Raw genomic sequence first — 57,671 nt, 5'->3', positions numbered from 1 at the left:
AGGTCCCGCTGCACGTCTGGCTGCCGGACTCGATGGAAGGCCCGACCCCGATCTCCGCGCTGATCCACGCGGCGACCATGGTCACCGCCGGCATCTTCATGGTGGCGCGCATGTCGCCGCTGTTCGAGCTGTCCGAAACCGCGCTCAGCGTGATCCTGGTGATCGGCTCGATCACCGCGCTGTTCATGGGCTTCATCGGCATCGTGCAGAACGACATCAAGCGCGTGGTGGCCTACTCCACCCTGTCGCAGCTCGGCTACATGACGGTCGCGCTCGGCGCCTCGGCCTACTCGGCCGCGATCTTCCACCTGATGACCCACGCCTTCTTCAAGGCGCTGCTGTTCCTCGGCGCCGGCTCGGTGATCATCGCCATGCACCACGAGCAGGACCTGCGCAAGATGGGCGGATTGCGCAAGTACATGCCGATCACCTTCATCACCGCCTGGGTCGGCACGCTGGCCCTGATGGGCTTTCCGGGCACCAGCGGCTTCTATTCCAAGGACGCGATCCTGATCGCGGTCGAGCACGCTACCCGTCCGGGCGCGACGCTCGCCTACTGGTCGCTGCTGATTGGCGTCGGCGTGACCGCCTTCTACTCCTTCCGCATGCTCTACCTCGCCTTCCACGGCAAGGAACGCTTCGGCCACGACAGTCACGGCCATGGACATGACGCGCACCACGGGCACGACGACCATGGCCACGGCGATCACAAGCCGCACGAGACCCCGTGGGTGGTGACCCTGCCGCTGGTCCTGCTGGCGATCCCGTCGCTGCTGATCGGCTTCTTCACCGCCGGCCCGATGCTGTTCGGCGACTTCTTCGGCAATGCGATCTTCCTCGCCGAAGGCCGTGCGCCGCTGGCCGAGATGGCGCACCACTTCGAGCACGGCCCGCTGGCCTTCGCGCTGCACGGCTTCATGACCTGGCCCGTGTGGATCGCGCTGTTCGGGGCAGGCCTGGCCACCTACATCTACCTGCTGAACCCGGCCATCGCCGACAAGCTGCACAAGGCCTTTGGCCCGATCCCGCGCATCCTCGAGCGCAAGTACGGCTTCGACGAGTTCAACCAGGCGGTGTTCGCGCGCGGCAGCGTGGCCCTCGGCCGCCTGTTCTGGCGTGTCTGCGACCAGGCAGTGATCGACGGCATGCTGGTCGACGGCTCGGCGGGCACGGTGTCGCGCATCGCCTACGTGGTGCGCCGCCTGCAGTCCGGCTTCCTGTTCCACTACGCCTTCATGATGATCCTCGGTCTGATCGTCATCGTCGGCGCGTTCGCGCTGCTGCAGTGAGGCGAGGCATGAAGAGCCTTGGAGGGCACGAGGGCACGAGGGCACGAGGGCACGCGAAAGCGGAGCCCGGTGAACTTGCGCGTGAATCGCGCTCCAGATCAGGTGCGATGCGGCTACACAGGAGCGCGCTTCTGCGTGCCCTCTTGCCCTCGTGCCCTCGTGCCCTCGCCAAGTGCCCTCGTGCCCTCATGGGCACCCAACAGATACCTACAAGAACCTGACGCCAATGCTTGCCGACTGGCCCCTGCTGTCCCTCCTCGTCTGGCTGCCGATCGCTGGCGCCGTCGCCGTGCTCGTCACTGGCGACCGCAATGCCGGCGCGGCCAAATGGCTCGCGCTGATCGTGGCGCTGGCCACGGCCGCGCTGTGCATCCCGTTGTGGTCGAACTTCGACACCACGACCAGCGCGATGCAGTTCGTCGAGCGCACACCGTGGATCGCGGCCTTTTCGATTGAATACCACCTCGGCATCGACGGCTTCAGCCTGCCGCTGATCGCGCTGACCTCGATCGTCACGGTGCTGGTGCTGATCGCCGGCTGGGAAGTGATCGACTACAAGCCGACCCAGTACGTCGCCGCCTTCCTCGCGCTCGCCGGCCTCATGAACGGCGTTTTCGCGGCGCAGGACGCGTTGCTGTTCTACGTGTTCTTCGAAGGCATGCTGATCCCGATGTTCATCATCATCGGCGTCTGGGGTGGCCCGCGGCGCGTTTACGCGACGATGAAGTTCTTCCTGTACACCTTCCTCGGCTCGGTGTTCATGCTGCTGGGCCTGATCTACCTGTACCTGAAGGGCCAGAGCTTCCAGCTTGCCGACATGCAGGCGATGACGCTGACGATGGGCGAGCAGACCTGGCTGTTCTTCGCCTTCCTGCTGGCCTTCGCGGTCAAGATCCCGATGTGGCCGGTGCACACCTGGTTGCCGGACGCGCACGTCGAGGCGCCGACCGGCGGTTCGATGGTGCTGGCCGCGGTGATGCTGAAGATCGGCGGCTACGGCTTCCTGCGCTTCTCGCTGCCGATCGCCCCCGACGCGAGCGCCGAATTCGCCTGGCTGATCATCGCCATGTCGCTGATCGCGGTGGTCTACATCGGCTTCGTGGCGCTTGCGCAGCAGGACATGAAGAAGCTGATCGCCTATTCCTCGATCAGCCACATGGGCTTCGTCACCCTCGGCCTGTTCATCGCTTTCGCGCTGGTCGCCAAGAGCAACTCGCCGGACACGGCGGCGCTCGGCGTGCAGGGTGCGATGGTGCAGATGATCTCGCACGGCTTCGTGTCGGCGGCGATGTTCGGCGCGGTCGGCGTGCTGTACGACCGCATGCACTCGCGCCAGATCGCCGATTACGGCGGTGTGGTCAACACCATGCCGTGGTTCGCCACTTTCATGGTCTTCTTCGCGATGGCGAACTGCGGCCTGCCGGGCACCAGCGGCTTTGTCGGCGAGTTCATGGTGATCCTGGCGACGGTCAAGACCAGCCTGGGCCTGGCCGCGCTGGCTGGCCTGACGCTGATCATCGGCGCCGCCTACACCCTGTGGCTGGTCAAGCGCGTCATCTTCGGCGATGTCGCCAATTCCCACGTCGCGGAACTGACCGACCTCAACGGCCGCGAATGGATCGTCATGGGCGTGCTTGCCTTCTTCGTGCTGCTGATCGGCCTGTGGCCGGCGCCGCTGATCGACGTGATGCAGACCAGCGTCGAGGCCCTGCTGCGCCATGTGACGACCACCAAGCTCATCGGCATTCCGGGTTGAGGGACACGCGAACATGATCAAGACCTGGACCGATTTGCTGCCGCTGCTGCCGGAGCTGTTCCTGCTCGGCATGACCAGCGTGATCCTGATTGCCGGCCTCTACATCGATGAGCGTCGCCGCGGGCTGGTGCATTTCCTGGCGACACTGACGCTGGTGTTCACCGCGATCCTCACCCTGCGCGATTTCGCGATGGGCGAGCGCGTTGCCGTAGCCGGCGGCATGTTCATCCGCGACGGGATGGGCGATGTGCTCAAGCTGTTCGTCTACCTGACGACGGCGATCGTCTTCGTCTACGCCAAGTTCTACCTGCGCACGCACAAGCTGTTCGTCGCCGAGTTCTACACCCTGGCGCTGTTCGCGGTGCTCGGCATGTGCATCCTTGTTTCCGGCGGCAACCTGCTGACGGTCTACCTCGGTCTCGAACTGATGGCGCTCAGCTGCTACGCGCTGGTCGCGATGGACCGCGAATCCCCGGTGGCCGCCGAGTCGGCGATGAAGTACTTCGTGCTTGGCGCCCTGGCTTCGGGCCTGCTGCTGTACGGCATGTCGATGCTCTATGGCATGACCGGCAGCCTGGACCTGGCGGAGATCGCCACGCGCCTGTCCTCCGGCGACCAGCCGAAGGTGGTGTTGGCCTTCGCGGTGGTGTTTATCGTGGTCGGCGTCGGCTTCAAGCTCGGCGCAGTGCCCTTCCACATGTGGGTGCCGGACGTCTACCAGGGCGCGCCGACTGCGATCACGCTGTTCCTCGCCTCGGCGCCCAAACTGGCGGGAGTCGGCATGGCTTTCCGCCTGCTGTCCGAGGGCCTGGAACCGCTGGTGCGCGACTGGTCGCAGATGCTCGGTTTCCTTGCGCTGCTGTCCATGATCGTGGGCAACCTCGCCGCCATCGCGCAGACCAACATCAAGCGCATGCTCGCCTACTCCACCATCTCGCACGTCGGCTTCGTGCTGCTCGGCATCATGAGTGGCACCGACGCCGGCATGGCGGCCGCAATGTTCTACGCGATCACCTACGCGCTGATGACCACTGGCGCCTTCGGCATGATCATCGCGCTGTCGAACGCCGGTTTCGAGTGCGACAAGATCGACGACTTCAAGGGCTTGAACCAGCGCAACCCATGGTTCGCCTTCCTGATGCTGCTGATCATGGGCTCGCTGGCCGGCTTCCCGCCGCTGGTCGGGTTCTTCTCCAAGCTCTACGTGCTGCAGGCGGCGATCAACGCCGGCTGGCTGTGGCTCGCGATCGTGGCCGTGGTCATGGCGGTGATCGGCGCCTACTACTACCTGCGCATCATCAAGGTCATGTACTTCGACGAGCCCGAGCACGAACACCTGCTGCAGGCGCCGGGGGACGTGCGCGTGGTGCTGGCGGCCAATGGCCTGCTGCAACTCGGCCTGACCTTCTTCGTCGGCACGCTGACGGCGCTCTGCGTCGCGGCCTGGCAGTAAGCGCATTGGGTGGTACGCGCGGCTGCGCCGCGCTCAGTGGTGAGTGGTGAGTGGCAAAGGCCTCTCACTGCTCCATGGCATTCGATTACGGCATGATCTGCGCTCCCTGACCGGAGCCGACTCCATGCGCCTCGCCCTGCTCTCGTTCCTGCTGTTGCCCGTCGTCGCCTTCGGCGGCCCGCTGCCGCGTACGGCGGCGCCGGCGGGTGCCAAGGTCTATTTCATTTCGCCGGAAAACGGCGCAAAGCTGAAGAGCCCGGTCACCGTGCGCTTCGGCCTGTCTGGCATGGGTGTGGCACCGGCCGGAACGGTCAAGGATGCGACTGGCCACCACCACCTGTTGATCGACGTGGACACGCTACCGCCGGCCGACATGCCGATCCCGGCGGACGACAAGCACCGCCACTTCGGCGGCGGCCAGACCGAGGTCAGCGTCGAACTGGCGCCGGGCAAGCACACCCTGCAACTGCTGCTGGGCGATGCGAATCACATCCCGCACGATCCGCCGGTGGTCAGCGAAAAATCACCATCGAGGTCGAGTGACCGGTGGCGGCTGGCGGGTGCTGGCCTCAGCCTTCGCCCAGCGCGGTCGACGGCAGCCAGCCCGGCTCGCCGGTTTCCGGGATCGCGGAAACCCCGCCGCCGAACTCGAAGGCCTCCAGCACACGCGCGCCGGTCTCCACCGTGAGCTCGCGCGCCGAGTAGCCGCGCACCGCGGCGCCAGCGTCACCATTCCCGCGGAACCACGCTTCCGGCACCCAGCCGACCCGGCCGTCCGTGGCCTGCGCCCAGCGCCAGCCGGGAAACTCGCCATCGTCCGGGCGCGCCTGGAAGCGGACCCGCTCACCCACATCCACCGCGATCGGGTCCGCGTACTGCGTGGTGTAAGCGGATCGCACCTGCCGCCACGGCAGGCCCCTGCCCTGCTCCAGGTCGAGCAGCGCGCGCTTGCGACCCAGCCCACCGGCATAACCGGTCAGGCTGCCATCGCTGCCGACCACCCGGTGACACGGAATCAGCACCGAAACCGGATTGCGGCCGATCGCCGCAGCAACCGCACGGGTTGCGCGCGGCATACCGAGATCCCGCGCCAGTGCGGCGTAGCTGGTCGTGTTGCCCGACGGAATCCGCAGCAGCGCATCCCACACGGCGCGCTGGAACGGCGTGCCGCGCGGCGCCAGCGGTGGCCGCGGAGCACCGCTGCCGCCAGTGAAGAAATCGCGCAGCCAGTGTGCCGCAGCGGCCAGAGCCGGATGGTCGGTCTCATGGACTGCGCGAGTGCCGTCCTGTGCTGGCGGCTCGTGCTGCTGGCCGCGGAACCAGAGCCCGCACAAGCCCTCCGCGGTCGCTGCCAGCCGCACGGGGCCGAGCTGCGTGTCGATGCTTGCCGAATACAGGTTCATGACTGTCTCCACAGATGCAAGGTGGCGTAACCGCGCCATGGGCGCCAGCGTTCGGCAGCGGCAAGCACCGCTCGCGGGGTCTGGTCGACGAACGCGCGGCGGATGATCAGATCGGTGTGCGGAAAGGCGTCTGGCCACGACAGGCAGCGCAGCGCGATGTACTGCGCGGTCCATTCGCCGATGCCCGGCAGTGCGCGCAAGCGCTCCAGGGTTGGCTCCACCGGGGCATCCGGGTCCAGCCGCAGCTCGCCAGCGACGAGCGCGCGCGCGAGTGCCTGGATGCTGCGCGCGCGCGTCGCCAGGATTCCGAGCGCGCTGAGTTCGCTCTCGCCGGCTGCCGCCACGCGAGCGGCATCCGGGAAGGCGTGCGTCAACCCGGCATGGACCGTCTGCACCGGCGTCCCCAGGCTCTGCGCCATGCGGCCGGCCAGCGTGGTCGCGGCGGCCACGCTGACCTGCTGGCCCAGGATCGCGCGCACCGCCTGCTCGAAACTGTCGATGGACCCGGGCAGGCGCAGGCCCGGCTCGCCTGCCGCCAACTCGCCAAGAACCGCGCTGACGCGATGCGGATCGCAGTCGAGGTCGAACTGCCGGCGCACGCCGGCAAGCAGCGGCGCCAGCGCGCGGCGCAGGTCGGGATCGACGGTCAGCAGCAACTGGGATCGCTGCGGCAGGTGGCGAACCTCGATCCAACCGAGGCTTTCGCTGCCGCCCGCAGCCATGCGCACGATGCGCCGATAGCCATCGCCCACGACCTGCTCGACGCCCGGCACCGCGCGTGCCCGCAGGAAAGCGAGGATCGCGTCCCATGCATAGGGTGGCCGGTAGTCCAGCGCCAGCGTCAGGCCCTCGCTGGCGACCGCAGGCGTATCCCGCCGCAACTGCGTGGGCGCCAGCCGATAGCGTTCGCGGAACAGCGCATTGAAGCGCCGCAAGCTGTGGAAACCCGCCGCGAGCGCCACCTCGCCCACCGGCAGCGCGGTCTCGGTCAACAGGCGCTTCGCCAGCAGCAGCCGCTGGGTCTGCAGCCACGCCACCGGCGTGACCCCGTAGTGCGCGACGAATACCCGGCGCAGATGGCGCTCGGTGACGCCAACGCGTGCGGCGACCGCGCCCAGACCGGCGTCGCCGACGCCGGCATCCAGCAGGCGCGCGGCGGCCTGCGCCAGCGCGTCCGGAGAGTCGATCAACGACACGCCGGGCGCCAGTTCGGGCCGGCAGCGCAGGCAGGGCCGGAAGCCCGCCGACTCGGCCGCCGCGGCGTGCTCGAAGAACCGGCAGGAGCTCGCTTTCGGCGTGCGCACGCGGCAGATCGGGCGGCAATAGATGCCGGTGGTGGTCACCGCGACGAAGAAGCGCCCGTCGAAACGACGGTCGCGGCTGACGAGGGCGGTGTAGGCAGCGGCGGGATCGAGTGTCATGGCGCCATCGTAGCCTCCGGACGCAATCCCGGCTCGCCGTTTTCGGACCTTTGGTTCCAGCATCCGGACCGGGAACTCGCGCTGTGCGCAAACGGTCGACAGCCAACCCGCTAGAATCCCTTGATCGGGCGGATGCCGCCCTCCCCGCATGCAAACCGCGCCAACGGCGCGATGGAGTCCGCTACGTGGTCATCGAGTTCCTGCAAAGCCTGCTGACCGGCACGCCGAAGATCCTGGCGCTGTGCGCCGCCGGACTCGCGGTGGAGTACTGGCGCCCGGCCGAGAAGAACCAGCCGGCATCGGCGATCGTGTTCAATTGCATCTGGATCGTCAATTTCGTCGTCGGCACGAACCTGGTCATGCTGCTGTTCGGTCAGCTGATCCCGATGGGCGTGGCGGCGCTTGGCGGGCCGCTGGTCAACCTGAAGTTCAGTGAGGGCATTGTCGGCGGCCTCAGCCAGTTCTTCCTGCTGCTGCTGTTGCACGACTTCGGCTACTACTGCTTCCACCGTTGCCAGCACACCTGGGCGTGGTTCTGGGCGCACCACAAGCTGCACCACACCGAGGTCCACATGAACGCGACCACCAGTTTCCGCCATCACTGGATGGAGAATGTCTATCGCATCCCGTTCATCTTCATCCCGATGGGCCTGGTCAATGTGGACGGTGCCTACACCGTGCTGGTGTGGGACCTGGCGCTGGTCTGGGCGATCTTCACCCACATGAACCTCAGGCTGTCGATGGGGCCGCTGACGCCCTTCCTCGCCGGCCCCCAGGTGCACCGTATCCACCATTCCTCGCTGCCGGAGCACCAGAACAAGAACTTCGCCGCCTTTTTCCCGATCTGGGACGTGCTGCTCGGCACCTGGCACCGGCCGCGCAAGGACGAGTTCCCGCCGTGCGGCATGACTGACGGCGAGGAAACCCGCTCGGTGTGGCAGGCGCACACCGGCGTCTTCGTGGACTGGTACAAGCTGTGGAAGAACCGCGCCGGGGCCCGGCGGCGGGCGGCGCTGGCGAAATCGGCCTGAATGGGTTAACCCCTATCAGCCCTCGCGAGCGTTTTCAAGCGCAGACTGCATCCAGCCCGCATCAGGAAACCCTGCCATGCTCCGCACTGCCCTTGCCGCCGCGATCGCCATGACTTTCTCCACCGTCCTGCCGGCCGCGCGGGCCGATTACGCACTGACCATCTACAGCTCCGCGCAACCCGGCCAGATCAACGTCGGTGCGCTGTCGGGTTATGGCGCGATCGGCCTGCCTGGCTACGCGCTGGTGCGCGACCAGCGCAAGATGGCGGTGCCCAAGGGCCGCGGCGAAGTGCGCTTCACCGACGTCGCCAAGCTGATCGACCCGACCACCGTGAGCTTCGCCTCGGTCACGGATCCTGACGGCACCCGCGTGCTCGAGCAGAACTTCCAGTTCGACCTGGTCAGCGCGGAGAAGCTGATGGACCGCTACATCGGCCAGCGCATCAGCGTCGAGCGCGCGGACGGCAGCGAGATCCAGCGCATCGACGGCACGCTGCTGGGCACCCAGGGCGCGCTGCTGCTGCAGCTCGACAGCGGCGAAGTCAGCTCGCTGTCGCGCTACGACAATGTGCGTTTCCCCTCGCTGCCCGGTGGCCTGATCACGCGCCCGACGCTGGTCTGGCTGACCGACAGCGCCCGCGGCGGCGATCACGATGCGCAGGTCGCGTACCAGACCCGCGGCATGACCTGGTGGGCGGACTACAACGTCACCCTGAACGAATCCGCGGGCGGCTGCTCGATGGACCTCGCCGCGTGGGTGACCATCGTCAACCAGTCGGGCGGCAGTTTCCCGCAGGCCAAGCTCAAACTCGTCGCCGGCGAAGTGAATCGCGCTCCCGCCGCACCGGCGCCGACGATGATGAAGCGCGACATGGTCGCGATGGCCGCGCCGCAGGAGCCAGATGGCTTCCAGGAGTCCTCGCTGTTCGAGTACCACCTGTACACCCTCGGCCGCCGCAGCGATCTGCCGGACAACTCGACCAAGCAACTGGAGCTGTTCCCGGCGGCTGTCGGAGTCGGCTGCAAGAAGCAACTGGTGTTCAGCGCTAGCCCCTACGCCTACCCGCTGTGGGGCGGCCAGCCGAACATGGACCAGGGCCTCGGTGCCACCCACAAGGGCGAGGTCGGCGCCTTCCTCGAATTCGCCAACAAGGCCGAGAACCGCATGGGCATGCCGCTGCCGGCCGGCCGTATCCGCGTCAACCAGGCCTCGAAGGATGGCTCGCTGGAATTCATCGGCGAAGACCTGATCGCGCATACCCCGCGCAACGAGACACTGCGAATCAAGCTCGGCAACTCCTTCGACGTGGTCGGGGAGCGCAAGCAGGTCGACTTCAAGCTCGACACCACCCAGAAGTTCCTCGACGAGACCTTCGAGATCGAGGTCCGCAACCACAAGCAGGTCGCCGCCGAAGTGGTGATCCGCGAGTACTTCTACCGCTGGAGCGGCTGGGAACTGCTGCAGACCACCGTCAAGGGCGACAAGCGCGACCAGCAGACCATGGACTTCACCGTGCTGATCCCGGCCGATGGCACGGCGAAGGTGCGCTACACCGTGCGCTATCGGTGGTGAGGTGGGGCGAACGGCTGGAACGGGCCGTTTCGCAAGCAGGGTCAAACGTGAAACGTAAAACGTCAACTTGCCTCGCGCGCAATTGACGTTTTACGTTTCACGTTTGACTTTGCTGCGTACGGGCCTGGGCGAAGCCCGAGGCAACGCCCTCACTCCCCGATATCTTCGTTCCAAAGCTCGGGCCCGGCCGTCATGAACTCGGCCATCAGCTGCTTGCAGCGTGGGTCGTCGACCACGGTGAGTTCGACGCCGCGGCTCTTCAGCAGCGCTTCCTCGCCCATCAAGCTGACGTTCTCGCCGGAGCACAACGGGCAAGGGGACGGCCTTAGGCGAGAATCAGATTCGGTGGCAGACAATCCCGTTGGCGCCATCGCTGCGGCAAGCGTAACGCGGTCCCACGCCAGCGTCTACTACCGGGATGCCTAATCGACGAGCATGCTCGAGAAAGTCCGTGACAGAAAACCCATGACTGAACTCGCCTTCACCTTCCCGAGCATCACTCGCATTTCTCCATACCGGATTCCCGTCAGGGTCGAAGGTTCCGGTCACGACACCGTGCGGCGTCTCTGGCGTGAATTCGATCACTGCAGTGCTGCCTCCTGGCGTAAATCGCACGACCACCCGGGTATAGGTATCAATACCGTGGAAGATTGCCTCCAGTCGCGCCACAATCCAGTCGATCAGTCGAAGCCCAGCGGCCCTTCTTGCCTGCAGCGCGCGGCGCGTATATTCGCGGACTCTCTGCTCAACGCCGAAATTTCTGGCAACGTCATACGCGGTCATGCCGGCACTTACGCACTCGGACTGCGGGCAGCCCGGCAGCCCTAGCTCTGCAGCATCAACATCAATCGACTCTTTCAGAGTTCCGCCTGTCGCAATATAGAAATCGTATAGATCTGCGAAGAAACTTGATTCGTCCGATGCCAGCGGAACGGGATAGGCGACATTCTGGTATGTGCACGCGCCACCCGCCTTCGCATCTCCCTTGAGCGAAGGGTCTTTCCCATTGGTCGCACACCCCATGCCTACTTGCTCACGCGAGATCTCAAACTTGCTGGCCCAGTTTTGTGGCAGGTTGTAGATGCCCCTGAATGAAGAAGGTGCAGCCATCGCGGCCATCTGCTCGGCCATAGCTGGCGTGCAATAGTCGCAGCGCACCCAGGTGGTCTCGGCGAGGCAAACACCAGTCGCTGCCATTGCCAGAATTGCGATCAAGGACCTCACACTTGCTCCTGTTGGGATGGACGATGAAGCAAGATACCCAAGAAAAACATGTGTCAATTGTTGACATTTGAAACTAAGGTTGATCCGAATTCATCACTTCGAGTCTACATTGTGCGTTGGTCACCCCGACTCACTCCCCGATATCCTCGTTCCAAAGCTCGGGCCGTGCCGCCATGAAATCCGCCATCAGCTGCTTGCAGCGTGGGTCGTCGACGACGGTGAGTTCGACGCCGCGGCTCTTCAGCAGCGCTTCCTCGCCCATGAAGCTGACGTTCTCGCCAACGATCACACGCGGGATGCCGTACAGCAGGATCGCGCCCGAGCACATCGGGCACGGCGAAAGCGTGGTGTACAGCGTGCACTCGCGGTAGACCTTCGCCGGCAGGCGCCCGGCGTTTTCCAGCGCATCCATCTCGCCGTGCAGCACCGTGCTGCCCTTCTGCACCCGGCGGTTGTGGCCGCGGCCGATGATCCTTCCCTGGTGCACGATGACCGAACCGATCGGGATCCCGCCTTCGGCGACTCCCTGTTCGGCTTCTTCGATGGCGGCAAGCAGGTAGGGGTCCATTTGGGGGCTCCAGTTGGTGGCAATTGGGGTGCGGACGAGGCACGACAGGCGTGCGGCGACTTTGCGGCCGATCTCGCGGTAGGTGGCGGCGATGTTCGAGGCCGGCTCGGCGATCACCGTCGGGTGGCCGGAATCGGATTCCTCGCGGATGCGGATGTCGAGCGGCAAGCGCCCGAGCAGCGCCACGCCGTATTGCTCGGCCATGCGCTCGCCGCCGCCGGTGCCGAAGATGGGTTCCTCGTGGCCGCATTTGGAGCACACGTGGGTGCTCATGTTCTCCACCACGCCGAGCACCGGCACGGCGACTTTCTCGAACATCTTCAATCCCTTGCGCGCGTCGAGCAGGGCGATGTCCTGCGGCGTGGTGACCACCACGGCGCAGGAGACCGGCACGCGCTGGCACAGGGTCAGCTGGATGTCGCCGGTGCCGGGCGGCAGGTCGATGACGAGGTAGTCCAGCCCCTGCCAGTCGGTCTCGTTGAGCAACTGCTGCAGCGCCTGGGTCACCATCGGGCCGCGCCAGATCATCGGCGTGTCTTCCTCGACCATGAAGCCGATCGACATCACCTGCAGGCCGTAGGCGGACTTCGGCACGATCACCTTGCCATCGCGGGTGTCCGGCTTGCCGCTGACGCCGAGCATGCGCGGCTGGCTGGGGCCGTAGATGTCGGCGTCGAGGATGCCGACCGTGGCGCCCTCGGCAGCCAGCGCCAGCGCCAGGTTGACCGCGGTGGTGCTCTTGCCGACGCCGCCCTTGCCGCTGGCGACCGCGATGATGTTCTTGACCTCGGGCAGCGGCGTCAGGCCCTGCTGCACCTTGTGCGCAATCACCTGCCAATGGAGGTCCACCACCGCCACATCGATGCGCGGATCGCCTTCCAGCGCGGCCTTGATCTCATTGGCGAACTGCGGCCCCCAGCCCTCGGCCGGGTACCCGAGCACGATCTCGACCGCGACACGGGCGCCGTCGACACCGACGCCACGCACCGAACCCGCGGCAACCAGGTTCTCGCCATGGTTGGGATCGACGATCTGCGCCAGCAGCGCGCGGACGTCGTCTGCACTCAATCCGGACATGCGGTGACTCCTTCAACGGAAGCCGCCGAGTATGCGGCAGCTTCCGTCTGGACGTCGTCATCCGTGGCGAGCAGCAACCGCACTCATTCGAAGCCATCCGCGAACGGGCGGTCCGAGCCGAAGCGCAGCAGGCCCATCTGCTCGCCGCTGGCGCTGCCGCCATTGGTGGGGAACACAGTGCCTGCGACGATGACGCGACCGTCCATCAGGGTCATCGCTTGGACCCGTTCGTGGCCGACGCCATTGCCTCCCAGGTCGAGCGCGGCCCGGGTCTGTCCGATGACGTTGAAACGCGGATCGAAGTTGCCGTCCGGCAGCAGGCGCAGCACGCCGAAGTCGCCGTTCAGCGGCACCGCGGTGCCGGTTTGCACCGCCGCCACCAGCCGATCCTGCCCGTCCACCGCGCAATCGGCGACGTTCGAGGTCGGAAACACGTCGATGAAGGGCTGGACGATGCGGCCGTCGGTGCTGAAGCTCGGGTCCAGCATTCCACCTGGAGTAAGGCGTGCAAACGCCATCACCGACTGGTTGCTGTTGTTGCCGTAGGTGATGCGCCCGCACAGGTGGATCCGTCCCTGCGAATCGACCGCCCCGGACTCCGCCCAGTCGTGGGTCAGTTGCAGGTTGTGCAGGTCGGCGAAGCTCACGATCGCATAGCCGTTGACGCCGAAGGTCGGGTCGATCTGCCCGGTTGACGACAAGCGCGCCGCGAACATGCCGACGTCCCCGGTGCCGATGGCAATGAAGCGGCCGTCGCCCAGCCGGACCAGTCTGGAAACGTAGGCAAAGGTGCTGCCCGGCGGCTGCAGCAGGGTATAGCCAGACGTGCCGAAACCGCCCGCGACCGAGCCGTCCTCGTTCAGCATCAGGACCAGCGCGTCGAGGTGGTCCGGATTGCCCGGATTCACTCCGACGCGGCCGCCGATCAGGATGCGGTTGTCGGGCAGGCCGATCGCCGTCTGCGCGTTTTCCTCGCCGTTGTCGATCAGCGCAAGCGTGGGTTCGACGCAACCATCGCCATCGAAGCCGGGATCCAGGTTGCCGGCCACCGCATAGCGGCAGACCAGCACCTTGGGCCGGGCCCCGCCGCCCGGGTAGCGGATGCCGTAGACGATGGGCTTGCCGTCGGCGCGCACCAGCACGCCGCTGGCCCATTGGTTCTGCGATGCGAGCGCCGCGCTCACCGGAGACGCCAGGCCGTCGCTGCTGAAGGCGGTGTCCAGCTGGCCGTCCGCCATGAACCGGGCGAGGCCGAAGCGCACCCGATTCACGCCCTGGACCAGCGCACCAATGGACGCTGCAAGGTAGATGCGCCCGCTGGGACTGACCGCGATGCCCTTGGCGGTATCGGCGAAGTCAGGGGTCTGGTCGAAGCTGGTGATCGAGACTCCGCCGGTGCCAAAGCCTGGATCGAGGATGCCTTCGAGCGGCGGGGCCGCCAGCGCGGCGACACCAGGCAGGATGGACAGACCGATAGCCGACAGCGTGTTGCGCAGGAAGGCCTGCATGGTTCGCTCCGTTGGGGGGATGTACCCGGATACGGAGTTCCGTGGCGGACTCCATCACGCCGCGGGTGCTGGCTTGATCGGCGGCGACAGCCGATAGTTCAGTTTTCGCGGATCACGCCGGGGCATCGGTGAGCGACGACATCACCCAGCGGCTGAATGCAGGAGACGACGGCATCCCGGCGGCGGTCTACGCCACCCTGCGCCGGCTGGCGCAGCAACAACTGTCGCGCCAGCGCGGGGTGGCCACGCTGAATGCCACGGCCCTGGTCAACGAAGCCTGGCTCAAGCTGGCGGGCAGCGGCTCGCAATGGCAGAGCCGCGAGCACTACCTGGCGACCATGGCCCGGGTCATGCGCCACGTGCTGATCGACGCCGTGCGCGAACGCCAGGCCGTGCGCCGCGGCGGCGACTGGGAACGCGTGACCCTGGAATCCACGGATCCCGGCGGTGGCGCGAGCGAACAGTTCGATCTCATGGTGATCGACCAGGCGCTCGCGCGGCTGCGCGAGTTCGACCCGCGCCTGGAGCAGGTATTCGAACTGCGCTTCTTCGGCGGCTGCACGATCGAGGAGACATCGGTCGCACTCGGCCTGTCGACGGCCACCGTGGAGCGGGACTTGCGCGCGGCGCGCGCCTTCGTCGCGGCGCAACTGGGCGGCGCGCCGTGAATGCGGCCGACTGGCAGGCCGTGCGCGCCTTGTTCGATGCGCTGTGCGACCTGCCCGCCACGGAGCGGCAGCGGCGGATCGAGGAAGCCGGACTCGACCCACAGCGCAGAGCCCTGCTGCAATCGATGCTGGCAGCCGATGGCGGCGCTGCGCTGCGCGACGATGCAGCCGCGCAGGCGCCCGAGGTCGTCGCCGCGCTGGCGCCGGACGAACGGCCGGGATCCTCGCCGGCCCGTGGCGGATCGAGACCCTGATCGGCGCCGGCGGCATGGGGCGGGTCTACCGCGCGCGCCGGGAAGATGGTCGCTACGAGGGCCTGGCGGCGATCAAGTTCGTCGCCGAGGCGGCCAATCCGGGCTTTTTCCTGCACGAGCGGCACGTGCTCGCGCGCCTTGCGCATCCCGGCATCGCACGACTGCTGGACGCCGGCGAGGATGCGCGCGGGCAGCCTTACCTGGTGATGGAGTACGTCGACGGCATACCGATCGATGCGCACTGCGAAGCCATTGGCGCGGATGCGCGCACACGGATCGCACTGGTCATCGCGGCCGCGCGGGCGATTGCGCACGCGCATGCCCAATGGGTGCTGCACCGGGACCTGAAGCCCGCCAACCTGCTGGTGGACAGGCAAGGCCAGGTCAAGGTGCTGGATTTTGGCGTCGCCAAGTTGCTGGACCGCACCGGCGACGACCCGCAACTCACCTCTGCGCGCTACTTCACCCTACGGCATGCGGCACCGGAACAGATCGCCGGAGAGCCGACCGGCACTGGCGTCGATCTGTTCGCACTCGCGGTGATCCTGTTCGAATTGCTGGCGGGAACTCATCCGTTCGCAGTTCTGGCCGGCGAGGGCCGCAGCTTCGCCGAGCGCGTGCTCGCGGGCGACGCCACGCCGCTGCGCCGCGCGCTGCGGAACGCGGGCGTATTGCGTGGCCTGCGCGCGCGCGACCTCGAAGCGGTGCTGGCAAAGGCCCTGGCGCGCGATCCGGCGGCGCGCTACGCGTCCGTGCAGGAATTCGCCGACGAACTCGAGCGGGTAGTCGATGACCGCGCAGTTCTGGCGCGCCCGCCGTCGACAGCCGAGCAAGTCGCGCGCCTGGCGCGTCGCCACCGCGCGGGTTTTGCGCTGGGCGCTGTGGCGCTGCTGGCACTGGTCGGCGTCAGTGGCGTGGCGCTGTGGCAGGCCGATGCGGCCGCGCGCGAGCGCGACGCGGCGCAGCGGGAGGCGGCCCGTGCTGAGCGCATTGCGGATTTCCTGACCGGATTGTTCGAAGCGGCCCAGCCGCTGCGCAACCAGGGACGCGTGCCCAGCGCGCGCGACCTGCTCGATCGCGGCCGCGAACAGCTGGCCCACGACGCCACCCTGGATCCCGCCGTACGCGGCGCCCTGCTGGCCAGCGTGGCGGACAGCTATCGCGCACTCGGCCACTATGCGGAAGCCGAGACCCTGCTGCGCGAAGCGGTCGACCAGGCGGTCGCCGGGGATCCGCGCCTGCCCGCATGGCAGTTGCAGCTGGGCCGCGTGCACAACTTCCAATCCCGCTGGACCGATGCCGAGCGCGAATTGCGTCGCGGCCTGCAGATGGCCGGTGGCGACCCGATGCTCCAGGCCGGCCTGCAGCGACAACTGGCGGTGAGCCTGTTGAACCAGGAACGCGCCACCGATGCCGAGAGCGCCGCGCGCGCGGCACTGGCACAGCTCCGCGCTTTTCCGGGCGCTCCGACCCGCGACCTGGTCGACACCGAGATGCTGCTGGCGACCATGGCCTACAGCCGCAACGACCTGCCGGCGGCGCTGTCCGCCTACGAAGGCATCGTCGCTGCGCAGCGCGCCGGCAGCGCCGCAGACCAGCAATCGCTCGTGACTTCGCTGAACAACCTGGCGGCGATCGAAATGCGCCTGGACCGGCTGGACGTCGCCGTTGCGCACTATCGCGAGGCGATCGCCCTGGCGCGCTCGCAGTTCGGCGCGCGCAACCGGGAAGTCGCCTTGCCACTGCTCGGGCTTGGCAGTGCGCTGCGTGCCCTGGGCCAGGTCGACGCGGCTCGCGAGGTGCTGGCCGAATCGCATTCGATCTACCGCGAATGGTCCGGAGCTGCGCACGCGGAAACCGCGTATGCCGCCCTGCTGCTGGGTGAGCTCGAATGGCTTCGCGGCGATGCAGCCGCGGCGCGAGTGCTCTCCGATGCCATTGGCGAGACTCTGGCCGCCGACCATCCGACGTCGGTCAAGGCCTGTCGCGCCGACCTGTTGGCACTCGCGCTCATGGACGACGCCAGCGAGGCCTCGTCGCGCCAGCGGGCAGCGGTCGCGTGTCTCTCCGCCGATGCCGTACAGCCGAATCTGCGACTGCTGGCGCGGTGGGTCGGCCTGCAACGCGGATTGGCGGAGCCAGCCAAGGCCGGCGAACTGGCTGCCGCCGCGCGCGCCCTGGTGCCACGCGACGACACCCTGCGCCAGGCGCTGGAGCGCAGCGCGCTGGACTGAAGACGGCGGCGCACTTCAGCGCCGCCGCCAAGAACTCAGTCGGCCGGTTCCACCGCGACGCGCACGCGGATTTCGGTGCCGGGCTGGCGCTCGCTGAAGGTGTGACCGATGGTGCCGTTGTAGTCGTAGGTCACGTCGTAGCCGATCAACTGGCGCTCGCGGCGATAGTCGTCGCGCACGGCGCAACGGCGCTCGTTTACGGTGCGCTCGTAGCGCGGGCCGTAGCCCTCGTAATAGCCGCCGCGATAGCGCTGGTTGTCGCGCGCAACGGAGGCGCCGAGCGCAACGCCAGCGAGGGTCGCTGCGGCGCGTCCGTCGCCATGCCCGAACTGGTTGCCGATCAGGCCGCCGATGATGCCGCCGACGATTTCAGGGGTGCCGCTGCGGTTGCGCTCGTAGCGTGCGTAGCGCGGCTGCTCCACATAGGTCACCGGCTCGTTCCAGCACACTTCGCGCGGCTCCGCATAGGAGACATCGTCATAGACCGGCTGCACGTCCACCACGCGGGCGAAGTCGTAGCCGACACTCCCCTGGTCGCGATAGCCCGCGTCGTAATAACCCTGGGCCGCTGCCACATTGGCAAGGCCCGCGAGCGCCACAGCCAGAACCGAATTGCGAGCAAGATTCACCATGACCCATTCTCCTCACGCAGGCCCGCGACGAAACGCGCGGTTGGTGAGGGCACAGCCTAAGCAGGAGGTCTGAATTGCTTCTGAATCCGGCGGGCCGCGCTGGCGTCGATTCAGCTTCGCGAGTCGAGTCGGGGTTCCCTCTCGCTGACGCATAATCCCGCCCCTGTCCTGGAAGACAAGCCGAACTCATGGAACGCCGCGACATCCTCGTCACCAACGCTCTGCCCTACGCCAACGGGCACCTTCATCTAGGCCACCTCGTTGGCTATATCCAGGCCGACATCTGGGTCCGCGCGCAGCGCCTGATGGGCCACACGGTGCACTTCGTCTGTGCCGACGACACCCACGGCACGCCGATCATGCTCGCGGCCGAAAAGGTCGGCGTCAGCCCCGAAGAATTCGTCAAGCCGATGCAGGTCTCGCACGAGCGCGACTTCGCGGCCTTCGGCGTGGCCTTCGACCACTACCACTCCACCCACAGCGAAGAAAACCGCACGATCACCGAATCGATCTACGCCGCGCTGAAGGCGCGCGGGGCGATCGGCGTGCGCGCCGTCGAGCAATTCTACGACCCGGTCAAGTCGATGTTCCTGCCGGACCGCTACGTCAAGGGCGAGTGCCCCAAGTGCGGCACCGCCGACCAGTACGGCGACAACTGCGAGAACTGCGGCGCCACCTATGCGCCGACCGACCTCAAGAACCCGTACTCGGTGGTCTCCGGCGCGCGGCCGGAGCTGCGCGCGTCGGAGCATTACTTCTTCGAACTGTCCCAGTTCCAGGACTTCCTCACCGGCTTCCTGGCCGATGAAAACGTCGCCCATCCCGGCGTGCGCGCCAAGCTGCGCGAGTGGCTGGACGCGGGCCTGAAGGCCTGGGACATCTCGCGCGATGCGCCCTACTTCGGCTTCGAGATCCCCGGCGCGCCGGGCAAGTACTTCTACGTCTGGCTGGACGCGCCGATCGGCTACCTCGCGAGCTTCCGCGCCTACTGCGACCGCACCGGGATGGACTACGACCGCTACCTGAAGCCCGGCCACGCCACCGAGATGCACCATTTCATTGGCAAGGACATCGTCAACTTCCACGGGCTGTTCTGGCCGGCGGTGCTGCACGGTTCCGGCCACCGCGTGCCGACGGCGATCCACGTCAACGGCTACCTGACGGTCAACGGCGCGAAGATGAGCAAGTCGCGCGGCACCTTCATCCAGGCGCGCACCTGGCTGGATGCCGGGCTCAATCCGGATTACCTGCGCTACTACTACGCGGGCAAGTCCAGCGGCGGCGTCGAGGACCTGGACCTCAACCTCGACGACTTCGCGCTGCGGGTCAACGCCGACCTGGTCGGCAAGTTCGTCAACATCGCCAGCCGCTGCGCGGGTTTCGTGAGCAAGTTCTTCGATGGCCGGCTGGCGCAACTCGATGCCGCCGACCTCGGCATCTACGCCGAGCACTCCGCGCGCCTGCACGCGCGCTGCCGCAGCGCCTATGACGCGCGAGACTTCGGCCTGGTGCTGCGCGAGGTGATGGCGGTGGCGGACAGCGTCAACGGCCTGATCGCCGAACGCGCGCCGTGGGTGCTGGCCAAGGACGAAGCCAAGCGCGCGGAACTGCACGCGATCTGCTCGCTCGCGCTGTCGCTGTTCCGTCTGCTCGCAGCCTGGCTGAAACCGATCGTCCCCGCGCTGGCGCAGGCCAGCGAGGACTTCCTCGGCGCCATCATCCGCGCCTTCGAGGACGTCGCCGAGCCGCTGCCCGCGGGCCACGCGATCAAGCCCTTCAGCGCGCTTGCCACCCGCGTCGATCCCAAGCACATCGAAGCCATGGTCGAAGCCTCCAAGGACACCCTCGCCGCCGCACCGGAGAAGCAGCCCGCCAAACCGGCCAAGGCTGCGCCCAGCGCACCCCCGCCCCCAGCCCCCAGCCCCGCTCCTGCTTCTCCAGCCCCCGGCGCAAATGCCGACCCCATCACCATCGACCAATTCACCGCCATCGACCTGCGCATCGCGCGGATCGCCGCGGCCGAGGCGGTGCCGGAGGCCGACAAGCTGCTGCGCCTGCAACTGGACCTCGGCGCGCTCGGCACGTGCCAGGTGTTTGCCGGGATCAAGAGCTCCTACGATCCGACCGCGCTGGTCGGTCGCCTGACCGTGATGGTCGCCAACCTGGCGCCGCGCAAGATGCGCTTCGGCATGAGTGAGGGGATGGTTCTGGCCGCCTCCGACGAGCGCGGCGGGCCGTTCCTGCTGGCGCCGGACGCCGGCGCGGAGCCGGGGATGCGGGTCAAATGAGCACGGGAGCGCCGGTGAATCGCTGCGCGATCCACCGACCAACGCTCGCTTCGGACTGCTCGATCGCATGAACCCCGACCAGATCGATGCCCCTGCTGCCGCAGACGCAGTGCACCCGCTGCGGCTACACCGGCTGCCGCCCCTACGCCGAGGCGATCGCAGGCGGCGAGGCGGAGATCAACCAGTGCCCGCCGGGCGGTGCCGCCACCATAGAGGCGCTCGCGCGCTTGACCGGCCGCGCCGCACTGCCACTGAATCCCGCCAACGGGGTGGAGAAGCCGCGCGAGGTCGCGTACATCCTCGAGGAGCATTGCATCGGCTGCACCAAGTGCCTGCCGGCGTGTCCGGTCGATGCCATCGTCGGCGCGAACAAGCGGATGCATACGGTGATCGTTTCCGAGTGCACCGGCTGCGAGTTGTGCATCGCGCCCTGCCCGGTCGACTGCATCGTGATGGTGCCGGACACTGCGCTGGACGGCGCCGCCCGCGGACCGATCGACACCACCGAGGCGGCGCACTTCCGCCGCCGCTTCGAGGCCCACGAGGCGCGCATCGAGCGCCGTCGCGACGAGCAGTCGGCAAAGATCGAAGCCAAGCGGGCCGACCTGAAGCAACAGACCGGCGCGAGCACCCTCGCCGAGGCCATCGCCCGCGCCAAGGCGCGGCGGCTGGCGGGGGATCCGGTGCGTTAAGGCCGGTGTTGGTGTGGGTTATTGGTGTTGGAACAGGCGGCTGACCGCAGCTTGCTGCCTCTCGCTCTTTCCAACACCAACACCAGCAACCAACACCGCATCTTTTCGCACTCCCGTATGTGGGCTGTTGGTATTGAAACATGCCGCTGACCGCATCCTTGCCGCCACCCGCTTTGTCCAACACCAACACCAACACCAACAACCAACACCGCTTCCAGCACTTCCATTCACACTCCCGCACCTATACTGCGCGGCTTCCTGAATACCGGTGATCCGCCATGGGCAAGCCTTCCACTCTCGATCCTTCCGATCTGTTCGACATCCGCTCGCTGCTGAGCGACGAAGAACGCATGGTGCAGGACACGGTGGCGCGCTTCACCGACGAGAAAGTGCTGCCGATCATCGGCGAGTGCTTCGACGAGCACCGATTCCCGTCCGAGCTGATCCCGGAGATTGCCTCGCTCGGGCTGCTCGGCTCCAGCCTGCCGGAGGAATACGGCTGCGCCAACATGAGCGGCGTGATGTACGGCCTGATCTGCCAGGAACTGGAGCGCGGCGACTCGGGCATCCGCAGCTTCGTTTCGGTGCAGTCCAGCCTGTGCATGTACCCGATCTACGCCTTCGGCAGCGAAGAGCAGCGCCGCAAGTACCTGCCGAGCATGGCGAAGGGCGAGCTGATCGGCTGCTTCGGCCTGACCGAGCCGCACGGCGGTTCCGATCCCGGCAACATGAAGACCCACGCGCGCCGCGACGGCGGCGACTGGGTGATCAACGGCTCCAAGATGTGGATCACCAACGGCGGCGTCGCCGGGATCGCGATCGTCTGGGCGATGACCGACGAAGGCATCCAGGGCTTCCTGATCGAGCGCGGCACGCCGGGCTTCACCACCCAGGACATCAAGCGCAAGATGAGCCTGCGCGCCTCGGTCACCAGCGCGCTGTTCTTCGATGACGTGCGCGTCCCGGACAGCCAGCGCCTGCCGAATGTGCGCGGCCTCAAGGGCCCGCTGTCCTGCCTCACCCAGGCGCGCTACGGCATCACCTGGGGCCCGATCGGCGCGGCCATCGCCTGCTACCGTGAGGCGCTGGAATACAGCAAGACCCGCATCATCTTCGGCAAGCCGATCGGCGGCACCCAGGCGGTGCAGCTCAAGCTCGCCGACATGGCACGACGGATCACCCTCGCCCAGTTGCTGTCGCTGCAGCTCGGGCGCCTGAAGGACGCCGGCACGATGCAGCCTACTCAGGTCTCGCTGGCCAAGTGGAACAATGTGCGCATGGCCATCGACATCGCCCGCGAGGCGCGCGACATCCTTGGCGGCGCCGGCATCACGGTCGAGCACTGCCCGATCCGTCACGGGCTGAACCTGGAAAGCGTGATCACCTACGAAGGCACCGAGACCGTGCACCAGCTGGTCGTCGGCCGCGAGATCACCGGGATCAACGCCTTCTGAACACGCGCCGAAACGGCGGCCGGATCACAGCAGCACCAGGTGCTCCGGCCGCGCGTTGCGCACGGCTCCCAGCAGGATGCCGCGGTCGAAGCTGACCAGCCGACCCTTGCGCGCCACCGCGAGTCCGAGCAGGTAGTGATCGGTCAGGTGGCGCGGACCGAGCAGCCGGTCGACATCGAAGTGCCGATGGTCGAGCAGACTAAGGTCGTCCTGCCAGAACTCATGGTATTGGGTCGCGGTGGCGGCGGCTAGCCGCGATATCGCCTCGCGCACTGTCCCGGGATTGGGATAGCCGGGCTGCGACACGATGCGCAGATATCCGTTCTGGGTCAGCGGGCAGGATGCCCACCCGGACTCGATGTTGCCTTCCAGCCAGTCCCAGGCCAGCCGGTGGTGCTGGTGCGCGGCGTCGAGCAGTGCGATCAGCACATTCACGTCGAGCAGCGCGCGCATCAGTCCTCGCCCAGCGCCTCGCGCAGCGCGTCGATCTGCGCATTGGTCACGGTGGCGCCGTTTGCGGGCGCCGGCGCGAAGCCGTAGCGCGGCGGCGATTGCGCAATGCCGCGTTGCCCTCCCTGCAGGCCGAGGCGTGCGAGTTCGCTCAGCACTTCGCCCGCTGTCTTCCGCTGTCGCCGCGCGAGGTCCTTGGCGGCGAGCAGGACGTCGTCATCGATGTCGAGTGTGGTGCGCATGCATCAGATGCTAACACATCAGTGCCGTTGGGCGAACGCAGGCGAGCTCAAGCACCGATGCGTGACCCGCCGCCGATCCGCGCCATCGCATAGCCCGCCATGCCATTGGCCAGCTCCTCCTCACCGACGAACACGGCGCCCATCTGCTCCTCGCGCAGCAACCGGGCCTCTTCCTCGCTGTGGGTGCGCAAGACCACGGCAATGCCCGGATTCAGCAGCCGCGCGGTCTCGACCATGCGGCGGACCTCGATCAGGTCCGGGATGGCGACGATCAGCATCGCGGCGCGCGCGACATGCGCCTGCACCAGCACCTCGGGCGTGGTCGCGTCGCCGCAGACTGCCGGCACGCCCTGCTCGCGCAAGGCTTCGACGCGCTCGCGGTTCTGGTCAGCCACCACGTAGGCGATCCCCTGTGCCCGCAGCTGGCGCGCGATGAAGCGTCCGACTCGGCCGTAGCCCACCAGCACCACCTGCCCGGTCAGCAAAGCCTCTTCGGTGCTCATCGGCAACTGCGCCAGCGGATCGTCGCTCTGCTCAAGCCGGCGCGCCACGGCCGAATGCCGGCGGACCCATCGCTGCAGCGGTTCGATGGCCGCGAACAATGCCGAGTTGGCCGCGATCGAGACCAGGGCTGCCGCCAGCACCAGGCTCTGGCCTTCCACCGGCATCAGCCCCAGCGCGACACCAAGCCCGGCGAGGATGAAGGAGAACTCGCCGATCTGCGCCAGGCTGGCGCCCACCGTCAGCGCAGTGTTCAGCGGGTAGCGGAACAGCAGGACCAGGCCAACCGCCGCGATGGTCTTGCCGAACAAGATGATCGCGACCACCAGCATCAGCTTCAGCGGCTCGGCCAGCACCACGGCCGGGTCGAACAGCATGCCGACCGAAACGAAGAACAGCACCGCGAAGGCATCGCGCAGCGGCAGGCTCTCGTCGGCAGCGCGATGGCTGAACTCGGACTCGCGCAGCATCATGCCGGCGAAGAAGGCACCCAGCGCGAACGAGACCTCGAACAGCTTGGCGGCACCGAAGGCGACCCCGACGGCCGCCGACACCACCGCCAGCGTGAACAGTTCCCGCGAGCCAGTGCGCGCCACAAACCACAGCAGCTTGGGCAACAAGCGCTTGCCGACAACCAGCATCAGCGCGATGAACGCACTGACCTTGGCCAGGGTCAGGCCGATGGTCTGCCACACATCGCCCTTGGGCAGTTCGGCGGTGCTGGAGGCCCCCGCCTCCGCGAGCAAGCCTGCCATGGCGGGAAGCAGCACCAGCACCAGCACCATGACCAGGTCCTCGACCACCAGCCAGCCGACCGCGATCTGGCCGTTGACCGACTTCAGCAGACCTTTCGATTCCAGTGCCTTGAGCAGCACCACAGTGCTGGCCACCGACAGGCACAGGCCGAACACCAGCGCGCCGCCGACGCTCCAGCCCCAGGAGATCGCAACGCCCATGCCCATCAGGGTCGCCACCAAGATCTGCACCAGCGCACCGGGCACCGCGATCCGCCGCACTGCCATCAGGTCGTCGAGCGAGAAATGCAGGCCGACGCCGAACATCAGCAGCATCACGCCGATCTCGGCGAGCTGGCCAGCGAGGCCCACGTCACCCACGAAACCGGGTGTCGCCGGCCCGATCAGGATGCCCGCCAGCAGGTAGCCCACCAGCGGTGGCATGTGCAGGCGCACCGCGATGTACCCGAAGATCATCGCCAGGCCGAAGCCGGCAGCGACGGTGGCGATCAGGCTGACGTCATGGGGCATCGCGCTCTCCGCGCCACATCGACACTAGGGCCTGCGGCGCTTGCTGGGTGTGCTCCTGCGCGGAATTCCGCGCGGCATGAAAGGAATCCGGACAACCGGACCGACGGACGAGGGTCGCACACCTTGCGTGAAGACCTGCTGCAGAGCCCGGGCCTGGCCGGTCAGCGCACGCACCGGTCGGCGCGGCCCTCACATCCCGTCAGTGATTCCAACCAGCCCCTGCTTCAGGTGCTCCAGTTCTTCCGGTGCGATACGCCGCGCCGGCACACCGGCCCAGGTCTCGCCCGCGCCCACGCGGGTGCCCGGCAGCAGCACCGAGTGCGGCAGCACCTTGGCGTGCGCGCCAACACGCACATCGCCCATCACGGTCGATTTCTGGCCGATCGTGGCGCCGGATTCGATCACCACCGGCGCGATCGCCAGGTGCCCGCCGCCGCCCCAATGGGCGAACAGGTGCACGCTGCCGCCGACCACGACGTCGTCGCCGAGGGTGATCAGGCAGGGATCGGAAATGAACTCGGTGTTGATGAAGGCGCGCGAGCCGATGCGCATCCCCATCGCGCGCAGGAAGGGCGGGCCGAAGGGCGTCAGCGTCACATACGGCAGGAAGGTGTAACGCGCGAGGTAGAACAGCCCGTTGTGCAGCGCCCACGGCACCGCGGCGATCGAGTAGTAGGCGCCGTGGTAGGGCTTCACGCGCGTCGGCAACAGCCAGTTGCACAGCGGCACCAGGATCAGCAGCGCAAAGCCCGAGACGAAGAAGCACAGGCCGAATCCCAGCCCCAACAAGGGCCAGCGGCCGGGTGCGTCGAAAGACCAGGCCCACGGCCACCACTGCGCCATCAGCCACAGCGACGGCGCCAGCGCCGCGCCGATGATCACGGCGAGGAAGGCATACAGGCAGAGGATCGCGATCAGGTGGGCCAGCGGACCAAAGCGGCGGATAAAGCGGTCGATCGCGCCCAGCGGATGTCCGCCCCTGCGGTGTGCCCCTGCATCCTCGCGCATCGCACCGATCCTGGCCCGGATGGCGCATTGACGCATCCCCACGCGTCCGCTGTAAAGCCGCGCTGCGTCAGGACTTGCGGATCGTGGCGTAGGCGGCCAGGGCGTCCTCGCGGCTGCGCTTCAGATCGACGATGGGCTTGGGATACCCGCGCACGCCGCCCACACTCCACGGCTGGTGGATCTGCTCGCCTGGCAGGTGCGCCAGTTCCGGCACCCAGCGCCTGACGTAGGCGCCCAGCGGATCGAAGCGTTCGCCCTGCGCGACCGGATTGAAGATGCGGAAGTACGGCGCAGCATCGGCGCCGCTGCCGGCGGTCCATTGCCAGCCCTGGGTGTTGTTGGCAAGGTCGGCATCCACCAGGGTGTCCCAGAACCAGCGCGCGCCGTGCAGCCAGTGGTAGCGCAGGTTCTTGGTCAGCAGCGAGGCGACGATCATGCGCACGCGGTTGTGCATCCAGCCGGTGGTCCACAGCTCGCGCATGCCGGCATCGACGATCGGGATGCCGGTACGGCCGCGCTGCCAGGCCTTGAGTTTGCGCTCCTCCGGCTCCGCCCACGGAAAATTCGCGAAAGTTGGCTGCAATGGCGCCTCCGCGGTGTGCGGGAAGGCGTACAGCAGGTGGTGACTGAAATCACGCCAGCCGATTTCGCGCAGGTAGGGCTCCGCGAGTTCGCGCTGCGCCGCGCTGGCGCGCCGCAGCAGCCGATGCGCCACCTGCCGTGGGCTGATCTCGCCGAAATGCAGGTGCGGTGACAGCCGCGAGGTGCCGGGACGGTCCGGCCGATCGCGCCCGCTGGCGTAGTTGTCGAGCGCAGCGTCGACGAAACGGTCGAGCAGTTCGTGCGCACCTTCTGCGCCCGGCGCCCAGGCGCTGTGAAAACCCGTGTCCCACTCGATCCGCGGGAGCAGGTCGAACTGCTCCAGCACGCAGCCGCAGCAGCCATGTGGTGGCAGCTCGCGCGGCGCCGGCAGTGGCTCAGGCAACGGCAAGCAGGCCTTCAGCGTGCGCCAGAACGGGGTGAACACGCGATAGGGCTCGCCGCTGCCATTGCGGATCTCCCAGGGCTCGGCGATCAGGTGCCCGGCGAAGCTCTCGGCGATGAGCCCGCGCGCACGCAGCGACTGCTTGATCGCGCTGTCGCGCTGCGTCAGCGCGGGGTCGTACAAGCGATTCCAGTAGACCGCGACCGCGCCCGACTCGGCGATCAGCCGGTCGAGTTCGGCGGCGCTGTCGCCCTGGCGCAGCACCAACGAGCTGCCGAGCACGCGCAATTCCGCGTCGAGCGTCGCCAGGCTGTGATGCAGCCACCAGCGCGTCGCCGCGCCGGGCTCCCACGGCGATTCCTCCTGCGGGGCGTGGATGTAAACCGGGACCGGCCGATATCCGGCCGCCAGCGCCGCGTGCAGTGCCGGGTTGTCGGCCAGGCGCAGGTCGCGCCGCATCCAGACCAGGGCGACGGCCATCAGACGGATCCGCTGCGCACGGTGGGGCGCACCGCGCTGAAGCCGCCGTCCAGGTGAATCACCTCGCCGGTGATCCAGCGTGCATCCGGCCCGAGCAACCACGCAGCGACGGCAGCGCCATCGGCCGAATCGCCATAATGACCCAGCGGATACTGCGCCGCGACGCTCTGCTGGCTGCGCTCGCTGACCAGCATCCGCTCGGTCATCGGAGAGCGCATCAGACCGGGCGCCACCGCATTGATACGCACGCCCAGGTGCGAGAAATCAGCCGCGATCGAGCGCACCAGCGCCTCGATGGCGCCCTTGGCGGTGGCGATGGCCGCGTGATTGCTGACCCCGAGGCCCGCCACCACGGAACTGAACAGGACAATGGAGCCCGGCCGGTTTCCGGCCGCCGCGAGCGCCTTGGTGTAGGCCTGCACGGTGAAGAATGCTGTGTCGACATTGGCCGCCATGCAGTTGCGGAAGGCCTCGGCGGTGACTCGCCCGAGCGGCGCAATCAGCGTACTGCCGGCGCAGTTGACCACTGCATCGGGCACCCGGCCGGTGCGGTCCACCGCCAGCGCGAAGGCCGCCTCGGCGCCGCCGGGCGTGGAAACATCCGTCTGAATCAGCACGTCGTGCTCGCCCGGGTCCAGGCGCGAGGTGTCGCGGCTGACCAGCACCAGGCGCCAGCCCTGCTCACGCAAGCGGTGCGCCAGCGCGCGGGCCACGCCACCGCTGGCGCCGGTCAGGAATGCGGTCTTCATCGATTGCGGGTGGCTCATGCGAGGCTGTCGGGATTTGGGGGCGCGCAACGATCAGTCAGTCGCGGTGGCGGTGCCGTCAATGGCGGTCCTTGACCATGCGCAGGCGTTTCTCGCGGAAACCGACTGCGCGCAGGAAGCGATGCGTGTCGCTGCGCTGTTCGGCGCTGGTCAGCTCCAGCCGGGTCACACCGCGGCTGGCGAACCAGCGTTCCGCCCCGGCAACCAGCCGCTTGCCGATGCCCAGCCCGCGCTGGTCCTCGTCGACCGCCAGCGCGGTGATCCGGCCGAGCGGCCGCTCGTGCTGGAGCATCGGTGTCAGCATGCCGACGATGACGCCGGCGACCACGTAGTTCACGGTGGCCACCAGCACCAGGTGATTCGCGCTGTCCGCCAGCAGTGGCCGCAGGCGCTCTTCCAGCGCCGCCGGGTCCACCGGATAGCCCATGCCACCCAGCAGCCGCGCCAGCGCTTCGCAGTCGCTCAAGGTGGCGCTGCGCAGTTGCACAGCATCTTGCGCAGTCATAGCCAGCCCGTCTTCTTCAATCGCAGGTAGAGCGCAAGGCACATCGCCACGGGGGTGCTGACGGCTGCGTGATATCCGTACGCCCAGCTCAGTTCGGGCATGTTCTCGAAGTTCATGCCGTAGATCGCGCCCACGGTGGTCGGGATCGCCAGGATCGCCGCCCAGCCGGCCAGCCGCTTGGTCACTTCGTTCTGTCCCACCGAGACCATCGCCAGGTTGACCTGCAAGGCCGCGGAGATCATCTCGCCGAGCGTGCTGGTGGCCTCGCTCATGCGCACCGCATGGTCGAACACGTCGCGGAAATACACCCGCACTTCCTCGTGGATCAGGCCGGGGAAGAAGCGCTGCAACTGGTTCAGGATGTCGTGCATCGGCGTCACCGCCAGGCGCAACGTGACCAGTTCGCGCTTTAGCACCGCGTACAGGCCGAAGCTGGGTCCGAAGCCCAGCATCTCCGGCGTCTGCTCGCAGGAGGCGCGCGCGCGGGCATAACTCAACGAGGCGCCGTGGCGCACCGTGATCAGGAAGCGCTTGCCGACGAAGATGTGGGTCTCGCCGAACTGCACCTTGCCATCGACGAACTGCGAGGTGTGCACCACGATGAACAGGGTGTCGTCATAGACCTCGATCTTCGGCCGCTGGTGCGCGTGCTGCGCGTCCTCGATGGCCAGGTCGTGCAGGCCGAACTCTTCCTGGATCTTCAGCAGCAGCGATTCGTCCGGTTCATGCAGGCCCAGCCACATGAAAGTATCCGGCTCGGCCAGCACATCGCTGATCTGGTCCAGCGTCGTGTCGTACAGGCGCTTGCCGGTATTGGCATAGGCCACGCAGTTGACGACCGGACTACCGGGCGAAGACGGCCCCGAGGTCGCAGTCGACAGCGGACGCGCATCGGCGGAAACGGGCACAGCCATGCGCACCTCGATCAGTTCACGGGCGCGGCGGATGATGCGCCTGTGCCGCCGGGCGATTCAACGCGCGGGGACGCGCCCCTGGCAGCGCCGGGCCAACACATGGCGCATGGCCAGCACCGTCGGACCGAGCAGCAGCAGCCACTCGATATTGCCCTGATCGAAGCTGCGGAAGACCTTGAGAAAGGCGCCGAGCGCGATGCCGGCCAGCGCGATCCATGCGCTGAGCAGGGCCAGGCGGGCAATGCCACCGGCGAGGTGGTCCCGCGTGGCCAGCAGCCACCAGCCCGGCAGGCTCAGCCACCACAGCGGCGAGGCCAGCAGCAGGTTCTGGTTGCGCCATGCGGCGGCGTGGTCGGTGCCCAGCCACAGACCCGCGATCAGCCAGCCGCAGGTACCAAGCACCAATGCCAGCGTGCCGCCGGTCAGCGCCAGCGGCCAGCGTGCCGCGCCGCCGCGCTCCGCAAGGCGCGCGAACAGCACCAGCAGGCCGGCCAGCCCCAGGCCCGCGGCCGCGAAGCCGGCACGCCAGTCCGGTGCCTCCAGGGCCTGCGGCTCGGCGCTGGCGCCTGCGGGCAGCACTTCGGTGTCAGCCACCAGCGGCTGGCCGTCGGCCAATTTCAGCTCGGCCACATGGCGCATCAGCTCAGCCGGGATGAAAGCCTCTTCCCACATCGACAGCGGCCGATCCACCGGCTGCCCGAGCAGCAGGTCGGTGCCGAAGTACATCCACCAGACATCGCGCGCCAACGCCCGGGTGTAGCGGCGCCAGCTCCAACCGCGCGAGCGGTGCGAGGTCGCGCGTTCCAGCGCGCCGTCCAGCGCCAGGTCGAGTGCATCGCGCACCTTGGTCGAACAGTTGATCGTGTAGTAGTCGTAGCGGTAATCGCGATGCTCCGGGAGCACATGCAGCTCCAGATGCGCGGCCAGCTTCGCCACAGCCTCGGGCGCCAGGTTCAGGCGCTGCACCCAGACGCGACGGCCATCGGCCAGGTAGCCGGCGATGTCGGCCTCGCCGTCCAGCGCGACTGCCTGGTACAGCATCTTCCCGCGCAGGAAACGCAGCAGGAAATCCTCCTGCGCGAAGTCGAAATAGCCGAAGTTGTAGCTGATGCTGCGCCCGCCCACCGGGTCGCGCAGCAGGATCGCGTTGTGGCCGAAGCGCTGCCAGTAGAGCTCACCCGGTTCGACCGTCACCAGGCTGACCTCGGGCAGCGCCGGCGCCACCACTTCCTGCGCGCGCGCCGGCGCCAGCCAGACGCAGCACAGCGCCAGCAGCAGACGCAGGACCGCGGTCACGCTGCGACCGGCCGCACGCGCAGCAGGTGCAGGCGGCGCGCGTCGGCCTTGGCCACCTCGAAACGGAATCCGCCGAGGTCCACTGCCTCGCCGCGCTCGGGCAGGTGCCCGAATGCCTGGGTCACAAGACCGCCGACGGTATCCGCCGCATCGGTGTCGAAGTCCACGTGGAAATGGGCGTTGAAATCTTCCACCGGGGTCAGCGCCTGCACCGTCCACGAGCCATCCGGCTGGGTCGTGATGTGCACCTCGGGCTTGTCCTCGGCATCGTGCTCGTCGTCGATCTCGCCGACGATTTCCTCGAGCACATCCTCGATGGTGATCAGACCGGCCACCCCGCCGTATTCGTCCACCACCACCGCCATGTGGGTGCGGTTGAGGCGGAAGTCCTTCAGCAGGACGTTGAGCTTCTTGGTCTCGGGGATCAACGTCATCGGCCGCAGCACGCGGCGCAGCTCGAAATCCGCCTCGCCGCTGGCGTAGTGGCGCAGCAAGTCCTTGGCGAGCAGCAGGCCGAGCACCTCGTCCTTGTCCTCGCCGTGCACCGGGTAGCGCGAATGGCCGGACTTGGTGACGATCCTCAGCACGTCGTTCAACGACGCGTCGATCGGCACCCAGACCATCTGCGCGCGCGGCACCATGACGTCCGCAACCTGCTTGTCGGACACGCTGAGCGCGCCTTCAAGCATCGCCAGCGTATCGCCATCGACCAGGCCGTTCTCGCGGGCGTGGCGCAGTTCTTCGATCAGTTCTTCGCGGTTCCGCGGCTCGCCCGAAAAGGCCTGACCCAATCGCTCCAGCCAGGAGCGCTGGTGCGCGGAACCGCTGCTACTAGGGGAATCCTCGTTCATCCACAACGACAACGGAGCCCATGGGGGCGGAGCGCACAGTGTAGCGGATGGATGGCGACGGGGCGATGACGCGGCGCTTCCGCCTGGGTTCTGAGTTGTGGGTTGTGGGTTGTGGGTTGTGGGTTGTGGGCAGCAGGATCAAGAGCGGCAAGTCCGGAACCCGGTTCTTGCCGCCCACAACCTACAACTCACAACCCACAACCGCGGCAGCCGCTCAGTTGCCGTAATTCACTCCGTTCACCCTTGCCCGCAGCAGGTCGATCTGGATCTCGCCGCTGCTGGCCGAGGTGCGGGTGCGCGAGCGGATGTTGCCCACTTGCGGCGACATCCACAGGTCCATGTTGACCGTCTGGGTGATGCCGAAGGTGACGGTAACGATGTCGCGCTTGAACTTGCAGGCGTTGAAGTTGCCCGCTGGCGGGTCTTCGGCGTCGTCCGCCTCGCGCTTGATGGTCTCGGTGTATTGGGTGGTGTAGTTGAGCCCGGAACCGCTGGAGGTGCCCACGTAGTTGTGGGTGTAGGTCTGGTTGACCGCTGGTACGCGGATGAACTTCGCGGGCGGGTTGTAGACCGTGGTGATCGCGACCGCGCCGTTCTGGAAGCCTTCGGTGGCGATGGTGCGGATCTCGTCGGCGTCGATCTGCTGGTAGCTGCGGCCGGTGATCACGTTCTGCGGATCGTACTGCTCGACGATGATCACGTTCTGGCCCTGGAAGGTGCCGGGGCCGATCACCCGCTCGGTGCTGTCGGGGTTGCCGTTGTTGAAGCGGAAGGTGCGGAAGTCGCCGGCGTTCAGACCCGGGTCGCAACTGGTCAGCGCGGCGCCGCCACCGCCGCCGGTGCTGGTCGCACACACGGTCTTGGGCACGTCGGCGCCGACATAGACCAGGCGCGTGATCGCCTTGCTCTGGGTCACGCCGTCCAGGGTGTAGTTGAAGGTGGCGTTCTCGCCGTCGCTGAAGCTCAGCGAGAAATTGCCGACCAACGGCACCGGGAAGGTGGTCGCCGGCCCGTTGATCAGGTTGAAGGCGGTGCCGCTGGCGGGACGGTTGAGGTCGCCGGTGTAGCTTCCGTTGGCTTGCCGCGTGGCCAGGCCAGTTACCCACATCGGCTTGCCATCGCTCCCGTAGGTGTACCAGGCGATGAAGATCAGATCGCCCTGGTGGACCACCGAAAGGCCCCAGCCGGACTCGCTCTCGCGCCACCAGACGTCGGTGTAGTTGGTCGCCGAGGCACGCGAGGCGGTGGTGAAGGTGCAGGTCGGCGGGGTGGCGACGAACGCGGCCTTCTCCAGCCGACGGGTCTGGGTGATGCCGTCCACGGTGTAGGCGAAATCGAGCTTGCCATCGGTGCCGAGCGACAGGCGCGCCTCGCCGCGCGGATTGGTCGCGATGTTCGACTGCGCGTTGTTGATCTGGTTGAAGGGCACGCCGTTGAAGCTGTTCAGCGGGCCGATGTAACGACCATCCGCCTGGCGCGTGGCCGCGGCGACCAGCCACAGCACTTTGCCGTCGCTGCCGTATACGTACCAGGCGACGAACAGGATGCTGCCCTGGTGCACCACATTGACGCCGTGGCCGGCCTGGGATTGGTCGTACCAGAGGGCTGTCAGGTTGACCGGGTCCGGCGTCACCTGAGCCTGCGCGCCGGACGTCCACCACAGCGCAGCTCCCGCCAGCATGGCCCGCATCCAGTTGCGCATGGGTTCACCCTTTTTCGATGATCGTTTCCCGACCATACCGTTCATCGCCACGAAGCTCTACGTACTTTTGGCTGATCCCTCGCCGCGCAGGCTGGGTAGAATGCAAAGCTTTGCAGTCGCCCGAGGCCCACACCATGAGCTACGCCAACCTGCTGGTCAGCGACCAGGACGCGGTGCGCACCATCAGCGTCAACCGTCCCGACAAGCTCAACGCGCTGAACCACGCCACCATTGGCCAGTTGCAGCAGGCCTTCGACGCCGCGCGCGCGGACGCGTCAGTGCGGGTCATCGTGCTCACCGGCTCGGGTGCCAAGGCCTTCGTCGCCGGTGCCGACATCACCGAGTTCGCCAGCGCCACGCCAGTGCAAGCGCGCGATTTCTCCGAGGCCGGCCAGCGCATGATGCGCAGCATCGAAACCCTCGGGAAACCGGTGATCGCGCGGGTTAACGGATTCGCGCTGGGCGGCGGCATGGAGCTGGCGATGTGCTGCCATCTGCGCATCGCGGCGGACACGGCGAAGCTCGGCACGCCGGAGATCAATCTCGGCATCCTGCCTGGCTTCGGCGGCACCCAGCGCCTGACCCGGCTCACCAGCCGCGCGGCGGCCCTGGAACTGTGCCTGCTCGGCGCCCCGATCAGCGCGCAGCGTGCGCTGGAACTGGGCATCGTCAATCGCGTGGTGGCGGCCGCGGATCTGGATGCCGAAGTAGCGAAGATCGCCGCGCAACTGGCCCGTTCGGCGCCGCATGCGCTGCGCGCGATCCTCGATGCGGTGATCCTCGGCGGCGACATGGCGCTCGACCAGGGCCTGTCCTATGAAACCCATCTGTTTGCGGTGACCGCGTCCACCCAGGACATGCGCGAAGGCACCGCCGCCTTCCTCGAAAAGCGCCCGGCGCAGTTCAAGGGCCACTGAGATGGCCGGTGCGCCGCTGATCGCCACCCAGGCGCTGACGCGGCGCTTCGACACGCGCGTCGCGGTGGACGCGCTGAGCTTCGAGCTGCAGCCAGGGCGCGTGCTCGCGCTGCTGGGGCCGAATGGCGCCGGCAAGACCACCACCATGCGCATGCTCAGCGGCCTGCTGGCGCCGAGCAGCGGCAGCGCCCAGGTCTGCGGCCACCCGCTCGGCCAGCGCGACGAGGACAACGACGCGATCCGCGCATGCTGCGGCGTGATGCCCGAGGCGCCCGGTTTCTACGAACGCCTGACCGCGCTGCAGAACCTGCGCTTCTTCGGCGGCCTGCAGGGGCTGGACGATGCCGCGGTCGACCAGCGCTGCGCGGAGGAGTTGCGGCGCTTCCACCTGCAGGACCGCGCGGGCGACCTGGTCGGCACTTACTCCAAGGGCATGAAGCAGCGCCTGGCGCTGGCACGAGCGCTGCTGCACCGGCCGGCGCTGCTGTTCCTCGACGAGCCCACCGCGGGCCTGGATCCGAAGGCCACCCAGGAGCTGCACGCGCTGATCCGCGAACTGCGCGACGGCGGCAGCGGCATCGTGCTCAGCACGCACACACTGGAGGAGGCCGAGGCGCTGGCGGACGACGTGCTGGTACTCGATACCCGCGCGATCTACCACGGCCCGCCGCAGCGCCTCGGCGGCGATGCGAGACCGGAGTTGCTGGTGCGCAGCCGCGCCGCGCTGCCAACGGGACTGGCGCTGCCGCCGGGCTGCACTTTGCTGCAACAGGGCGAGGGGCGCGCGCTGCTAGCCGTCGACGATCCCGATGGGCAGGTCCCGGCGCTGGTCGCTGCACTGGTCGCGGCCGGCGTCGAACTGCTCGAAGTGCGCCCGCAGACCCGCGGATTGCGCGAACGCTACCTCGATTTGCTGGCGCGCCGATGATGAAGACCCTGTCCGCCCTGCGCTGGATGCTCTGGCGCGAATTCCTCGACCAGCGCCAGAACCGCATGCTCTGGCCGGTGTACCTGATCATGCCGCTGGTGGGCGCGGCGCTGCCCGCGATCATCGCGCTGGCCACCGCCTCCGCGCTGGCTGGCAAGGCGCCGATCGACCCGCAGATGCAGTCGATGCTGAACGCGGCGACCCTGCTGGCCACCGCCCAGGGTATCGACGTCGCCCAGGCCGCAGCGGTGTTTTCGTTGCGGCTCGCTGCCGGCTACTTCCTGCTGATGCCGGTGGCGATCGTCTCGATCGCCGGCGCCTACGCAATCGTCGGCGAAAAGCAGCAGCGCACGCTGGAGCCGGTCCTCGCCACGCCGATGGCGACCCGCCAGTTCCTGCTGGCGAAAATGCTCGCGGTGACGGCGCCGGCCGTGATCGCCTCGTGGATCGCCGCGCTGATCGGCGCGATCGCCTCGGTCGCCAGTTTTTGGTGGGCGAACGGTGTACTGGTGTGGCCGGATGCCTACTACTGGATCGGCGTGTTCGTGCTCGCGCCCGAGATCGGTGCGATGACGGCGCTGGTGTGCCTGCGCGTGTCCGCACGCATGCAGGACCCGCAGGCGGCCAACCAGGTGACCGCGCTGATCCTGATACCGGTGCTGCTGATCCTGTTCTCCTTGATCGGGCCGGCACTCGTGATGCACCTGGGTGCCTTGATCGGCGCCTGCGTGGCTTTCCTCGCCATCGACCTGGCGTTGTTCATCTGGGTGCGGCGCGGCTTCAATCGCGAGGAGATCCTCTGCCGCTGGCGCTGAACCCGTGGCGGTTGCGGACCGGATCTGCCGTGCTGGCAATGGCCCTGATCGACGCGATCGAGCGCCTGCCGCAGATGCGGAAGGCGCTCGACTTGCAATCGCGCTGATTATTCGAAGCCGTTGCGGAAGATGCCGTCGAAGGCGATCTCCCAGATCCCGCGTCCATGCGTGGCGATGCGCAAGGCGCCGCGCCCACCCGCCGCCAAAGGCGCCTGGAAAGCCATGTCGAACACCGGCACGCGCGGCAGGCCGCTGCCGAAAGGTGCCCAGCTGGCACCCGAATTCGTGCTGCGGTACACCCCGATGTCGGTGCCGAGGTAGAGTGTGGAAGAGCTCGCCGGATCGATCGCGAAGGCGTTCGCCGGGATGTTCGGCACGCCGGTCGCAGAAGCGCTGAAAGTGGGCGCGCCCGCGAGCAGGTTGCTGGTCTTGTAGACCGTCTGGCCGGCTCCCGGGAATCCCGACAGCACCACGTAGGCGATGTTGGCATTGGCGCGGTCGATGACGATGCGCGAAATGTATACATCCGGGATCACGCTTCCGGCACCGACCGGATCGATGGGGGTCAAGGTGGTCGACGCGCCGGTGGCGCGGAACAGTCCGCCATTGCGCAGGCCGACCAGCCGCAGGCCGTCGTCGGTGGGCCCGATGCCGATCGCGCTGATCGCCTGTCCGGCGCTGATCGGTTCCTGGCTGACCTTGACCACCGAGGTGCCGCTGTTGCTGGAACGGTAGAGCACGTCGGAGCCGAAATAGAGCGTGTTCGGCGTGCCCGGCCCGAGCGCCATCGGCGCGTAGAACAGGATCGCCGACGCTGAGCAGGTCATTCCGTTTGCGGTCACGCCGCCAAAGCCGCAGCCAAATGCGCTCCAGCTCTGCGCCTGCGCGCCCGCCAGCGTGGTCACGCGCGCGTAGGCCATCTGCGAGGTGTTGTTGAAATAGGTGTGGTACATGGTCACCGAGGCGGTGCCGGTGGCGTTCTGGTCGATCAGCGTGAAGCCACCATCGCCGCCGTCGGTGCGGAACCAGCTGCCGTCCGGATTGCGCAACTGGGTGCCGTTGTCCTGGGTGCCGCCGATCATCAGCTCGGGATGGGTCGGGTGGGTCGCGAGGCTCTGGAACTGGGTGGCGCTGAAGGTGGCGTTGTTCAGCACATTCCAGCTGGCGCCACTGTCGTTGGAGCGGTAGATGCCTCCGTCGGTGCCGAGGTAGATCACCGAGGGCGTGCCGGGCGCGACCGTGATCGCGTGTGAATCCACATGCAGGCCGTTGCTGGAGATCGTGAACGCGGTGCCGCTGGTGGTACTGAATGCGAAGGGAACCGCCGGCGCACCGGCGAGGTAGACCCGGGTGGGATCGTTGGGCGCCACGGCGACAGCGATGTCGTAGAAGCACTGCGGCGTGCAGAAATTGTTGTCGATCTGGACCGGCCAGTTGGCCCCGCCACCATCGGTGTTGGTCAGCAGCGTGCCGCCGGCGTTGCCGGTGGCGACATAGACGGTTGGAAGCGGCGCACCGATCGAACGCTGGATCGCGACTTCGGAATTCACGTCGTTGGTGCTGGCCGAATTGAAGCTCACCCTCTGCGTGAAGGTGGGTGTGGCGCCGAGTGCGTCGGTGCTGACGTGGATGCCGGCGAGCGCGTTGCTGGTGATGACCACCGCGGCGACCAGGAAGTTGGGATTCTGCGGATCGATGGCGATGTCGCGGACCGCGAAGTTGTTGTTGCCGGCAAGCCCGGTCAGGCGCTCGAACACCGGGTTTGAGGTATTCGCGGTGGTCGACCGGAACACGCCGCGCGAAGGCAGAGTCGGATTGGTATTCGCGCCGATGCCGCCGACGCCCGAACCGGTGGACACGAAGATGGTCCCCGGCTGGGTGGGATGCACCTGGATCTCGCTGATCGAGCGTCCGGTGAACAGATCGTTGTTGCCGGCGTCCTTGTTGAATGGTCCGTTGACGACCGGATTGGCCGATGAGGCGTTGTCGATGCGGTACAGACCGACGCCGAAGTAACTGTCGAGCGAGAAATTCGGCTCGCCGGTGCCGACGTACAGGGTGTCCGGCGAGGAAGGCGCGAGTGCCAGCGACCCGATCGCGAGGCTGAGTGCGCCGTCCATCAGCGGCGTCCAGGTGCCGCCGCCGTTGGTGCTGCGGTAGAGGCCGCCGCTCGCGGTACCCACGTAGACGATGTCGGCGTTGCTCGGGTGAACGGCAATGGAAATCACGCGCCCGGAGACCGCGGTGGTGGTCCCTACGGTCTGGCCGTTCGGGATAGGCGCCGGGCCGAGCGGTGTCCACGCGGTGGTGCTGGTGTCCGGCGAACGCGTCCGCTCAGCAGCAGTCAACTCGGCGATCGCCTGCTCGCGCCACAGCGGTGAATAGTTGCGTTCGGATTGCACGTCGATACCGCGCATCAGCGCGATCTGCTCGGCGCGCGCCAGCATGAAGGCTTCCTTGTCGATGGCCTTTCCCGCAACCAGCGGGCCCGGCAGGTCGGGCTCGGAATCCCAGTCCCACAAGGCCGTCCACGCGGCCAGCGAACCGCTGGCGGCGAGCGCCACTACCCACAGCAGACCACGCAGTTTCATGACCAGGCCCTACCTTGGACCGAGCGCCGATTGTACGTCTTCGGCGTGGCAGGCAGGTGTGCTGGCGGCCCTGGCGGCGATTCTTTCGGGCTGCGAAGGTCGACAGGCGTTCGCGCACTGCGGCCAGCCCGTCGCGCCAGCGGTCCGCAGCATTCGCGGCAGCGTCCAGCGCGCACGCCAGGCAAGCCAGGCGTGCGTGCGGAAGACGCGCCCGCAGCAGGGCGGCCAGCAGCGCAGCCCAGGCGAGCGGCTGCGCTTTCAGCAACCAAGGCAAGGGCCAGGCAAGCGCCAGCCCTGGTGGCAACAGCGCGCTCAGTTGACCCGCGAATTGGCCACCGGGTAGTCGCCGTTCGCTCCGCTGAACACTTCGAGCGGGGTGGCCGGCGCGGTCGACCGACGAATCAGGAACTTCGATTGCCCGGGCATCGCGCTGGGCCGCCACACGGCGTGGTCGTCGAGGCCGTCGCCATCGTAGTCGCCGGTCAACAGGAAATCGGTCGCAGCGGCGCCGAACACCACCGTGGGCTGGACCGTACCGGTGATCGCCTCGCGCGTGAACCAGTTGATCTCACCGGCTACGCCGCGTGCAACCGTGATGTCGCCGCGCGAATTTCCTGCGTGGTTGCCGACGATGATGGCGTCGGACGGAAGGCCGAGGGTTGTGTCGAGGAAATTGAAGCCGCTGTTGCCGTCGTACTGGCGGAAACGGCCAGCGCCGCCGCTGGCCGTCTGTACCGAGACGTCGGCAACGTGGTCGCCGTTGAGGTCGATGCCGGCGGCCGGGAAAGCGGTCGATTCTCCTGCCACCAGCGTGCGCAACTGTCCGTTCGAGGACAGGCGGATCTGGAAAAGGGAGGGGGTACCCTCCGGAGGAACACTGCGGAAAACCGTGGCGTCGCCGACACCATCGCCGTCGTAGTCGCCGCCGTGCCGCGGGTTGTCGCCGATCATCCCGTGCGGAATCTCGAGCGGGACATCGAGCGGACGCGAGGAACGCCGCACCAGGAAGCTGCCGGTGCTCGGGCGCCAAACCGTCGCGTCGGTGATGCCGTCGCCGTCGAAGTCCATGTTCGTGAACACGTCGGACGCAATGCCGTGGGTGAAGTTCTGCGAAGTGTTGCCGCCGGCACCGTTGTTCAGCAGCACATTCCAGCTCATCGCGCCGCCGGCACCGCCACCGGTATTGCGCACGGTGACATAGTCGCTGCGACCATCGCCGTCGTAGTCGAACTGGGCCTTCCTGCAATTGCCCGGAACCGGGGAAGCGCTTGCCATCGGGCCGCTGAAACCCGACTCGAAACCGGACGCGAACATCACCGGCGCGGCCTCCAGCGTGAGGGTGGCCGAGTTGATAGTGCCGACATCGCCGTTGGCGGCGTCGACGATGCGCAGGGTCCAGGTGCCGCCCGCCTGCGCCGGGTTCAACCCACCGAAGGCCAGGTCCAGTCGGGTGGAGCAACCGCCGGCATCCGACACCGATGGCGCCCCGGCGGTGCTGGTGCGATACGCCCCCTGGGGCACATCCTGCGAGGTCGAGAGCGGCGCAATTGTCGACCACAGATCGACGCCGAGCTGGTCGTCGAAGACGTAGTTGCCGGACAGGTTGGCGCCCGCTCCGGGATTGGTCGAGCGCTTGTAACCGGCGCGCGAGAACAGCACCAGTTGGCCGCTGAGGCCGGGCGAGAACAGCGTGACGCGCAGGTCGCCGACGAAGGAGTGCGTGAGGTTCATGCTGACCCGGACGTGACCTACCGGCCCCTGGAAGCCGGCGGTGTTGAAACTCACGAACCTGCCGTTCGGATCGTTGTCGGGAATGGCACCGACATTGGTGCCGAGGTAGTCCACGGCCCCGGCGGATCCCGCCGCCAGCAGCCCCAAACCGAGTAAACCTGCCAACCTGACCGTCTTCATGACCGCATGCTCCGTCGAGTCCAACCGGGCCCGCAGCCCCTGCCCTGGATGGGCGTGGCGCGGGGATTCCTTCGTGGGAACGGAATTGCCGTGGAATCCGGACATGCGCGGCTTCAATCGCGAGGAAATCCTCTGCCGCTGGCGCTGAACCCGCGGTAGTTGCGGACTAGATATACACTGTGCATACTGTGCATATACGACATGCACAGTGATGCTGCTTGAGCGCGCAACTCCTCCTGTCGGCCAGCGATCCGCGGCCGATGTACCAGCAGATCGTCGACCAGATCACCGCCCGGGTGATGGCGGGCGACTGGCTGCCGGGCCAGGCGCTGCCCTCGATCCGCGAACTGGCCGCCGCCAGCGGCGTCAGTGTCATCACGGTCAAGCGCGCCTACGAGGACCTGGAGCGCGCCGGCCTGATCGCAACCCGACAGGGCAAGGGGTCGGTGGTCGCCGAACGGCCCGACCGCGCCCGCGCACTGCTCGATGAAACGCTCGATCGCCACCTGCGCGAGGTCGTCATCCACGCGGCACGCCTGGGCCTGTCGCGCGAAGAACTGCACCACCGCCTCGACAGCACGCTCGACGCCGCCGCTGCCATCCCCGCCCCCACTCAAGGAAACCCGACATGACGGCCGCCTTTGCCGTGTCCGGACTATGCAAGCGCTACGCCCACTTCGCGCTGCAGGACCTCTCGCTCAGTCTGGCCGAGGGCGAGGTCATGGGCCTGGTTGGCGTCAATGGCGCCGGCAAGTCCACCCTGCTCCGCCTGCTGACCGGCCTCGCCGCCCCGGACGCCGGCACCATCGACGTGCTCGGCCACCGATTGCCGCAGGAGCAGGTGGCCGCCAAGCGCGCCATCGGCTTTGCTGCCGAAGACATGCGCCTGTACCGCGGCCAGAGCCTGGACTGGCACATCGCGCTGGTGCGCCGGATCTACCCGGAGTGGGATGAGGCCTACGCCGCCAACCTGATCCGCCGCTTCGACCTGCGCCCGCAGCAGGCCGTCGGCGGCTATTCGCACGGCCAGCGGGTCAAGGCGCTGCTGCTGCTGTGCCTGGCGCGCCGGCCGCGCCTGCTGCTGCTCGACGAGCCCACCACCGGACTCGATCCGGTCGCGCGCGCCGAGGTGCTGGAGGCGCTGGCGGACGTGCTGCGCGACGAACGCCGCAGCGTGCTGTTCTCCTCGCACAATACCCACGATGTCGAGCAACTGGCCGACCACATCGCCTTCCTGCACGATGGCCGCCTGGTGGCGCACGCCGACAAGGAGAGCTTCCTCGACAACTGGCGCCGTGTTCTTTGTCTTGGCGAGCTGCCGCCGGCCGTGGCGAACTGGACGGAGGTGGCCCAGGTGCGCCAGGCCGGCAGCCAGGTCGAGGTCAAGGTGCGCGCCTGGCGCGAGGATCTGCCGCAACGGCTGGGTGCTGCTGGCCTGAGCGTGCAGCGCATCGACCCGATGGCGCTGGAAGACATTTTCGTGACCGCCGTTCGCGCTGGAGGTGCCGTATGAACCTTGCCCTGAACCTGCCCCTGATCCGCCTGCTGGTCGTCAAGGACTGGCAGCTGTTCCAGAAGCCGCTGGCGGCGCACGTGCTCGCCGGTCTGTTCGCGCTCGGGCTGCTCGGGCTGGCCCGGCCGTGGGCCTTCTACCTCGGCTCGCTGCTGCTGATCGTCGTGCTGGTCGCCGGATCCTGCTTTGCGGTCTCCACCTCGCTGCTGGAGGAACGCAAGCAGCAGACCCTGGCCTTCGTCATGAGCCTGCCGGTGTCGCCGCTGGACTTCACCATCGCCAAGCTCGCCGGCGGCCTGCTGACCTTCGGCGTGCCCTATGCGGTACTCCTGCTCGGCACCCTGGTCGTGATCCTGACCACGCCGCTGCCGGATGGCCTGGTGGTGTACTCGCTGCTGATCTACGGCCACGTGCTGCTCGCCTACTGCATTTCGCTGGCGGTCGCGATGCAGGTGCAGTCGGAGGGCTGGAACATCTTCGCGATGATCGGCAGCAACCTGCTGGTCAACCCACTGATCATGCTGCTGGGGCAGATCGACGCGATCTCGGTGCCCGCACGCAGTGAGGACATCGTGTGGAGTCTGCCGGCGGTGGGCATCCTGTCGGCGCAGCTCGTGCTGAGCCTTGTCACCCTCGGCTTCACTGCCTGGTGGCACGGGCGCAAGGCGGCTTTCTACTGAGGGCACGAGGGCACGAGGGCACGAGGGCACGAGGGCACGAGGGCACGAGGGCACGAGGGCACGAGGGCACGAGGGCACGAGGGCACGAGGGCACGAGGGCACGAGGGCACGAGGGCACGAGGGCACGAAAAGGCTCGCAATCTTCCTGACCGTTGCAAGTAACTGATTGTGCTGCTTTTCCGACCTCTCTCGCAGTGAAAAAAGGCCGGACCTGGGGTGAGGTCTTGGCTTGCCCTCGTGCCCTCGTGCCCTCGTGCCAACGTGCCAACGTGCCCTCCGCTCCTGGCGAGCCGTTGCGCCCTCGCGATTCAGCACAACCAACAAGGGTCGCACCAATGAACACCACTACAACGGACTCGCCCGACGAGTCCGCAGCATCACGCGTCCACGCGCTCGACCACCTGCGCGCGCTGGCGATGCTGGCCGGGGTGCTGTTCCATGCCGCGCTGGCCTACAGCCCGCTGCTGCATCCCTGGTGGCCGGCGGCGGATCGCCAGCATTCGCCGCTGGTGGATGCGCTGGTCTGGCTGCTGCACCTGGTGCGCATGCCGCTGTTCTTCCTCGTCGCCGGCTATTTCGCGGCATCCGTCGCCGCGCGTCGTGGCATGGGCGGACTGGCGCGCCAGCGCGCGCGGCGCATCCTGCTGCCATTCCTGGTGGCCTGGCCGCTGGTGCACTTCACGATTGCCGCGGCGACCGGATGGGCACTCGCCAACGCGGAGCATCCGCCACCGCTGCTGCTGATGCTGCGCGAATGGCAAGCGATGCCGGACCCGCCGGCGATGCCGCCGAGCACCGGCCACCTCTGGTTCCTGTATTACCTGCTGCTGTTCGGCGTGCTGCACTGGGCCGGGCGGGCGCTGGAACTCGGCGGCTTGCTCGGTCGCTGGATGGCCTGGGGCATCTTGCCGGTCGCGCTCAGCCTGCCGTGGCTGCTGTGGCCGGGCTTCGCCCTGACCCAGGCGCCACATCCGGCGCCGGAGGGCCTGCTGCCGCAGTTCTGGGCGATCGGCGTCTACGGACCCTTCTACGCGCTCGGCGTGGCGCTGCACGGGCGCCTCGGCACGCTGGATGGTCTGCGCCGCTGGCTGTTTCCGGCTGCGGCGGCCTGCCTGGTCGCCTACCTGGCCTTCTGGCTGCGGATCGACGCCGGCCTGAGCTACGCCCATGCCGACGGGCTGACAGCCCTGCTCGAGTCCGTGATCGCCGGCTGGGGCACGCTCGCCTGCCTGGTACTCGGCCTGCGCACGCTGGCGGCGCCGCGCGTCTGGCTGAGTTACCTCGCGCGCAGCGCCTACTGGACGTACCTCTTGCACCTGCCGCTGCTGTTCGCCATCCAGTACCTGCTGATGGACCTGAGCTGGCCGTGGCCGGCGAAGTTCGTCTGCGCGGTGGCGGCGACGCTGGCGCTGTGTCTTTCGAGCTACGAATTGCTGGTGCGGCGCACGGCCCTGCGCCGCTGGGTGGGCTGAGCGGGACGTCGACCCGCCGGTCCGCATGCGTCAGGGCACCCACCGTCATGGCGCCGCGGCACGCGTTCCCATACACTGACGACACCACCGGAGAGCGGGGAGCGTGACATGCTGCGCAGTCGTGGCTGGTGCGGACTTGCCTTGACCCTCCTGCTTCCCGCAGCGGCGGGTGCTGCCCCGCTGACCACCGCGCTGACCTACCAGGGCCAGTTGCGCTTCAACGGCGCCTTGCTGAGCGGCAGCTACGACCTCCAGTTCTGCCTGTTCGCCGCGGCCAGCGGTGGCGGCACGCTGGGCTGCGCCGCGGTGCAGGACAATGTGAGCGTCAGCGAGGGCCGCTTCACGGTGAAGCTGGATTTCGGCGACGCCTACGACGGCGAGCAGAAGTTCGTCGAGATCGGCGTACGCGACGGCGCCAGTGCCGGTGCCTTCACCCTGCTGACGCCGCGCCAGGAACTCACCGCCGCGCCCTATGCACTGCGCGCTGTCGCTGTTGCGCGCCCGTCGCTGCGCGGCTACTACCAGACTTCCGCGACATTCGCCGGCAATGCTGCCCTGACCGCCTGCGCAGCGGGCTACCACATGGCCACGCTGGCGGAAATCTTCGACACGACCTCGCTGCGCTATGCCGAGGAAGTTCCCGGTGCGGTGCAGGGCGCGGACTCGGGAGACGGCCCGCCCTATTCGATCACGGGGTGGATTCGCACGGGCATGGGCTCCGCAAACAACAACCAGGTCGGTGCTGGCAACTGCTCGCTCTGGACCAGCAGCAACAACGCGAATTTCGGGACCACTGTGGGGTTGAACCCAGATTGGGAGGGCGCCGTGAGCAATATCAGCCCCTGGGATGGCATCGCGACCACCTGCAACCTGCTCCGCCGGGTCTGGTGCGTCGAGGACCTGCCCGCACCCTGAGGAGGCCGCGATGAAGCTCCCCGCCGCTGGTTGCGCCCTGCTCCTGGCGCTGGTCGCAAGCACCCCGCTCGCCGCGGGCGAGGCTGCGCGGGGCAAGCAGGAGCGAGTCCCGGAAGGCACCGGCTACACCATGGACTGGTTCACGGTGGACGCCGGCGGCGGCAGTTCGTCCGGCGGCGGCTTCAGTGTCGAGGGCACCTTCGGCCAGCCGGACGCGGGCGATGCGAGCGGCAGCGGCTTCGCACTGCGCGGCGGTTTCTGGCCGGGCGAACTGCCGGATCCCCTGTTCCGCAACGGCTTCGAGTAGTCCGCGCACACGCGGCTGAGGCGCGCCCGCCCCGGGACTGCGTCCAGGGTGCTCGCGTGTAGACTCGATCCCGACAGAAATGGGGACTGGACGCATGGCAGCGATGGTAAGAGTGGGCCTGTCAGGCCGGGTGGCGACGGTGACGATGGATCGCCCCGCCGTGCACAACGCCTTCAATGCCGAGCTGATCGCGGAACTGACCGCAGCGCTGGCCCGCGCCGGTGCCGATCCGGAAGTCCGCGCGGTGGTGCTGGCAGCCGAGGGCGCGTCGTTTTCCGCGGGCGCGGACCTGGGCTGGATGCGCGCGATGGCGGGTTTCGGCGAGGCCGAAAACCTGGCTGATGCGCTCAAGCTGGCGGAACTCATGCGCACCCTGGCCTACCTGCCCAAGCCGACCATCGCCCGCGTGCAGGGCTCGGCCTTCGGCGGCGGCGTCGGGCTGATCGCCTGCTGCGACATCGCGCTGGCTGCCGAAGACGCGCGCTTTGGCCTGACCGAGAGCAAGCTCGGCCTGGTGCCGGCGGTGATCTCGCCCTATGTGGTCGCCGCGATCGGCGCGCGCCACGCGCGCCGCTGGTTCCAGTCCGGCGCCCTGTTCGACGCGCGCAAGGCGCTGGCGCTGGGCCTGGTGCACGAAGTGGTGCCCGCGGCGGAGCTCGATGCGCTGGTCGAGCGCGAGCTCGATGCCCTGCTCAAGGCCGGCCCCACCGCGATGCTGGTCGCCAAGCGCCTGGTCGAAGGCATCTTCGGCCGCGACGAGGCGGCGCAGAAGAAACTCGACGAGCAGACCGCCGCCCTGATCGCGCGGCTGCGCGTCTCGCTGGAGGGCCAGGAGGGACTCAGCGCCTTCCTCGAAAAACGCCCACCGAACTGGATCTGATTGGAGCGGGAGAAAGGAAAAGGGAAAATGGAAAAGGGAAGAGCACGCACCGGGGAATCGGGCAGGATCCCGGTCCCCTGGCTTGCCCCGCCCCGCTTCTCCTTTTTCCATTTTCCCTTTTCCTTTTTCTACCTCCCTACCCCAACCGTTTCTCCTAGCCGATGGGCCTCGCCGCATGTTCAGCAAGATCCTGATTGCCAACCGCGGTGAGATCGCCTGCCGCATCCAGCGCACCTGCCGGCGGCTGGGAATTGCCACGGTGGCGGTGTATTCGGATGCGGATGCGCGCGCGCAGCATGTGCGGCTGGCGGACGAGGGGCGCTGGATCGGCGGCGCGCGGCCGGCGGATTCCTACCTGCGCGGCGACCGCATCATCGAGGCGGCGCTCGCCACCGGCGCGCAGGCGATCCACCCCGGCTTCGGCTTCCTCAGCGAGAACGCGGACTTCGCCGAAGCGGTGGCGCAGGCGGGCCTCAAGTTCATCGGCCCGAGCGCCGAGTCGATGCGCCGGATGGGCAGCAAGGCCGGCGCCAAGATCCTGATGCAGGCAGCCGGGGTCCCGGTGGTGCCGGGCTATACCGGTGAAGACCAGGACGCCGCGCTGCTGGCGCGCGAGGCCGGGCGGATCGGTTTCCCGTTGATGATCAAGGCGGCCCACGGCGGCGGCGGCAAGGGCATGCGCGTGGTGCGCGGCGCGGACGAGTTCGCCGCCGCGCTGGAATCCTGCCAGCGTGAGGCGCGCGGCGCCTTCGGGCGCGACCGCGTGCTGCTGGAGCGCTACGTCGAGCGCCCGCGGCATATCGAGATCCAGATCTTCGGCGACCATCACGGCGAGGTGATCCATCTCAACGAGCGCGAGTGCTCGGCGCAGCGGCGCTACCAGAAGGTGATCGAGGAATCGCCCTCGCCCTTCGTCACGCCCGAATTGCGCGCGGCGATGGGCGCCGCCGCGGTGCAGGCGGGCCAGGCGATCGGCTACGCGAATGCCGGCACCGTCGAGTTCATCGTCGGCCCGGCCGGCGATTTCTACTTCATGGAGATCAACACCCGCCTGCAGGTGGAGCATCCGGTCACCGAGATGGTCACCGGCCTCGACCTGGTCGAACTGCAGCTCGCCATCGCCGCCGGCGGCAAGCTGGCGGAGTTGGTGCCGCAGCGCCCGGTGCCCACCCGCGGCCACGCCATCGAGGTGCGCCTGTACGCCGAGGACCCGGAGCAGAACTTCCTGCCGGGCAGCGGCAAGCTGGAGGTGCTGCGCCTGCCGGCCACCAATGCCCAGGTGCGGCTGGATTCGGGCGTCATCGAAGGCGACAGCGTCACCGTGCACTACGACCCGATGATCGCCAAGCTGATCGTGCACGAGGCCGACCGCGCCGAGGCACTGGCCCTGCTGCGGCGCGCGCTGGCGGACACCGTGGTGGTCGGCCCGAAGAGCAATGTCGAGTTCCTCGAACGCCTGGTGCGGCATCCGGCGGTGGTCGAGGCCAGCATCGACACCGGCTACCTCGACAAGCACCTCGCAGAAGTGATGCCGCAGGCACGCGAGCTGCCGCAGGACGTGCTGGTGGCGGTGACCCTGCGCGCGCTGCTCGACGAAGAAGCCGCGGCCCAGGCGCACGCGCGCACCGGCAGCGACCCGCATTCGCCGTGGGCAGTGGCCGACGGCTGGCGCCACGGCCATCCGGGCAAGCGCTTGAAGCACCTGGTTTACCGCGAAACGCTGATCGAGGTGGCCGCGCATGGCCACGACGGCAACTACACCATCGACATCGGCGCCAGTCACTTGGGCGTGCGCGGCGCTTGCGCCGGCGCCGAATCGGTCGACTTCCTGCTCGACGGCCGCGCGGTGCGCCTGCGCGTGCTGCCGCTGCCGAACGGCTACCTGGCGCACGATGGCGAGCGCCGCTACGTGCTCAACCTGCGCCATCCCTTCGCCTTCGAGGGCAAGGCCAAGGCCAGCGGCGACAGCGTGCGCGCGCCGATGCCCGGCCGCATCGTCGCCGTGCGCGTCGACGCCGATGCGCCGGTCAGCGAGGGCCAGGAAGTGATCGTGATGGAGGCGATGAAGATGGAACTCACGCTGCGCGCACCGCGCGCCGGCGTGGTCGCCGAGATCCGCGCAGGCGTCGGCGAGTTCGTCGAGGCCGACAGCGTGCTGGTGCGGCTGGCTGCGGAGGGCAAGACGTGAACTCGAGGATCTGGCTGCTGGCACTGGCGGCGCGCTGACCGGCGCCTGCGACACCGTCGAGTTCCAGTCGCCGCCCGCCGAGCCGCTGGCCGCGTGCGATCCGGCGCTGGTCGGCGACTGGCGCGTCGAGGACCTGCGCGAGGAGCCGGAAGCCAGCGGACGCCAGTACCTGCGGGTCACCGCCGGCTGCGAGCGCTGGCTCTCGCTGTCGCTCGAGCCGGACGACACGGGCGCGGAAAAGGCCGACATCGACGACCTGGAAGACGACCTCGAACTCGGCTTCGCGCGCACCGCAAGCCAGGCCTGGATCGCGGCGAAAGACCGCCCCAAACCGGGCGAGGACGCGCCGCAGGACAAGCCGAACGGCTACACCCTGATCGCCTGGGACGCCGCCGACGATGGCTCGGTCGTGCTGCGCCAGGTGGACCTGCGCAAGGTCTCGCACCTGATCGTCGACGACCAGGTGCCGGGCTGGATCGAAAAGCGCGACCGCGCCGCCGACGGCCGCCGCGACATCTCATCCGGCTTCTGGGTCTATGTCTTCGGCAGCGCCGACGAGGTGCGCGCGCTGCTGGAGGCCCACGATTTGCTCGACGCACCGTGGATGCGCCTCAAGCCAGTCGACGACGCCGGCCACGCGGAGATCGACCGCTGGCTGGCGGATGCGCCTTCTGGCGATCCCGCCAAGGGCTTCGAGAAGGTCGGTGCGGATGGGGAGTGATCTTCACCGACACTTTCGAACGCTGCCAAAGATTCATTTGTCCGCAAAGGACGCAAAGGACGCAAAGAAGAGCGGGATGGGTGTGGGATCAGTTGCATAGACCCACTGGCGGACCGAGTTGCCAAGCCCTGTTTGTTTTCAATCGCTTTCCTTTGCGTCCTTTGCGTCCTTTGCGGACCAAATGCCGTTCTCGGAATTGACGGACCCTCCATGCGCCACCTGATCGCCCTCGCCTTTTTCATCCTCGCGGCCCCGGCCAGCGCCGAAACGCTGTCCGATCTGCCGCCGCCGCTGCCGCAGAGCTACGTTTCCGACCGCCACAACCTGCTGGCGGCCGACACGCGCGCGGAGCTGGACCGGCTGGCGGCGGCGCTGGACCGCAGCGACCGTGGCCAGCTCGGCGTGGCCGTGATCCGCACCACTGGCGGCGCCGACCACCGGCGCTTCGCCACCGATCTGTTCAACCGCTGGGGCGTGGGCGACCGCCGCCGCAATGACGGCCTGTTGCTCCTGCTGGCGATGGACGACCGCGCTGCCGAGATCATCCTCGGCGACGGCATCGACAACAGCGCCAACCGCGCCCATGCCGAACGCGTGATGCAGCAGCAGATGGTGCCGCGCTTCCGCAAGGGCAATTACGACCAGGCGATGGTCGCCGGCGCCAGCGGCATGCTCGCCGCGGCCTATGCGCTCGACCTGTCGCGGCCGGCCGAACTACCCCCGGCCAGCGACCTGCCGGCGACCTTCGCCGGCTTCGCCGAGGCGCCGATTGCCGCCGACCAGACCGCCGCGCAGGCGGCCGCGAGCGATCCCACTGCGCTGGCATCCGCGACCTTCGAGGCCGAGACCCCACGTCCCGCGCCCGCGGCGGCGCCCATCGCCGCCGCCGAGCCCGCAAGTCCAAGGGAATTCGACACCGAAACCGCAGTGGGCCTTGGCATCCTCGGCACGCTCGCGGCAGCCGTGATGTGGCTGCTGAACAAGTTCGTGCGCATGCTCTGGTGGGTGACCGGGCTTGGTCGTCGCAAGTGCTCGCGCTGCAATGTGCAGATGACCCAACTGGACGAGAGCGCCGACGATCTGCACCTGTCGCCCGGCGAGCAGGCCGAGGAAAAGCTGCGCAGCGTCGACTACCGCGTGTTCCTGTGCCCGGCCTGCGGCCAGGTGGACAAGCTCTCGCGCCGCGCCTGGTTCACCCGCTACAGCGATTGCACCGCGTGCAAGTCGCGCGCGCTGTCGTCGGTATCCAAAACGATCACCTCCGCGACCCGTTACAGCACCGGCCTGGCCGAGGTCACCAGCACCTGCCAGCACTGCCACGATGTGCGCGTGGAGCGCCGCGTGCTCCCGGTACTGCCGCCGCCCAGCAGTTCGTCCAGTTCCGGCGGCAGCTTCGGCGGCGGCCGCAGCAGCGGGGGCGGCGCCAGCGGCCGCTGGTGATTGGCACTTTCGGGCCGGTTAAACGCGGAGACGCTGAGGGCGCGGAGAATGCATCAAGCGTGTCCTAAGCGCTTTTCTCTGCGTCTCGGTGTTCAACGGACAAGGGGTAGCCCGGCGGTATGCGCGCAGCGCGTTCCCCGGGTACTTGCGGCAAGCACCCGGTGAGCCGCTTCGCGGCACATCGGGCTACGCTCTCGGCGCTGCGCGAAGACGCAGAGAAAGCCCCCATTTCCGAACGCTCTTCTCCGCGTTCCTCTGCGCCCTTTGCGTCTCTGCGTTGAACGGGTCTATCCCCGCCGACGCGCGCTCGCCTCGATGTACGGTCCATGCGTCGCGCGGTGCAGGTAGCGCCCGTGCCCGCGCTCGGCGCGCAGATCGCCTTCGACCCAGGACAAACGTCCGCGGGCGAAGGTGTGGGTGGCGATGCCGGTGACGGTGCGGCCCTCGAAGACGTTGAAATCGATGTTCTGGTGGTGGGTCTTCGCCGAGATCGTGCGCGAGCCGTTGCCGTCCCAGACCACCACGTCGGCATCCGCGCCGACCCGCATCGCGCCCTTGCGCGGGAACAGCCCGAAGATCTGCGCGGCGTTGGTCGAGGTGATCCGGACGAACTCGCTCGGGGTCAGGCGGCCGCTGCCGACACCGTAGTGCCAGAGCACGCTCATGCGGTCCTCGATGCCGGCGCAGCCGTTCGGGATCCTGGTGAAGTCGTCCTTGCCGGCGGCTTTCTGCGGCGCACAGAAGCAGCAATGGTCGGTGGCGGTGGTGTGCAAGTGCCCTGCCTGCAGCCCAGCCCAGAGCGCGTCCTGGTGGTGCTTCGGGCGGAACGGCGGGCTCATCACGTGGCCCGCAGCGAAGGTGAAATCGGGATTGCGATAGACCGAGTCGTCGATCAGCAGATGCCCCGCCAGCACCTCACCAAACACCCGCTGGCCCTCGTTGCGGGCACGCGCGATGGCTTCCAGCGCCTGCTCGGCCGAGACGTGCACGACGTACAACGGCGTGCCGAGCACCTCGGCGATGCGGATGGCGCGGTTGGCGGCCTCGCCTTCCACCGCGGGCGGACGCGACAGCGGATGCCCTTCCGGCCCGGTGATGCCCCGCGCCAGCAACTGCTTCTGCAGGCGGAACACCAGCTCGCCATTCTCCGCGTGCACCGTCGGCAGCGCGCCGAGCTCCATGCAGCGGCTGAAGCTCGACACCAGCGCCTCGTCGTCGCACATGATGGCGTTCTTGTAAGCCATGAAGTGCTTGAAGCTGGCCACACCGTGCTCCTGCGCCAGCGTGCCCATGTCGCGGTGCACCGACTCATCCCACCAGGTGATCGCGACATGGAAGCCGTAGTCCGCCGAGGCCTTCTCCGCCCAGCCGCGCCAGGTCTGGTAGGCCTCCATCAGCGACTGCTGCGGATTGGGAATGACGAAATCGATGATGCTGGTGGTGCCGCCGGCCAGGCCCGCGGCGGTGCCGGTGTAGAAATCGTCGCTCGCCACCGTGCCCATGAAGGGCAGCTGCATGTGGGTGTGCGGATCGATCCCGCCCGGCATCACCAGCCGATCCCCGGCATCGATCACCGTCGCACCCGCCGGCGCTTCCAGCCCCTCGCCGATCGCCGCGATCTTGCCGTCCGCCAGCAGCACATCCGCGCGCCAGCTGGTTTCCGAATCGACCACGGTACCACCGCGGATCAGTGTGCTCATCTGGTTTCTCCTTCGATGCGGGCCATCAGGACACGCGCTGCCCACAACCCAGAACCCACAACCCACAACCGGCGCCCGGCCCTTCGGAGTTCATGCAGCACCCGAACCCGGCAAACCACCCCGCCGGCCCTACGCTCCCGGCAGCTTGTGCACGCTGGTCGGCGAGTCGCGCAGTTCGCGGCGCAGGATCTTGCCGACATTGGTCTTGGGCAGTTCGGTGCGGAACTCGATGATCTTGGGCTGTTTGTAGCCGGTGAGCTGGGCGCGGCAGTGGGCCTTGACGTCCTCGACGGTGAGGTTGGGATCCTTCTTGACGATCACCAGCTTGACCGCCTCGCCGGACTTGTCGTCCGGGATGCCGACGGCAGCCACTTCGAGCACGCCGGGGTGGGTGGCGACGACGTCCTCGATCTCGTTCGGGTACACGTTGAAGCCCGAGACCAGGATCATGTCCTTCTTGCGGTCGACGATGTAGAAGTAGCCCTTCTCGTCCATCTTGCCGATGTCGCCGGTGCGCAGCCAGCCGTCGGGCGTGATGGTCTTGGCGGTCTCTTCCGGACGCTGCCAGTAGCCCTTCATCACCTGCGGGCCGCGGATGCAGATCTCGCCGACCTCGCCCTGCGCCAGCAGCTTGCCGTCGTCGTCCTGGATCGACAGTTCCGTGCTCGGCGCGGGCACGCCGATGGAGCCCGTGTAGACCTTGGTGTCCGGGCGGTTGACCGTCGCCACCGGCGAGGACTCGGTCATGCCATAGCCTTCGAACAGCGCGCACTTGGTGACTTGCTGCCACTTCTCCGCCACCGCGCGCTGCACCGCCATGCCGCCGCCCATCGACAGCTTCAGCGTGCTGAAGTCCAGCTCGCCAAAGCCCGGGGTGTTGAGCAATCCGTTGAACAGGGTGTTGACGCCGGTGATGATGGTGAAGCGGTACTTGCCGATTTCCTTGACGAAGCCGGCCATGTCGCGCGGGTTGGTGATCAGCACATTGAGCCCGCCGACGTTCATGAACACCAGGCAGTTACAGGTCAGCGCGAAGATGTGATACAGCGGCAGCGCGGTGATGATGATCTCCTCGCCCTCCTTCACATTCGGACCGAACCAGTGCTTCACCTGCAGCATGTTCGCGATCATGTTGCGGTGGGTCAGCATCGCGCCCTTGGACACGCCGGTGGTGCCGCCGGTGTACTGCAGGAAGGCGATGTCCTCGGGGCCGATCTGGGTGGCCGGGATCTGCTGCCCCTTGCCCTGCGCCAGCGCGTCGTTGAACTTGATCGCCTGCGGCAGGTTGAACGGCGGCACCGCCTTCTTGCGGTACTTGACCACGAAGTTGACGATCAGGGACTTCGGGAAGCCGAGCATGTCGCCCACCGCAGTGGTGATGACGTGCTTGACCGGAGTCTCCTTGATCACCTCTTCCAGCGTGGTCGCGAAGTTCTCCAGCACCAGGATCGCCTTGGCGCCCGAGTCGTTGAGCTGGTGCTTCAGTTCGCGCGCGGTGTACATCGGGTTGGTGTTCACCACCGTCAGCCCTGCGCGCAGGATGCCCATCAGCGCCACCGGGTACTGCAGGACGTTCGGCAGCATGATCGCCACGCGGTCGCCCTTGGCCAGGCCCAGCTTGTTGCGCAAAAAGGCGCCGAACTGGGTCGAAAGGCGGTCCAGGTCGCCGTAGCTCAGCACCTTGTCCATGTTGACGAAGGCGGGACGGTGGCGGTATCGGTCGAAGGCCAGCTTCATCACATCGGCCACCGACGGGAACTCGTTGGTGTCGATGGTGGGCGGCGTTCCGTCCGGATACTGGGCCAGCCACGGCATGGCCTGTGCAGTGCTCATCGTCTCCCCTCCTCGGATGATCGAATTCCGCAGCCGGGACGCGCGCCCGGCGCTGATTTGGTCGAAAATAACCGCATTACAGGGGGAAGTCATGCGAAGCGCCGTGAAATCGAACTGGCTGATCCTTTGCGGCCTGCTCGCCGCCCTGCTGCTGGCGGGATGCAGTCGCGACCCCAGCGAACAGGCGCTGCGCGACACCATCGAAGCGCTCGAGATCGCCGGCGAGGAGCGTAAGGTCGGCGACTTCATGGACCATGTCGCCGAGGACTTTGCCGGCAACGCAGCCGAATACGACCGGCCCGGCCTGCAGAACTTGCTGCGCTTGGTGGCGCTTCAGCACCAGCGCATCAGCGTGGTCACCAGCGGGATGCAGATCGAAATGCACGGCGACCGCGCCCTGGTGCGCATGCGCATCCTGGTGACCGGCGGCGGCGGCCTGATCCCGGATTCCGGGCAGCTGTTCGACACCGAGAGCGGCTGGCGCTTCGTCGACGGCGAGTGGCAGCTCGGCAGCGCGAGTTGGAAGCCGGCGCAGTGAGTCGCGTGGCGCACCATCCTCACTGAATTCTTGTCCGCAAAGGACGCAAAGGACGCGAAGAATGCAGGAACCTGAGTGCTGCAGGGCACCTCCATGCCATTGCGACACAGGCAGATTTCTCTGCTCTTCTTTGCGTCCTTTGCGTCCTTTGCGGACAAAAAAGCTCTTTCAAACCAGCCCGACGCGCCTCACGGCAGCACGCGATATCCGTGCTGCCATTCCACGCGTAGCCGCCCGGCCTGGGTGCGCACTTCGAAGGTGCGCGCGCCGCGGGCGATCTGGTCGTACTCCTGGCGCTCCACGCGGTAGCTCAGGGTGGCACCATCGCGCTTCCAGTCGGGCACCTTGACCCGGTAGGTGGTGCGGTTCTTGTGTCGTGAGGTCCAATGGGAAAGCACCTGCACCTGTTGCACTCCCACCGGCGACGGGTCTTCGTGGCCGTTCCACCAGCCGAGCACGCCACGGCTGCCGATGGTGCAGCAGAGCAATCCCGCCACCGCCAGCAGGATCCAGTGATCGTGCGAGCGCGAGTAGCCGCGCAGCACGAAGGCCGCGGTCCAGGCGAACATCGCGAAGCTGAGCGCAGCGGCCGGCAGCACCAGCCGCCACAGATCCCATTCGCGCACGGGCGGGTAGGCCAAGCCCAGCAGGAAACACGCGCCATAGCCGATGACCACGCTCCACAGCGCGGCCTTGGCCGCGGTCTGCCGCGGGATCGGCGCATTGCTGGCGGCCGGAAGCGCGCTGCCGACAGCCGCCAACGCAGCCACCTCGACCTCGCCCGGCATGGTGTGCTTGCCAGGGTCGAACCCGGTCCAGTCCAGTTGCAGCCAGCCGGGCCGGTGGCGCAACTCGGTGAAGCCGGCACTCATCAGGCCGTGGATCTTCCCGCGCAACTCGCCCTGCTTGAGCTGCATGCCCAAGCGCGTGTCGATCTCGCCGCGCAGGTACCAGGCGTCATCGAAGGGGCGGTTGCCGGTCTGGAACTCGCGCGCGATCCCGAGCGACTTGCAGAATCGGTCGAACCAGTTCTCGCGATTGATCTGCAGGTCGATCTTCGAAGCGGTGGCCACGCGCAGCGACAGCAGCGACGGCTGCGAGTTCTTGCCGCTGGTGCGCGGGCGAAACTTCAACTGGTGCGCCACACCACCCAGCGTGCGCGCTTCCCATTCGCCCGGCAATCCGGCCTGCGCCTTCTGCGCCTGGCCCAGCGCCGACTTCCGGAGCAGGAAGAACAGCCCGGCGATGACCGCCGTTCCGAGCAGGACGATCAGAACCAGGATCGGTGCGTTCATGCAGCCACCTGCTCCGGTGCGCTCCCGCCCGGGCAACTCATGCCTGCAACTCGCGGGCAATCGCGCGGATCCTCAGCGCAGCCGTCAGCAGGCTGCCAACGGCGATGATCCACAGCGCCGCCGACAGGCTGTGCCACGAGCCGTACTGCACGCCTTCCCACGCAACCGCGAGGCAGCCCAAGGTGAGTACGAACATCCGTTGCGGCTTGGCCTGCGGCCCACGGAAGTCCTGCTTGAGTCCCAGGCTGCCGCCCAGCACGCGGATGTACGCAGTCAGCGCCGCCACCAGCGCGGCAAACCAGCCGAGTTCGGGCAGGCCCACCCCATAGCCAGCACCGATCAGGAACAGGCTGTCGGCCACCCGGTCCGGCACCTCGTTGTACAGCGCGCCCACCGGCGTGCCCTTGCCGCCCTCCACCGCGACCATCCCGTCGATCAGGTTGCACAGCAGGCGCAACTGGATGCAGATCGCCGCGAACACCATCGCCACCGGCCAGTCGGGCCGCAGCAGCAGCAGGCCGCCGACCAGCGCGAAGCCGATCGACGCCAACGAGATCTGGTTCGGCGTGACCTCGGTGGCCGCCAGCCGCCGCGCAATCCAGTGCGCCCAGGCGGTGTTGCGGCTGGTCAGCGGGCGGCGGGCATCGGTCGCGGACGGTTCGCTCATGGGCGCAAGGCGTGGCCAGGGTGTCGGAAGTCTATCGCCGCAGCGCTATGCTGCGCGCCGCCCGCCACGGGCAGCCGCAGGAGCAGTGCCATGAACACGCGCATCGAATCCCAGGTGATGTTTCGAAATCACGCGTAAGCGTCGCAAGGGTTACCCCTCCGAAACCAAGGTCAAGCGCGGCTATCGCGTCGTCAACGGCGACAAGGTGCTGGCCGAGAAATTGGGCCGCAACGACCCCTGCCCCTGCGGCTCCGGGAGGCTGTTTCAAACGCTGCTGCCTGTCGACCGGCAGCTTTCGACGGCGCCTTGAGGCAGGACTACTCGCGGTGAGCATGGGAGCGCCGACGTACGCGTCGGCGCTCTACCACCCTGGCAAGCATGCTCCCCGTCCGGCGTCAGATTCCCGCGATCTGTGGTCTGGGAACGCCGGCGCACTGAGCGACGCCGTGCGCGCTCGCGCGCACCATCACCGCCTGACGCACCACCGGCGCGATGCCGTGTTGCTTTGGCACGACGGGCCATTGCAGCGGCGCCATGTGGCTTCGCACGGCCGCAACAGGGTGACGAGGCGCCAGAATGCGGCGACCCATTGACGCTGAGCGCGCGCCGACGACTGCGATCCGCGAGCGAGCAGATTTCGTCTGTTGACGGGTGCGCCGGCACTGGCGTGAAGACAGAATCCGTCGGTCGCCGAGTACCCTATTACCCTCGCGCGGGTGAAAATTGCCCATTGACGGATGCATTTCGCCCGATCGCGGTCGGTGGCGATCCATTTTCGGGTAGTGCACACCCCGTGAGCAGGCTGCGCTCATGCGCGAGCGGATCAGATGCGTGCACGAGTGAGATGATTTTTGCCCTCCTGCGGGTGG

The 57,671-nt window shown here is 67.6% G+C and carries 49 protein-coding genes and 1 pseudogene (1 of these 50 running past the window's edge); 27 read left to right on the top strand and 23 right to left on the bottom strand.

Translation table 11 applies throughout. The features are described from left to right. From nuoL to IPK27_06025, 4 genes are all read left to right on the top strand, one after another. Positions 1-1,289 carry the 3' portion of an NADH-quinone oxidoreductase subunit L gene (gene nuoL, locus IPK27_06040; protein MBK8067184.1) on the top strand. It extends 727 nt beyond the left edge of the window, so only the last 1,289 of its 2,016 coding nucleotides appear in the window; its start codon lies off the left edge, out of view; it ends in the stop codon at positions 1,287-1,289. A gap of 226 nt (positions 1,290-1,515) precedes the next feature. Beyond that, on the top strand, positions 1,516-3,045 hold the full coding sequence (locus tag IPK27_06035; protein ID MBK8067183.1) for an NADH-quinone oxidoreductase subunit M: 1,530 nt from the start codon (positions 1,516-1,518) through the stop codon (positions 3,043-3,045). 13 nt (positions 3,046-3,058) lie between these two features. Continuing rightward, entirely contained in the window at positions 3,059-4,498 is a 1,440-nt protein-coding gene (gene nuoN / locus IPK27_06030; protein ID MBK8067182.1) for an NADH-quinone oxidoreductase subunit NuoN, read from the top strand. Between the two features lie 124 nt (positions 4,499-4,622). Further along, the gene (locus IPK27_06025) at positions 4,623-5,186 is read left to right on the top strand and encodes a DUF4399 domain-containing protein (protein ID MBK8067181.1); all 564 of its coding nucleotides are present in this window, start codon (positions 4,623-4,625) and stop codon (positions 5,184-5,186) included. Here the strand turns inward: IPK27_06025 and IPK27_06020 are convergent. Together IPK27_06020 and alkA are read right to left on the bottom strand one after the other, a co-directional pair. Next, a complete protein-coding gene (locus IPK27_06020) occupies positions 5,068-5,901 on the bottom strand; it encodes a methylated-DNA--[protein]-cysteine S-methyltransferase (GenBank protein MBK8067180.1) in 834 nt (277 codons plus the stop codon). The two genes, IPK27_06025 and IPK27_06020, sit on opposite strands and share 119 nt — an antisense overlap. Further along, on the bottom strand, positions 5,898-7,322 hold the full coding sequence (gene alkA / locus IPK27_06015) for a DNA-3-methyladenine glycosylase 2 (GenBank protein MBK8067179.1): 1,425 nt from the start codon (positions 7,320-7,322) through the stop codon (positions 5,898-5,900). Before alkA ends, IPK27_06020 begins: the two co-directional genes overlap by 4 nt. Positions 7,323-7,507: 185 nt before the next feature. On the opposite strand from alkA, the gene IPK27_06010 reads away from it, so the two are divergent. Both IPK27_06010 and IPK27_06005 read left to right on the top strand, forming a co-directional pair. Further along, positions 7,508-8,353 (top strand): sterol desaturase family protein, encoded by an 846-nt coding sequence (locus IPK27_06010; protein ID MBK8067178.1) that lies wholly within the window; start codon positions 7,508-7,510, stop codon positions 8,351-8,353. A gap of 76 nt (positions 8,354-8,429) precedes the next feature. Beyond that, positions 8,430-9,926 carry a DUF4139 domain-containing protein gene (locus tag IPK27_06005; GenBank protein ID MBK8067177.1) on the top strand — a complete coding sequence of 499 codons (1,497 nt, stop codon included), beginning with the start codon at positions 8,430-8,432 and terminating at the stop codon, positions 9,924-9,926. A 336-nt stretch (positions 9,927-10,262) separates the two neighbouring features. On the opposite strand, the gene IPK27_06000 is transcribed toward IPK27_06005, so the two are convergent. From IPK27_06000 to IPK27_05990, 3 genes are all read right to left on the bottom strand, one after another. Continuing rightward, on the bottom strand, positions 10,263-11,141 hold the full coding sequence (locus tag IPK27_06000) for a hypothetical protein (GenBank protein MBK8067176.1): 879 nt from the start codon (positions 11,139-11,141) through the stop codon (positions 10,263-10,265). Positions 11,142-11,280: 139 nt separating this feature from the next. After that, entirely contained in the window at positions 11,281-12,795 is a 1,515-nt protein-coding gene (gene apbC / locus IPK27_05995; protein MBK8067175.1) for an iron-sulfur cluster carrier protein ApbC, read from the bottom strand. 83 nt (positions 12,796-12,878) lie between these two features. After that, on the bottom strand, positions 12,879-14,303 hold the full coding sequence (locus IPK27_05990) for a hypothetical protein (GenBank protein MBK8067174.1): 1,425 nt from the start codon (positions 14,301-14,303) through the stop codon (positions 12,879-12,881). Positions 14,304-14,431: 128 nt separating this feature from the next. Here IPK27_05990 and IPK27_05985 point away from each other — a divergent pair, with 128 nt between their 5' ends. From IPK27_05985 to IPK27_05975, 3 genes are read left to right on the top strand one after another with little or no spacing between them, the layout of a single operon-like run. After that, positions 14,432-14,971, top strand: a complete 540-nt coding sequence (locus IPK27_05985) for a sigma-70 family RNA polymerase sigma factor (GenBank protein MBK8067173.1) — start codon at positions 14,432-14,434, stop codon at positions 14,969-14,971. After that, positions 14,968-15,225, top strand: a complete 258-nt coding sequence (locus IPK27_05980; GenBank protein MBK8067172.1) for a hypothetical protein — start codon at positions 14,968-14,970, stop codon at positions 15,223-15,225. Before IPK27_05985 ends, IPK27_05980 begins: the two co-directional genes overlap by 4 nt. Positions 15,226-15,239: 14 nt before the next feature. After that, entirely contained in the window at positions 15,240-17,459 is a 2,220-nt protein-coding gene (locus tag IPK27_05975; GenBank protein ID MBK8067171.1) for a serine/threonine protein kinase, read from the top strand. A 35-nt stretch (positions 17,460-17,494) separates the two neighbouring features. Here the strand turns inward: IPK27_05975 and IPK27_05970 are convergent, their stop codons facing one another. After that, positions 17,495-18,091 carry a glycine zipper 2TM domain-containing protein gene (locus IPK27_05970; protein ID MBK8067170.1) on the bottom strand — a complete coding sequence of 199 codons (597 nt, stop codon included), beginning with the start codon at positions 18,089-18,091 and terminating at the stop codon, positions 17,495-17,497. A gap of 188 nt (positions 18,092-18,279) precedes the next feature. On the opposite strand from IPK27_05970, the gene metG reads away from it, so the two are divergent. From metG to IPK27_05955, 3 genes are all read left to right on the top strand, one after another. Then, positions 18,280-20,379 (top strand): methionine--tRNA ligase, encoded by a 2,100-nt coding sequence (gene metG / locus IPK27_05965; protein ID MBK8067169.1) that lies wholly within the window; start codon positions 18,280-18,282, stop codon positions 20,377-20,379. 86 nt (positions 20,380-20,465) lie between these two features. Further along, positions 20,466-21,071, top strand: coding sequence for an RnfABCDGE type electron transport complex subunit B (locus IPK27_05960; GenBank protein ID MBK8067168.1), 606 nt, complete (start codon positions 20,466-20,468; stop codon positions 21,069-21,071). A 278-nt stretch (positions 21,072-21,349) separates the two neighbouring features. Continuing rightward, on the top strand, positions 21,350-22,525 hold the full coding sequence (locus IPK27_05955) for an acyl-CoA dehydrogenase family protein (GenBank protein MBK8067167.1): 1,176 nt from the start codon (positions 21,350-21,352) through the stop codon (positions 22,523-22,525). Between the two features lie 24 nt (positions 22,526-22,549). Here IPK27_05955 and IPK27_05950 read toward each other — a convergent pair whose 3' ends face one another. From IPK27_05950 to IPK27_05900, 11 genes are all read right to left on the bottom strand, one after another. After that, the gene (locus tag IPK27_05950) at positions 22,550-22,978 is read right to left on the bottom strand and encodes a VapC toxin family PIN domain ribonuclease (protein ID MBK8067166.1); all 429 of its coding nucleotides are present in this window, start codon (positions 22,976-22,978) and stop codon (positions 22,550-22,552) included. Next, the gene (locus tag IPK27_05945) at positions 22,978-23,217 is read right to left on the bottom strand and encodes an antitoxin (GenBank protein ID MBK8067165.1); all 240 of its coding nucleotides are present in this window, start codon (positions 23,215-23,217) and stop codon (positions 22,978-22,980) included. Before IPK27_05945 ends, IPK27_05950 begins: the two co-directional genes overlap by 1 nt. Positions 23,218-23,264: 47 nt before the next feature. Continuing rightward, positions 23,265-24,983 (bottom strand): Kef family K(+) transporter, encoded by a 1,719-nt coding sequence (locus IPK27_05940; protein MBK8067164.1) that lies wholly within the window; start codon positions 24,981-24,983, stop codon positions 23,265-23,267. Between the two features lie 189 nt (positions 24,984-25,172). Next, positions 25,173-25,991, bottom strand: coding sequence for a hypothetical protein (locus tag IPK27_05935; protein ID MBK8067163.1), 819 nt, complete (start codon positions 25,989-25,991; stop codon positions 25,173-25,175). A 67-nt stretch (positions 25,992-26,058) separates the two neighbouring features. Continuing rightward, positions 26,059-27,456 carry a deoxyribodipyrimidine photo-lyase gene (locus IPK27_05930; protein ID MBK8067162.1) on the bottom strand — a complete coding sequence of 466 codons (1,398 nt, stop codon included), beginning with the start codon at positions 27,454-27,456 and terminating at the stop codon, positions 26,059-26,061. After that, a complete protein-coding gene (locus IPK27_05925) occupies positions 27,456-28,205 on the bottom strand; it encodes an SDR family oxidoreductase (protein ID MBK8067161.1) in 750 nt (249 codons plus the stop codon). Before IPK27_05925 ends, IPK27_05930 begins: the two co-directional genes overlap by 1 nt. Positions 28,206-28,281: 76 nt before the next feature. Then, the gene (locus IPK27_05920) at positions 28,282-28,728 is read right to left on the bottom strand and encodes a GNAT family N-acetyltransferase (GenBank protein MBK8067160.1); all 447 of its coding nucleotides are present in this window, start codon (positions 28,726-28,728) and stop codon (positions 28,282-28,284) included. Further along, a complete protein-coding gene (locus IPK27_05915; GenBank protein MBK8067159.1) occupies positions 28,725-29,642 on the bottom strand; it encodes a magnesium and cobalt transport protein CorA in 918 nt (305 codons plus the stop codon). Before IPK27_05915 ends, IPK27_05920 begins: the two co-directional genes overlap by 4 nt. A 57-nt stretch (positions 29,643-29,699) precedes the next feature. Beyond that, positions 29,700-30,938, bottom strand: coding sequence for a DUF4105 domain-containing protein (locus IPK27_05910; protein ID MBK8067158.1), 1,239 nt, complete (start codon positions 30,936-30,938; stop codon positions 29,700-29,702). Then, positions 30,935-31,789: a CBS domain-containing protein gene (locus IPK27_05905; protein ID MBK8067157.1), complete on the bottom strand. Its 855-nt coding sequence runs from the start codon at positions 31,787-31,789 to the stop codon at positions 30,935-30,937. Before IPK27_05905 ends, IPK27_05910 begins: the two co-directional genes overlap by 4 nt. Before the next feature lie 214 nt (positions 31,790-32,003). Then, positions 32,004-33,470: a hypothetical protein gene (locus IPK27_05900; GenBank protein MBK8067156.1), complete on the bottom strand. Its 1,467-nt coding sequence runs from the start codon at positions 33,468-33,470 to the stop codon at positions 32,004-32,006. Positions 33,471-33,625: 155 nt separating this feature from the next. Between IPK27_05900 and IPK27_05895 the strand changes: the two genes are divergently transcribed. From IPK27_05895 to IPK27_05885, 3 genes are read left to right on the top strand one after another with little or no spacing between them, the layout of a single operon-like run. Further along, positions 33,626-34,408 carry an enoyl-CoA hydratase/isomerase family protein gene (locus IPK27_05895; GenBank protein MBK8067155.1) on the top strand — a complete coding sequence of 261 codons (783 nt, stop codon included), beginning with the start codon at positions 33,626-33,628 and terminating at the stop codon, positions 34,406-34,408. Position 34,409: 1 nt separating this feature from the next. Next, complete coding sequence (locus tag IPK27_05890) at positions 34,410-35,336, top strand: ABC transporter ATP-binding protein (GenBank protein MBK8067154.1); 927 nt, start codon at positions 34,410-34,412, stop codon at positions 35,334-35,336. Continuing rightward, positions 35,336-36,151, top strand: coding sequence for an ABC transporter permease subunit (locus IPK27_05885; protein ID MBK8067153.1), 816 nt, complete (start codon positions 35,336-35,338; stop codon positions 36,149-36,151). Before IPK27_05890 ends, IPK27_05885 begins: the two co-directional genes overlap by 1 nt. Positions 36,152-36,258: 107 nt before the next feature. On the opposite strand, the gene IPK27_05880 is transcribed toward IPK27_05885, so the two are convergent. Together IPK27_05880 and IPK27_05875 are read right to left on the bottom strand one after the other, a co-directional pair. Next, on the bottom strand, positions 36,259-38,742 hold the full coding sequence (locus IPK27_05880) for a hypothetical protein (GenBank protein ID MBK8067152.1): 2,484 nt from the start codon (positions 38,740-38,742) through the stop codon (positions 36,259-36,261). Between the two features lie 312 nt (positions 38,743-39,054). Next, complete coding sequence (locus IPK27_05875; GenBank protein MBK8067151.1) at positions 39,055-40,653, bottom strand: proprotein convertase P-domain-containing protein; 1,599 nt, start codon at positions 40,651-40,653, stop codon at positions 39,055-39,057. Positions 40,654-40,913: 260 nt separating this feature from the next. Here IPK27_05875 and IPK27_05870 point away from each other — a divergent pair, with 260 nt between their 5' ends. The 10 genes from IPK27_05870 (at position 40,914) to IPK27_05825 (ending at position 50,769) form a co-directional block, all read left to right on the top strand. Next, the gene (locus tag IPK27_05870) at positions 40,914-41,285 is read left to right on the top strand and encodes a GntR family transcriptional regulator (protein ID MBK8067150.1); all 372 of its coding nucleotides are present in this window, start codon (positions 40,914-40,916) and stop codon (positions 41,283-41,285) included. Next, positions 41,282-42,166 (top strand): ABC transporter ATP-binding protein, encoded by an 885-nt coding sequence (locus IPK27_05865; protein ID MBK8067149.1) that lies wholly within the window; start codon positions 41,282-41,284, stop codon positions 42,164-42,166. The genes IPK27_05870 and IPK27_05865 overlap by 4 nt, the downstream gene beginning before the upstream one ends. Next, positions 42,163-42,846 (top strand): hypothetical protein, encoded by a 684-nt coding sequence (locus IPK27_05860; protein MBK8067148.1) that lies wholly within the window; start codon positions 42,163-42,165, stop codon positions 42,844-42,846. Before IPK27_05865 ends, IPK27_05860 begins: the two co-directional genes overlap by 4 nt. A gap of 335 nt (positions 42,847-43,181) precedes the next feature. Beyond that, positions 43,182-44,318, top strand: coding sequence for an acyltransferase family protein (locus IPK27_05855; protein MBK8067147.1), 1,137 nt, complete (start codon positions 43,182-43,184; stop codon positions 44,316-44,318). A 141-nt stretch (positions 44,319-44,459) separates the two neighbouring features. Next, positions 44,460-45,233 carry a hypothetical protein gene (locus IPK27_05850; GenBank protein ID MBK8067146.1) on the top strand — a complete coding sequence of 258 codons (774 nt, stop codon included), beginning with the start codon at positions 44,460-44,462 and terminating at the stop codon, positions 45,231-45,233. A 10-nt stretch (positions 45,234-45,243) separates the two neighbouring features. Continuing rightward, positions 45,244-45,540, top strand: a complete 297-nt coding sequence (locus IPK27_05845; protein MBK8067145.1) for a hypothetical protein — start codon at positions 45,244-45,246, stop codon at positions 45,538-45,540. Positions 45,541-45,634: 94 nt separating this feature from the next. Further along, positions 45,635-46,420, top strand: coding sequence for an enoyl-CoA hydratase/isomerase family protein (locus IPK27_05840; protein ID MBK8067144.1), 786 nt, complete (start codon positions 45,635-45,637; stop codon positions 46,418-46,420). Between the two features lie 175 nt (positions 46,421-46,595). Next, positions 46,596-48,608, top strand: a complete 2,013-nt coding sequence (locus IPK27_05835) for an ATP-grasp domain-containing protein (GenBank protein ID MBK8067143.1) — start codon at positions 46,596-46,598, stop codon at positions 48,606-48,608. 409 nt (positions 48,609-49,017) lie between these two features. Then, positions 49,018-49,329: a hypothetical protein gene (locus tag IPK27_05830; GenBank protein ID MBK8067142.1), complete on the top strand. Its 312-nt coding sequence runs from the start codon at positions 49,018-49,020 to the stop codon at positions 49,327-49,329. 210 nt (positions 49,330-49,539) lie between these two features. Further along, entirely contained in the window at positions 49,540-50,769 is a 1,230-nt protein-coding gene (locus IPK27_05825; protein MBK8067141.1) for a TPM domain-containing protein, read from the top strand. Positions 50,770-51,056: 287 nt separating this feature from the next. Here IPK27_05825 and hydA read toward each other — a convergent pair whose 3' ends face one another. Together hydA and IPK27_05815 are read right to left on the bottom strand one after the other, a co-directional pair. Further along, positions 51,057-52,469 carry a dihydropyrimidinase gene (gene hydA / locus IPK27_05820; GenBank protein ID MBK8067140.1) on the bottom strand — a complete coding sequence of 471 codons (1,413 nt, stop codon included), beginning with the start codon at positions 52,467-52,469 and terminating at the stop codon, positions 51,057-51,059. A 129-nt stretch (positions 52,470-52,598) separates the two neighbouring features. Next, positions 52,599-54,302 (bottom strand): long-chain-fatty-acid--CoA ligase, encoded by a 1,704-nt coding sequence (locus IPK27_05815; GenBank protein MBK8067139.1) that lies wholly within the window; start codon positions 54,300-54,302, stop codon positions 52,599-52,601. A 91-nt stretch (positions 54,303-54,393) separates the two neighbouring features. On the opposite strand from IPK27_05815, the gene IPK27_05810 reads away from it, so the two are divergent. Beyond that, positions 54,394-54,840, top strand: a complete 447-nt coding sequence (locus tag IPK27_05810; protein ID MBK8067138.1) for a nuclear transport factor 2 family protein — start codon at positions 54,394-54,396, stop codon at positions 54,838-54,840. Between the two features lie 188 nt (positions 54,841-55,028). Here IPK27_05810 and IPK27_05805 read toward each other — a convergent pair whose 3' ends face one another. After that, positions 55,029-56,135 (bottom strand): hypothetical protein, encoded by a 1,107-nt coding sequence (locus IPK27_05805; protein MBK8067137.1) that lies wholly within the window; start codon positions 56,133-56,135, stop codon positions 55,029-55,031. Between the two features lie 37 nt (positions 56,136-56,172). After that, a complete protein-coding gene (locus IPK27_05800) occupies positions 56,173-56,802 on the bottom strand; it encodes a CDP-alcohol phosphatidyltransferase family protein (protein MBK8067136.1) in 630 nt (209 codons plus the stop codon). A gap of 127 nt (positions 56,803-56,929) precedes the next feature. Here IPK27_05800 and IPK27_05795 point away from each other — a divergent pair. Continuing rightward, positions 56,930-57,395, top strand: a pseudogene (locus IPK27_05795) (SEC-C domain-containing protein). Positions 57,396-57,671 lie beyond the last annotated feature (276 nt).

The sequence above is a fragment of the Rhodanobacteraceae bacterium genome, from assembly GCA_016713135.1.
Lineage (GTDB): Bacteria > Pseudomonadota > Gammaproteobacteria > Xanthomonadales > SZUA-5 > JADKFD01.
The sequence above is the reverse complement of the archived record's forward strand: the minus strand, read 5'-3'. Positions and strand labels throughout refer to the sequence as shown.

Bases quoted from the DNA above. Each gene is read 5' to 3' on its own strand.
- IPK27_06035 (MBK8067183.1), top strand. From the start codon at position 1,516: ATGCTTGCCGACTGGCCCCTGCTGTCCCTCCTCGTCTGGCTGCCGATC.
- nuoN (MBK8067182.1), top strand. From the start codon at position 3,059: ATGATCAAGACCTGGACCGATTTGCTGCCGCTGCTGCCGGAGCTGTTC.
- IPK27_06025 (MBK8067181.1), top strand. From the start codon at position 4,623: ATGCGCCTCGCCCTGCTCTCGTTCCTGCTGTTGCCCGTCGTCGCCTTC.
- IPK27_06020 (MBK8067180.1), bottom strand. From the start codon at position 5,901: ATGAACCTGTATTCGGCAAGCATCGACACGCAGCTCGGCCCCGTGCGG.
- alkA (MBK8067179.1), bottom strand. From the start codon at position 7,322: ATGACACTCGATCCCGCCGCTGCCTACACCGCCCTCGTCAGCCGCGAC.
- IPK27_06005 (MBK8067177.1), top strand. From the start codon at position 8,430: ATGCTCCGCACTGCCCTTGCCGCCGCGATCGCCATGACTTTCTCCACC.
- apbC (MBK8067175.1), bottom strand. From the start codon at position 12,795: ATGTCCGGATTGAGTGCAGACGACGTCCGCGCGCTGCTGGCGCAGATC.
- IPK27_05990 (MBK8067174.1), bottom strand. From the start codon at position 14,303: ATGCAGGCCTTCCTGCGCAACACGCTGTCGGCTATCGGTCTGTCCATC.
- IPK27_05975 (MBK8067171.1), top strand. From the start codon at position 15,240: ATGGGGCGGGTCTACCGCGCGCGCCGGGAAGATGGTCGCTACGAGGGC.
- IPK27_05970 (MBK8067170.1), bottom strand. From the start codon at position 18,091: ATGGTGAATCTTGCTCGCAATTCGGTTCTGGCTGTGGCGCTCGCGGGC.
- metG (MBK8067169.1), top strand. From the start codon at position 18,280: ATGGAACGCCGCGACATCCTCGTCACCAACGCTCTGCCCTACGCCAAC.
- IPK27_05960 (MBK8067168.1), top strand. From the start codon at position 20,466: ATGCCCCTGCTGCCGCAGACGCAGTGCACCCGCTGCGGCTACACCGGC.
- IPK27_05955 (MBK8067167.1), top strand. From the start codon at position 21,350: ATGGGCAAGCCTTCCACTCTCGATCCTTCCGATCTGTTCGACATCCGC.
- IPK27_05950 (MBK8067166.1), bottom strand. From the start codon at position 22,978: ATGCGCGCGCTGCTCGACGTGAATGTGCTGATCGCACTGCTCGACGCC.
- IPK27_05945 (MBK8067165.1), bottom strand. From the start codon at position 23,217: ATGCGCACCACACTCGACATCGATGACGACGTCCTGCTCGCCGCCAAG.
- IPK27_05940 (MBK8067164.1), bottom strand. From the start codon at position 24,983: ATGCCCCATGACGTCAGCCTGATCGCCACCGTCGCTGCCGGCTTCGGC.
- IPK27_05935 (MBK8067163.1), bottom strand. From the start codon at position 25,991: ATGCGCGAGGATGCAGGGGCACACCGCAGGGGCGGACATCCGCTGGGC.
- IPK27_05930 (MBK8067162.1), bottom strand. From the start codon at position 27,456: ATGGCCGTCGCCCTGGTCTGGATGCGGCGCGACCTGCGCCTGGCCGAC.
- IPK27_05925 (MBK8067161.1), bottom strand. From the start codon at position 28,205: ATGAAGACCGCATTCCTGACCGGCGCCAGCGGTGGCGTGGCCCGCGCG.
- IPK27_05920 (MBK8067160.1), bottom strand. From the start codon at position 28,728: ATGACTGCGCAAGATGCTGTGCAACTGCGCAGCGCCACCTTGAGCGAC.
- IPK27_05915 (MBK8067159.1), bottom strand. From the start codon at position 29,642: ATGGCTGTGCCCGTTTCCGCCGATGCGCGTCCGCTGTCGACTGCGACC.
- IPK27_05905 (MBK8067157.1), bottom strand. From the start codon at position 31,789: ATGAACGAGGATTCCCCTAGTAGCAGCGGTTCCGCGCACCAGCGCTCC.
- IPK27_05900 (MBK8067156.1), bottom strand. From the start codon at position 33,470: ATGCTGGCGGGAGCTGCGCTGTGGTGGACGTCCGGCGCGCAGGCTCAG.
- IPK27_05895 (MBK8067155.1), top strand. From the start codon at position 33,626: ATGAGCTACGCCAACCTGCTGGTCAGCGACCAGGACGCGGTGCGCACC.
- IPK27_05890 (MBK8067154.1), top strand. From the start codon at position 34,410: ATGGCCGGTGCGCCGCTGATCGCCACCCAGGCGCTGACGCGGCGCTTC.
- IPK27_05885 (MBK8067153.1), top strand. From the start codon at position 35,336: ATGAAGACCCTGTCCGCCCTGCGCTGGATGCTCTGGCGCGAATTCCTC.
- IPK27_05880 (MBK8067152.1), bottom strand. From the start codon at position 38,742: ATGAAACTGCGTGGTCTGCTGTGGGTAGTGGCGCTCGCCGCCAGCGGT.
- IPK27_05875 (MBK8067151.1), bottom strand. From the start codon at position 40,653: ATGAAGACGGTCAGGTTGGCAGGTTTACTCGGTTTGGGGCTGCTGGCG.
- IPK27_05870 (MBK8067150.1), top strand. From the start codon at position 40,914: ATGTACCAGCAGATCGTCGACCAGATCACCGCCCGGGTGATGGCGGGC.
- IPK27_05865 (MBK8067149.1), top strand. From the start codon at position 41,282: ATGACGGCCGCCTTTGCCGTGTCCGGACTATGCAAGCGCTACGCCCAC.
- IPK27_05860 (MBK8067148.1), top strand. From the start codon at position 42,163: ATGAACCTTGCCCTGAACCTGCCCCTGATCCGCCTGCTGGTCGTCAAG.
- IPK27_05855 (MBK8067147.1), top strand. From the start codon at position 43,182: ATGAACACCACTACAACGGACTCGCCCGACGAGTCCGCAGCATCACGC.
- IPK27_05845 (MBK8067145.1), top strand. From the start codon at position 45,244: ATGAAGCTCCCCGCCGCTGGTTGCGCCCTGCTCCTGGCGCTGGTCGCA.
- IPK27_05840 (MBK8067144.1), top strand. From the start codon at position 45,635: ATGGCAGCGATGGTAAGAGTGGGCCTGTCAGGCCGGGTGGCGACGGTG.
- IPK27_05835 (MBK8067143.1), top strand. From the start codon at position 46,596: ATGTTCAGCAAGATCCTGATTGCCAACCGCGGTGAGATCGCCTGCCGC.
- IPK27_05825 (MBK8067141.1), top strand. From the start codon at position 49,540: ATGCGCCACCTGATCGCCCTCGCCTTTTTCATCCTCGCGGCCCCGGCC.
- hydA (MBK8067140.1), bottom strand. From the start codon at position 52,469: ATGAGCACACTGATCCGCGGTGGTACCGTGGTCGATTCGGAAACCAGC.
- IPK27_05815 (MBK8067139.1), bottom strand. From the start codon at position 54,302: ATGAGCACTGCACAGGCCATGCCGTGGCTGGCCCAGTATCCGGACGGA.
- IPK27_05810 (MBK8067138.1), top strand. From the start codon at position 54,394: ATGCGAAGCGCCGTGAAATCGAACTGGCTGATCCTTTGCGGCCTGCTC.
- IPK27_05805 (MBK8067137.1), bottom strand. From the start codon at position 56,135: ATGAACGCACCGATCCTGGTTCTGATCGTCCTGCTCGGAACGGCGGTC.
- IPK27_05800 (MBK8067136.1), bottom strand. From the start codon at position 56,802: ATGAGCGAACCGTCCGCGACCGATGCCCGCCGCCCGCTGACCAGCCGC.